General features: G+C 60.7%; 49 protein-coding genes (1 of these 49 running past the window's edge). 19 read left to right on the top strand and 30 right to left on the bottom strand.

Annotated features, from left to right (window positions below):
- Window positions 1–1,131, bottom strand: partial view of a glycine-betaine demethylase subunit GbcA gene (gene gbcA / locus PLD_RS02185; protein WP_159889378.1) — the 5' portion only. It extends 165 nt beyond the left edge of the window; 1,131 of the gene's 1,296 nt are visible here — the first part of the coding sequence; its start codon is at window positions 1,129–1,131; its stop codon lies off the left edge, out of view.
- Between the two features lie 285 nt (window positions 1,132–1,416).
- Between gbcA and gbcB the strand changes: the two genes are divergently transcribed.
- A complete protein-coding gene (gbcB, locus tag PLD_RS02180) occupies window positions 1,417–2,517 on the top strand; it encodes a glycine-betaine demethylase subunit GbcB (protein WP_159889376.1) in 1,101 nt (366 codons plus the stop codon).
- A gap of 57 nt (window positions 2,518–2,574) precedes the next feature.
- Here gbcB and PLD_RS30550 read toward each other — a convergent pair whose 3' ends face one another.
- From PLD_RS30550 to PLD_RS02100, 15 genes are all read right to left on the bottom strand, one after another.
- Window positions 2,575–2,820, bottom strand: a complete 246-nt coding sequence (locus PLD_RS30550; RefSeq protein WP_371928895.1) for an RHS repeat-associated core domain-containing protein — start codon at window positions 2,818–2,820, stop codon at window positions 2,575–2,577.
- Window positions 2,821–3,572: 752 nt separating this feature from the next.
- The gene (locus PLD_RS02170) at window positions 3,573–4,043 is read right to left on the bottom strand and encodes a hypothetical protein (RefSeq protein WP_159889374.1); all 471 of its coding nucleotides are present in this window, start codon (window positions 4,041–4,043) and stop codon (window positions 3,573–3,575) included.
- Complete coding sequence (locus PLD_RS30545; RefSeq protein ID WP_159889372.1) at window positions 4,037–5,497, bottom strand: RHS repeat domain-containing protein; 1,461 nt, start codon at window positions 5,495–5,497, stop codon at window positions 4,037–4,039. The genes PLD_RS02170 and PLD_RS30545 overlap by 7 nt, the downstream gene beginning before the upstream one ends.
- Before the next feature lie 162 nt (window positions 5,498–5,659).
- Window positions 5,660–5,932 (bottom strand): hypothetical protein, encoded by a 273-nt coding sequence (locus PLD_RS02160; RefSeq protein WP_159889370.1) that lies wholly within the window; start codon window positions 5,930–5,932, stop codon window positions 5,660–5,662.
- Window positions 5,933–7,030: 1,098 nt separating this feature from the next.
- Window positions 7,031–9,193, bottom strand: coding sequence for an RHS repeat-associated core domain-containing protein (locus PLD_RS02155; RefSeq protein WP_159889367.1), 2,163 nt, complete (start codon window positions 9,191–9,193; stop codon window positions 7,031–7,033).
- Window positions 9,194–9,344: 151 nt separating this feature from the next.
- Window positions 9,345–9,605 (bottom strand): hypothetical protein, encoded by a 261-nt coding sequence (locus tag PLD_RS02150; protein ID WP_178116101.1) that lies wholly within the window; start codon window positions 9,603–9,605, stop codon window positions 9,345–9,347.
- Between the two features lie 43 nt (window positions 9,606–9,648).
- Window positions 9,649–10,871 (bottom strand): IS3 family transposase gene (locus PLD_RS02145; protein ID WP_159889365.1). Its coding sequence is split into 2 segments (ribosomal slippage): window positions 9,649–10,508 and window positions 10,508–10,871, totalling 1,224 coding nucleotides; the frame shifts between segments, so codons are not numbered across the junction.
- A 788-nt stretch (window positions 10,872–11,659) separates the two neighbouring features.
- Window positions 11,660–12,268: a hypothetical protein gene (locus PLD_RS02140; protein WP_159889363.1), complete on the bottom strand. Its 609-nt coding sequence runs from the start codon at window positions 12,266–12,268 to the stop codon at window positions 11,660–11,662.
- Window positions 12,269–12,587: 319 nt separating this feature from the next.
- Window positions 12,588–13,112 carry a hypothetical protein gene (locus PLD_RS02130; protein WP_159889361.1) on the bottom strand — a complete coding sequence of 175 codons (525 nt, stop codon included), beginning with the start codon at window positions 13,110–13,112 and terminating at the stop codon, window positions 12,588–12,590.
- A complete protein-coding gene (locus PLD_RS02125) occupies window positions 13,109–17,275 on the bottom strand; it encodes an RHS repeat-associated core domain-containing protein (protein WP_159889359.1) in 4,167 nt (1,388 codons plus the stop codon). The genes PLD_RS02130 and PLD_RS02125 overlap by 4 nt, the downstream gene beginning before the upstream one ends.
- 43 nt (window positions 17,276–17,318) lie before the next feature.
- The gene (locus tag PLD_RS02120; RefSeq protein WP_159889357.1) at window positions 17,319–17,768 is read right to left on the bottom strand and encodes a DcrB-related protein; all 450 of its coding nucleotides are present in this window, start codon (window positions 17,766–17,768) and stop codon (window positions 17,319–17,321) included.
- Window positions 17,769–17,794: 26 nt separating this feature from the next.
- Complete coding sequence (locus PLD_RS02115; protein WP_159889355.1) at window positions 17,795–19,780, bottom strand: type VI secretion system tip protein VgrG; 1,986 nt, start codon at window positions 19,778–19,780, stop codon at window positions 17,795–17,797.
- A 1,261-nt stretch (window positions 19,781–21,041) separates the two neighbouring features.
- Window positions 21,042–21,866 carry a nitrilase-related carbon-nitrogen hydrolase gene (locus tag PLD_RS02110; RefSeq protein WP_159889353.1) on the bottom strand — a complete coding sequence of 275 codons (825 nt, stop codon included), beginning with the start codon at window positions 21,864–21,866 and terminating at the stop codon, window positions 21,042–21,044.
- Window positions 21,863–23,308, bottom strand: coding sequence for a cytosine permease (locus PLD_RS02105; protein ID WP_159889351.1), 1,446 nt, complete (start codon window positions 23,306–23,308; stop codon window positions 21,863–21,865). Before PLD_RS02105 ends, PLD_RS02110 begins: the two co-directional genes overlap by 4 nt.
- 346 nt (window positions 23,309–23,654) lie before the next feature.
- Entirely contained in the window at window positions 23,655–24,695 is a 1,041-nt protein-coding gene (locus PLD_RS02100; protein WP_159889349.1) for a low specificity L-threonine aldolase, read from the bottom strand.
- 100 nt (window positions 24,696–24,795) lie between these two features.
- Between PLD_RS02100 and PLD_RS02095 the strand changes: the two genes are divergently transcribed.
- From PLD_RS02095 to fdhA, 8 genes are all read left to right on the top strand, one after another.
- Complete coding sequence (locus PLD_RS02095; RefSeq protein WP_159889347.1) at window positions 24,796–25,542, top strand: TraX family protein; 747 nt, start codon at window positions 24,796–24,798, stop codon at window positions 25,540–25,542.
- Window positions 25,543–25,808: 266 nt separating this feature from the next.
- Window positions 25,809–27,062, top strand: a complete 1,254-nt coding sequence (locus tag PLD_RS02090) for a serine hydroxymethyltransferase (RefSeq protein ID WP_159889345.1) — start codon at window positions 25,809–25,811, stop codon at window positions 27,060–27,062.
- A gap of 23 nt (window positions 27,063–27,085) precedes the next feature.
- Window positions 27,086–28,336 carry a sarcosine oxidase subunit beta family protein gene (locus PLD_RS02085; RefSeq protein WP_016964291.1) on the top strand — a complete coding sequence of 417 codons (1,251 nt, stop codon included), beginning with the start codon at window positions 27,086–27,088 and terminating at the stop codon, window positions 28,334–28,336.
- Between the two features lie 14 nt (window positions 28,337–28,350).
- The gene (locus PLD_RS02080; RefSeq protein ID WP_159889343.1) at window positions 28,351–28,653 is read left to right on the top strand and encodes a sarcosine oxidase subunit delta; all 303 of its coding nucleotides are present in this window, start codon (window positions 28,351–28,353) and stop codon (window positions 28,651–28,653) included.
- On the top strand, window positions 28,650–31,667 hold the full coding sequence (locus PLD_RS02075; protein WP_159889341.1) for a sarcosine oxidase subunit alpha: 3,018 nt from the start codon (window positions 28,650–28,652) through the stop codon (window positions 31,665–31,667). The genes PLD_RS02080 and PLD_RS02075 overlap by 4 nt, the downstream gene beginning before the upstream one ends.
- A 158-nt stretch (window positions 31,668–31,825) precedes the next feature.
- The gene (locus PLD_RS02070) at window positions 31,826–32,458 is read left to right on the top strand and encodes a sarcosine oxidase subunit gamma (protein ID WP_159889339.1); all 633 of its coding nucleotides are present in this window, start codon (window positions 31,826–31,828) and stop codon (window positions 32,456–32,458) included.
- A 148-nt stretch (window positions 32,459–32,606) separates the two neighbouring features.
- Complete coding sequence (gene purU / locus PLD_RS02065; RefSeq protein ID WP_159889337.1) at window positions 32,607–33,464, top strand: formyltetrahydrofolate deformylase; 858 nt, start codon at window positions 32,607–32,609, stop codon at window positions 33,462–33,464.
- Between the two features lie 187 nt (window positions 33,465–33,651).
- Window positions 33,652–34,851: a formaldehyde dehydrogenase, glutathione-independent gene (fdhA, locus tag PLD_RS02060; protein WP_047289632.1), complete on the top strand. Its 1,200-nt coding sequence runs from the start codon at window positions 33,652–33,654 to the stop codon at window positions 34,849–34,851.
- A gap of 223 nt (window positions 34,852–35,074) precedes the next feature.
- Here the strand turns inward: fdhA and PLD_RS02055 are convergent, their stop codons facing one another.
- Window positions 35,075–35,347, bottom strand: a complete 273-nt coding sequence (locus tag PLD_RS02055) for a hypothetical protein (protein WP_159889335.1) — start codon at window positions 35,345–35,347, stop codon at window positions 35,075–35,077.
- 445 nt (window positions 35,348–35,792) lie between these two features.
- Between PLD_RS02055 and PLD_RS02050 the strand changes: the two genes are divergently transcribed.
- The gene (locus tag PLD_RS02050) at window positions 35,793–36,083 is read left to right on the top strand and encodes a type II toxin-antitoxin system RelB/DinJ family antitoxin (RefSeq protein WP_015637294.1); all 291 of its coding nucleotides are present in this window, start codon (window positions 35,793–35,795) and stop codon (window positions 36,081–36,083) included.
- Between the two features lie 75 nt (window positions 36,084–36,158).
- The gene (locus PLD_RS02045; RefSeq protein ID WP_159889333.1) at window positions 36,159–36,362 is read left to right on the top strand and encodes a type II toxin-antitoxin system YafQ family toxin; all 204 of its coding nucleotides are present in this window, start codon (window positions 36,159–36,161) and stop codon (window positions 36,360–36,362) included.
- A 63-nt stretch (window positions 36,363–36,425) separates the two neighbouring features.
- Here the strand turns inward: PLD_RS02045 and PLD_RS02040 are convergent, their stop codons facing one another.
- The 3 genes from PLD_RS02040 to PLD_RS02030 all read right to left on the bottom strand — a co-directional run bounded on the left by PLD_RS02040 (window position 36,426) and on the right by PLD_RS02030 (window position 38,451).
- The gene (locus PLD_RS02040) at window positions 36,426–36,989 is read right to left on the bottom strand and encodes a hypothetical protein (protein WP_159889331.1); all 564 of its coding nucleotides are present in this window, start codon (window positions 36,987–36,989) and stop codon (window positions 36,426–36,428) included.
- 146 nt (window positions 36,990–37,135) lie between these two features.
- Entirely contained in the window at window positions 37,136–37,810 is a 675-nt protein-coding gene (locus PLD_RS02035) for an anti-sigma factor domain-containing protein (RefSeq protein WP_159889329.1), read from the bottom strand.
- Window positions 37,807–38,451 (bottom strand): sigma-70 family RNA polymerase sigma factor, encoded by a 645-nt coding sequence (locus PLD_RS02030; RefSeq protein ID WP_159889327.1) that lies wholly within the window; start codon window positions 38,449–38,451, stop codon window positions 37,807–37,809. The genes PLD_RS02035 and PLD_RS02030 overlap by 4 nt, the downstream gene beginning before the upstream one ends.
- Window positions 38,452–38,634: 183 nt before the next feature.
- Here PLD_RS02030 and PLD_RS02025 point away from each other — a divergent pair, with 183 nt between their 5' ends.
- Window positions 38,635–39,189, top strand: a complete 555-nt coding sequence (locus tag PLD_RS02025) for a DUF2780 domain-containing protein (RefSeq protein WP_159889325.1) — start codon at window positions 38,635–38,637, stop codon at window positions 39,187–39,189.
- 73 nt (window positions 39,190–39,262) lie between these two features.
- On the opposite strand, the gene PLD_RS02020 is transcribed toward PLD_RS02025, so the two are convergent.
- Window positions 39,263–40,150: an acyltransferase gene (locus PLD_RS02020; protein WP_159889323.1), complete on the bottom strand. Its 888-nt coding sequence runs from the start codon at window positions 40,148–40,150 to the stop codon at window positions 39,263–39,265.
- Window positions 40,151–40,368: 218 nt separating this feature from the next.
- Between PLD_RS02020 and PLD_RS02015 the strand changes: the two genes are divergently transcribed.
- The 5 genes from PLD_RS02015 to PLD_RS01995 all read left to right on the top strand — a co-directional run bounded on the left by PLD_RS02015 (window position 40,369) and on the right by PLD_RS01995 (window position 44,873).
- Window positions 40,369–40,869, top strand: coding sequence for an ATP-dependent zinc protease (locus PLD_RS02015; protein ID WP_159889321.1), 501 nt, complete (start codon window positions 40,369–40,371; stop codon window positions 40,867–40,869).
- A gap of 224 nt (window positions 40,870–41,093) precedes the next feature.
- The gene (gene creB, locus PLD_RS02010; protein ID WP_159889319.1) at window positions 41,094–41,774 is read left to right on the top strand and encodes a two-component system response regulator CreB; all 681 of its coding nucleotides are present in this window, start codon (window positions 41,094–41,096) and stop codon (window positions 41,772–41,774) included.
- Window positions 41,774–43,192: a two-component system sensor histidine kinase CreC gene (gene creC, locus PLD_RS02005; protein ID WP_159889317.1), complete on the top strand. Its 1,419-nt coding sequence runs from the start codon at window positions 41,774–41,776 to the stop codon at window positions 43,190–43,192. The genes creB and creC overlap by 1 nt, the downstream gene beginning before the upstream one ends.
- A 120-nt stretch (window positions 43,193–43,312) precedes the next feature.
- Window positions 43,313–44,689, top strand: coding sequence for a cell envelope integrity protein CreD (creD, locus tag PLD_RS02000; RefSeq protein ID WP_159889315.1), 1,377 nt, complete (start codon window positions 43,313–43,315; stop codon window positions 44,687–44,689).
- Window positions 44,682–44,873, top strand: coding sequence for a hypothetical protein (locus PLD_RS01995; protein ID WP_256674520.1), 192 nt, complete (start codon window positions 44,682–44,684; stop codon window positions 44,871–44,873). Before creD ends, PLD_RS01995 begins: the two co-directional genes overlap by 8 nt.
- Here the strand turns inward: PLD_RS01995 and PLD_RS01990 are convergent.
- Window positions 44,870–45,499, bottom strand: a complete 630-nt coding sequence (locus PLD_RS01990) for a glutathione S-transferase N-terminal domain-containing protein (RefSeq protein WP_159889313.1) — start codon at window positions 45,497–45,499, stop codon at window positions 44,870–44,872. The two genes, PLD_RS01995 and PLD_RS01990, sit on opposite strands and share 4 nt — an antisense overlap.
- A 100-nt stretch (window positions 45,500–45,599) precedes the next feature.
- On the opposite strand from PLD_RS01990, the gene PLD_RS01985 reads away from it, so the two are divergent.
- Window positions 45,600–46,052, top strand: a complete 453-nt coding sequence (locus PLD_RS01985) for a hypothetical protein (RefSeq protein WP_159889311.1) — start codon at window positions 45,600–45,602, stop codon at window positions 46,050–46,052.
- Here the strand turns inward: PLD_RS01985 and PLD_RS01980 are convergent.
- The 7 genes from PLD_RS01980 to PLD_RS01950 all read right to left on the bottom strand — a co-directional run bounded on the left by PLD_RS01980 (window position 45,999) and on the right by PLD_RS01950 (window position 54,360).
- On the bottom strand, window positions 45,999–46,187 hold the full coding sequence (locus PLD_RS01980; RefSeq protein ID WP_159889309.1) for a hypothetical protein: 189 nt from the start codon (window positions 46,185–46,187) through the stop codon (window positions 45,999–46,001). The genes PLD_RS01985 and PLD_RS01980 overlap by 54 nt on opposite strands.
- Window positions 46,184–47,305 (bottom strand): PepSY domain-containing protein, encoded by a 1,122-nt coding sequence (locus PLD_RS01975; RefSeq protein WP_159889307.1) that lies wholly within the window; start codon window positions 47,303–47,305, stop codon window positions 46,184–46,186. Before PLD_RS01975 ends, PLD_RS01980 begins: the two co-directional genes overlap by 4 nt.
- A gap of 63 nt (window positions 47,306–47,368) precedes the next feature.
- Window positions 47,369–49,798 carry a TonB-dependent siderophore receptor gene (locus PLD_RS01970; protein WP_159889305.1) on the bottom strand — a complete coding sequence of 810 codons (2,430 nt, stop codon included), beginning with the start codon at window positions 49,796–49,798 and terminating at the stop codon, window positions 47,369–47,371.
- Between the two features lie 178 nt (window positions 49,799–49,976).
- Window positions 49,977–50,954, bottom strand: a complete 978-nt coding sequence (locus tag PLD_RS01965) for a FecR domain-containing protein (RefSeq protein ID WP_159889303.1) — start codon at window positions 50,952–50,954, stop codon at window positions 49,977–49,979.
- Window positions 50,951–51,469, bottom strand: coding sequence for an RNA polymerase sigma factor (locus PLD_RS01960; protein WP_159889301.1), 519 nt, complete (start codon window positions 51,467–51,469; stop codon window positions 50,951–50,953). Before PLD_RS01960 ends, PLD_RS01965 begins: the two co-directional genes overlap by 4 nt.
- Before the next feature lie 238 nt (window positions 51,470–51,707).
- Window positions 51,708–52,415: a PolC-type DNA polymerase III gene (locus PLD_RS01955; protein WP_159889299.1), complete on the bottom strand. Its 708-nt coding sequence runs from the start codon at window positions 52,413–52,415 to the stop codon at window positions 51,708–51,710.
- Between the two features lie 10 nt (window positions 52,416–52,425).
- Window positions 52,426–54,360 (bottom strand): putative nucleotidyltransferase substrate binding domain-containing protein, encoded by a 1,935-nt coding sequence (locus tag PLD_RS01950; protein WP_306110119.1) that lies wholly within the window; start codon window positions 54,358–54,360, stop codon window positions 52,426–52,428.
- 250 nt (window positions 54,361–54,610) lie between these two features.
- Here PLD_RS01950 and PLD_RS01945 point away from each other — a divergent pair, with 250 nt between their 5' ends.
- Complete coding sequence (locus PLD_RS01945) at window positions 54,611–55,057, top strand: response regulator (protein ID WP_159889297.1); 447 nt, start codon at window positions 54,611–54,613, stop codon at window positions 55,055–55,057.
- Window positions 55,058–55,135: 78 nt separating this feature from the next.
- On the opposite strand, the gene PLD_RS01940 is transcribed toward PLD_RS01945, so the two are convergent.
- A complete protein-coding gene (locus PLD_RS01940; RefSeq protein WP_159889295.1) occupies window positions 55,136–57,313 on the bottom strand; it encodes a malate synthase G in 2,178 nt (725 codons plus the stop codon).
- Window positions 57,314–57,671: the final 358 nt, after the last annotated feature.

Below are 57,671 nucleotides of genomic sequence, written 5' to 3'. Positions count from 1 at the left end.
TTCCGCCAGGCGCCGATCCTGATCGTTGGTCGCATCCCATACCTGGCGCATGCGCGCCACATCGTAATCCACGCCTTCCACCGCGTCTTTGTGCACGATCCACTTGGTGGTGACGATGGTTTCCTGAGCGCTGATGGGCCACACGGTGAACACGATGATGTGATCGCCCATGCAGTGGTTCCATGAGTGCGGCAGGTGCAGGATGCGCATCGAGCCCAGGTCCGGGTTCTTGATCCGTCCCATCAGCTTGGCGCAGCCTTGCTTGCCGTCCAGGGTCATGGACACGGTGCCCTTGAGCAGGGGCATGCGTACGATGCGATTGCGCAGGCCGAAGCTGGCGTGGGCGTAAGGGATCTTTTCGGCTTCCCAGGCGGCGGCGGAAGCGGCCACATGGTCCTTGAACGCCTGGTCGGCGCGGGGGTCGGTGACGTCGTCCCATTCCAGCAGGGTTTTCAACAACTCGGGGTGTGAGCCAACGCAGTGGTAGCACTCGCGGTTGTTCTCCAGTACCAGCTTCCAGTTGGCCTTTTCGTGCAAGGTGGTCTGCACCGCCACCTTAGTGTTCTCCATGTCGTAGGGCTCCATGTAATGGGCCAGGGTCGCCAGGAAATCGTCGATGGCCGGCGGATTCTCGGCCAGGGAAATGAAGATGTAGCCGCCGGCGGTTTTCACGTTCACCGGTTTCAGGCCGTATTGCTTCATGTCGAAGTCGGCGCCCATCTCGGTGCCGGCGAACAGCAGGCGCCCGTCCAGTTCGTAGGTCCACTGGTGGTAGTGGCAGACCAGCTTGGCCACCTTGCCCTTGTCGCTGGTGCACAGCCGCGAGCCGCGGTGGCGGCAGACGTTGTGGAAGGCGTGGACCACACCGTCGGCGCCGCGGATGACGATGATCGGGTTTTTGCCGATCTGCAAGGTGATGTAGTTGCCCTTGGTGGGGATCTCGCACGTCATGCCGGCGATCAGCCATTCCTTGTGGAAGATCTCCTGCATGTCGATATCGAACAGCCTGTCGTCGCAGTAGAAGGGCTGCGGCAGGGAGAAAGTCCGCTCGCGCTCCTGCAGCATTTGTGCAGTGGCCTTGCGTGCGGGTTCCAGTGGATCGCCCAAGCTCAGGGTTGCGGTGACGTCCATCGTTCAGGTCCTCATGGCCGTTCTGTGCGGCCGACGAAAAGTGGCTACGGTGTGTGCTACGCAAGTCACGAAAAAACAGCTGTTGTGGTGGAGGCGAGTGTGGGTCCGCAGACGCCTTGAACCTTATCCATGGGCGACATGGCCCAATCTGTTCCCGACGCGTGGGCCCCGGTAATTGGGGCCTGGTCGCGATAAGCATGTGAATGTCGCAGTTAGGTAAATGGGCGTCAGTCGCCTTACGCAAAATCGCTGACAAGACGCCGACAGTCGGCCGTGGAGAACAGCATGTCCAACACCTTCCTCAACCCGGTAACCACCCAGACCTGGGCCAATGGCCGTCACATCGTCCGTTGCGTCAAAGTCATCCAGGAAACCTGGGACGTGCGGACCTTTTGCTTTATGGCCGATCTGCCGATCCTGTTCTTCTTCAAACCCGGGCAGTTCGTCACCCTGGAGCTGGAAATCGAAGGCCAGCCGGTGATGCGCTCCTACACCATTTCCAGTTCGCCGTCGGTGCCCTACAGCTTTTCGGTGACCATCAAGCGGGTGCCCGGGGGCAAGGTTTCCAACTGGCTGCACGACACCCTGCAAGAAGGGCAGGAACTGGCGGTGCACGGGCCGGTGGGGTTGTTCAATGCCATCGACTTCCCCAGCCCGAAAGTCCTTTACCTCAGTGGTGGTGTCGGTATTACCCCGGTGATGTCCATGGCCCGCTGGTTCTACGACACCAATGCCAACGTCGACATGGTGTTTATCCACAGCGCCCGTTCACCCAAAGACATCATTTATCACCGCGAGCTGGAGCACATGGCCTCGCGGATCGATAACTTCAGCCTGCACTTGATCTGTGAAAAACACGGCCTGGGCGAACCCTGGGCCGGTTATCGCGGCTACCTGAACCACAAGATGCTCGAACTGATGGCCCCTGACTTCCTGGAGCGGGAAGTGTTCTGCTGTGGCCCCACGCCCTACATGAATGCGGTCAAGCGCCTGCTGGAAGCTGCCGGTTTCGACATGGCGCGCTACCACGAAGAATCCTTCGGTGCGACCCCCGCCGAGGCCCGTGCCGACGCCGTGGAGCATGCCGAACAGGCCGCCGAGGCCCCGGAGATCGACGTCGCCGACCTGCATCAAGTGGAGTTCACCGCTTCCGGCAAGAGCATCCGCGTGGCCCCGGGCGAAACCGTGCACGCAGCGGCGGCCAAACTTGGGCTGATGATCCCCAAGGCTTGCGGCATGGGTATCTGTGGTACTTGCAAGGTGCTCAAGCTGGGAGGAGAAGTGGAGATGGAACACAACGGCGGGATCACCGAGGAAGACGAAGCCGAAGGCTACATCCTGTCCTGTTGCAGCGTGCCCAAGGGCGACGTGCGCGTGGAGTTCTGATTTGGAGTGGGTGCAAGGGAACTGGCTCTCATTCCGGTACAGGTTCTCCTCACCCGCCTACCCAATCGGGTCCAGGGTGGTAAACCGCCCCACCGCCGGATCGTAGTACCTGAAGGTGTTGTAGTACAGCCCGCTTTCCCGGTCGTGATACTGCCCCTGAAAGCGCGAATTCTGCTCCACCGTATTCGGTGATAACGCCTCCAATCCGCCCCAGGCTTTGTAGTACGCGCGCCACACCACGTGCCCTTGGGCGTCGGTCATTTCCTGTGGCGTGCCGATCTGGTCGGTGTGGAAGTAGTAGATCTGGCCAGGCTTTCCGGGCAGCGTCGGATCAGTGTCGATTCGGGCTAATGGTGCGCTGTCCGGCTCATAAACATAGGTGCTGTGGCGCTGCGGTTGTTGTTCTTGCAGCAGGCGCAGGGAAAGGTAGTGTTTTGGGTCTGGTCATCTTGCGTGACCTGTTTACCGATCCCGTGCCTTAGCGCGTCGTTGTTGTAGCGGGCCTCGCTGTACAGGGTTGCGATATGCTAGGTCTGGGCATGGATCAGGCGGTTCTTGTAGTATAAAAATCTCCCAAGGCACAAAGCTTAAATTTTTTTTGAATATTTCTTCCAGTCAGGAATACGGGAGGATTTTAAATATTGCTTAAATTCCTTTGCACCTCGTTTAGCTACTATTAATCCACAAGGTTAATTAAGAAAAAGCCTTTTAAATACCAATGCGACTTTACAAATGCGCTGGGATCAAACCCTTTCTGCTCCAATTTCTTGCTTTTTGTTAGTTGGTTTATGGGAGATTTTAATAAACCCTCTTCATTATTTAATGCCTTATGTGTTCTTTATGCGATACACCAGATAGTGCAGTACTTTTTGGGTCTAATGCGGTCATGGTATCTTCATGCTCTTAAATTTTTTAAGTTCTGTAGCGGATTTAATGTAGCATATTATAGTCTATCTTTTCACTAAATATAATCGACTTCATTTTTGGGTATTATTTACTATCTATCGAATTATTTAACTGTCCGTATCAAATCCAAGTGCGTTAATGATTAGAGATCATGTGATGGACTCGTATGCCACCTCAAGAGCATGCTGATATTTTTTAGCATTTGGTTGTCTTGTTTTTTTTAAGTAAGTTGGCAGGTGATCCCGTCTATCCCTCAGCAACAAGAACAAAATTGCGAATGTGAGCAAAAAAGTTTGGCTGTGCCCAACATATACTTCGTTTTCTTTTTCTTTTTCGTTTTCATCAAGAAGGTTGAACTCTTGGTCAACGGCAAATGTATCTTCGGCTCTTATAAGTTTTATGCAGAATTTTTCTAGAGTGTCCGCGTCGTTTTCAAGAAGTTTATCAATATCGAGCAGGCTTAATTCTGAGCTTTTTAGGCAGTTGCTTCCGAATTCAAGTTCGGCGTCATACAGGTCGTCACAAAGTTTTTTTCTGTGATTTTTATTATTTTTTTTTGTCAGATAAATGTATTTTTCAGACTCTAGAAAAGCTCGAATCTCTTCGGATTCATTTACCATGTACTTGTGTCCTTTATTATCTTGATTAGAGTTTTGCCAGTTTTTCTAAATGGATCAATGGCTTCGTGTGCCCATGGGGTTAATGCGGTAAGGTTGCTAGAGTTGTGGACTCCAGCCCCTCCGACCCGTTGAGGAATATTGGTATGATGCAACTCCATCGAAACGTCTTTAATGATACGCCGACCATTCTTCAGTACCTCAACCTGTATGCGAGGTGCACTCCCCTTAGCCATTCTTTGTGCGTTTGCAGCAGAGTAATTTGATGCGTTTACTTTAATCTCGTTTTTCCAGAAATTTTTCCTTGCAGTGCTCCAGCACTCCCAACCCCACGGATCAACCCACCCCAACGCATTCGGCGCATACCGATATAGGTTGTCCCCACCCGCCAACCCGATTGGGTCTTGCGTGGTAAACCGTCCCACCGCCGGATCGTAGTACCTGAAGGTGTTGTAGTACAGCCCGCTTTCCCGGTCGTGATACTGCCCCTGAAAGCGCAGATTCTGCTCCACCGTATTCGGTGATAACGCCTCCAATCCGCCCCAGGCTTTGTAGTACGCGCGCCACACCACGTGCCCTTGGGCGTCGCTCATTTCCTGTGGGGTGCCGATCTGGTCGGTGTGGAAGTAGTAGAGCCTGGCTTCTCGCTCTGGCAGTCCGGGATCAGTGTCGATTCGGGCCAATGGTACGTAACTGTCGGTCTCGTAGACGTAGGTGCTGTGGCGCTGGGGTTGTTGTTCTTGCAGCAGGCGCAGGCCTTGCCAGAGGAAGGTCGTTTCTTGGGTCTGGCCGCTTTGCATGACTGCTTTAGCGATGCGGCGCCCGAGGGCGTCGTAGTGGTAACGCGCTTCGCTGTGCAGGGTTGCGCCGTGCCAGGTCTGGGCGTGGATCAGGCGGTTTTCGCAATCGTAGGTGAAGCGTTGCATTGCGCCATTGGCGCTGCTCTTTTCGCTGAGGTTGCCCCAGTCGTCGTAGGTAAAACGCAGGTCCTTGAAGGCTATGAGGCGGTTGTTCTGGATCTTGTCGAATTGCCAACTGCCGCTGCCGCAAAGGTTGCCGGCCGGGTCGTAGGAGAAGTCTTCGGTGTGCAGTTGTGGGTGGTTTGGTTGGCGGCTGCGTAGTTGGCCATTGGCGTCGTAATGGAAGTCGGTGATACCGCGCTGTTTGTCGACGATCCGCTGTACTTCACCGCCCGGGCTGTAGTGATAGCGGCGGTGCAGGGCGGTGGCGGGATGTTGCGGGAGGCCGAGCAGGCTGTCGGTCTTTTCCTGCAGTTGGCTCAGTTGTACGTGGGGCAAATGGCCGCTGCCGTAGTAGAGCAGTTTGCGCCCGCTGATGGCATTCACCGAATTGCCGAACAGGGCACCGGCCACACGACTGATAGTCGGGTCGACGGCATAGCAACTGACCAATTCACCGGTTATCGCACCGGCCGCGAATTTCAAAGCGTAGGGCAAGGAGCTTGCCGGCCGCCAATGATAAAGACCTTGACCGAACGGCTAGCATTATCGTTGTGTGTTTGACGCCTGCCGTTACCGGCAGGCTTCACAGCAGAACAACCAGGGCCTGGTCTAGATGCCCGATGACGAGTACCGGCACGCGAACCTGGACTTGGAGGGTTAAGGTTCTGGTAAATCCATGGCCTGTTGTTCCGCCACCCGCAATACGTCGCATCCGTCCTGCAACAACAAGGTTGCCACGCTGGAGAAGCGCGTCAGGTCGAGATTGTCGGCGTTGCGGCTGGTCATGCTGGAGACGCTGTCCAACATGTCGCGGGCAGCGCGGATGTGCAGGCCGGCGTAGTTCAGTAGATCAAGCAGAGTTGCTTGAGGGTTGATAAAGGCGACGGGGTGGTCGGTGGTGTTGGAGGAGGTGAAAGCGTGGTAATCCATAACGGTGACGCTCCATGGAGAGGGTTAATGAGCTGCCACTTTTCGCGGCCAAACGAAAATAGGGTGGCAACTGTACGCGGGTTGGCCGACCGAGCTCCATGACCCCGGCACACCCGAAGGTGTCCCACGCACAGTCGCCATAATACGAATGTGCGAGCGCGAAAAAAGCGCCCGCTTTCGGATGGTGGCGCTTGATGCGCATGGAGGGTCGGACGGCCAAGTCCGGTCGCTGAATTGGCAGCGACGGGCGTAACTATATGGACACCACATCGTCAGTGCAAGAGCATTGTTTTCCGAAATGTAAAAGAGCGGTCGTGAAATCTTAATGTAACGTCTCGTTCTCAGAAAAGAGTCTGCACTCAGTTTTCACGGCCGCGCTCATTTATATTTACACTCATCATAAGGCTGTAGTAGCGAGTGCGGAACGATTAAATGTTAGAAGGCAAACTCTCATATACGTTTCAGAACGTGATTTTTTTGAAGAGCCATGCTGCACAAAAATTAACCTGACGTGTCACTCTACTAATGAACCGCTGATTAACTCCCAGTTCGGCGAACGCCGCCCTTATAAATCAAGGCTTGCAGCGCGCCCTCGGGGCTAAAACTGAATAACTCAGCGCCTCCCTAAATATACATAGGAATAAAATTATAACTTGATCTCATTCAAGCAACTAATAATACGCATGCTCGACTCTTTTGATGATGGTTCTATCTCCATTAAGCGATTAAAGAAGGCCCGAGCGTGATTACTCATCGATATCAAAAAATAATCCTTGTCCACATCAATCTTGACTTCTTCATGGCAATTAACGATAACTCTAACCTCTCGATTTAAACAAATAAACTTGACTTCTATTGGCTGATCAGGAAAGAAACAGCTAAAATTTTTTCCCTCATGTATTAATGACAGCCCTTCTGATAAATAACACCAGAGCTCATCAATATAGTCATACATCGACAGATCAATAAGACTAACTCCATTTATTGAAAGTACTAACGCACCTTCGATATAATCCGGATCAGCTATATTGCCATCAAAATCAAAGATGCTTATATACTTATTATCTTGCTTTATATATGTCTCTATTACTATGTTTTTCATTTTGGGTAAAATTGTCCTATTCTTCCATTTTTTAATCCAACTACATATTCAACACCATTGGACGTGCCTGTTATTTGGTATTGCCCTAAACCACCTTTGTTTGATAAGGCACTTCTATTTTGCTTCATTACATCACCAATAGCCTTAGAAACATCATCTATTGACATTTTGCCTGATAAGAAACTTTGCTTGGCTTTTATTGAACCATCCCAATATTCAGGGTGGTGACGTTCCAATATATGTTTCATCCCTTTCTTGTCTAATTTAAGCGTCTGATTTCCAACGTGGAAATCTTTACCAGTAAACCCGTTAAGATCATTAACAACCTTGCCTGGTTTAGCAACTTTAGGGGAACAACTTAATCCCCACGGATCAACCCACCCCAACGCATTCGGCGCATACCGATATAGGTTGTCCCCACCCGCCAACCCAATCGGGTCCTGGGTGGTAAACCGCCCCACCGCCGGATCGTAGTACCTGAAGGTGTTGTAGTACAGCCCGCTTTCCCGGTCGTGATATTGCCCCTGAAAGCGTAGATTCTGTTCCACCGTATTCGGTGATATCGCTTCCAATCCGCCCCAGGCTTTGTAGTACGCGCGCCACACGACATGTCCTTGGGCGTCGGTCATTTCCTGTGGGGTGCCGATCTGGTCGGTGTGGAAGTAGTAGGTCTGGCCCGGCTGCTCGGGCAGTGTGGGGTCTGTATCGATGCGCGCCAGGGGCGCGTAGCTGTCGGTCTCGTAGACGTAGGTGCTGTGGCGCTGCGGTTGTTGCTCTTGCAGCAGGCGCAGGCCTTGCCAGAGGAAGGTCGTTTCTTGGGTCTGGCCGCTTTGGGTGACCTGCTTGCCAATGCGGCGCCCGAGGGCGTCGTAGTGGTAACGCGCTTCGCTGTGCAGGGTTGCGCCGTGCCAGGTCTGGGCGTGGATCAGGCGGTTTTCGCAATCGTAGGTGAAGCGTTGCATTGCGCCATTGGCGCTGCTCTTTTCGCTGAGGTTGCCCCAGTCGTCGTAGGTAAAACGCAGGTCCTTGAAGGCTATGAGGCGGTTGTTCTGGATCTTGTCGAATTGCCAACTGCCGCTGCCGCAAAGGTTGCCGGCCGGGTCGTAGGAGAAGTCTTCGGTGTGCAGTTGTGGGTGGTTTGGTTGGCGGCTGCGTAGTTGGCCATTGGCGTCGTAATGGAAGTCGGTGATACCGCGCTGTTTGTCGACGATCCGCTGTACTTCACCGCCCGGGCTGTAGTGATAGCGGCGGTGCAGGGCGGTGGCGGGATGTTGCGGGAGGCCGAGCAGGCTGTCGGTCTTTTCCTGCAGTTGGCTCAGTTGTTCGTGGGGCAGGTGGATCGCGGCTTGCCAGAGCTTGCGCCCCTGGCTGTCGTAGCCGTAGCGACTGGTGAGGGTGCCTTGGGTGCGCAGGGTTTCGCGGTGCAGGGCGTCGCGCTCGAAGTCGCTGATCAAGTGGCCGTCGAGGTTGATCTGGTGCAGGTGGCCGCTGCCGTAATAGAGCTGATTGAGCTGGCGAGCGTCGGGCAGGGTCAAGCCGGTGAGATTGCCCAGGGCGTCATAGTGGTAGGCAATATTGCCGGTGTTGCTGCTTTCGCTCAGCAGTTGGTCGGCGGCGTCGTAGCTGAAGGCCAGGCGATCGGGGCGGATGCCCAGGGCTTCGCCCAGTTTTCCCGGCAGGCGCTCGACGGCAATCAGGCGATCGGCATCGTCGTAGTGATAATCCAGGCGAGCGTCGCTGGTGACCCGGCTGAGCAGGCGCCCCGCGGCGTCGTGCTCGAACTGTTGCACGCGAGTGACCTGGAGCAGGCTCGGGCCGGTGGCGATTTCTTCCAGTTGGCTCAGTTGGCCGTTGAGGCTATAGCTGAAGCGGCGGCGTAGGCCATCGATGCGCACTTCTTCCTGCAGGCGATCGCTGGCGTCGTAGCTGAAGCGGTAGGCGGCCTTGTTTTCATTCAGCAGAGCGATCAGGCGCTGGGCTTTGTCGTATTGATAGTGAACCTGCTGGCCACGGGCGTCCTTGCGTTGGCTGGGCAGGCCCCGGGGCGTGCGCGCCAGGCTGGTGGTGTGGCCATCGGCATTGGTGTGGCTGAGCAACTGGCCAAGGGCGTTGTAACGGTACTGGTCGTGGCTGCCATCTGGATGGTCAACGCGCAGCACTTCGCCATCGGCTTTGCGGGTCAGGCGCGTGGTGCACTTCAGGGCATCGGTGTTGAAGAACTGGGTGACGTGACCCAGAGGATCGGTGCTGTCGAGCAGGTTGCTGTAGCGGTTGTAGCGAGGGAGCTTGCTCCCTCGCTACAGGCAGCATTCAGCTCACGGCCTGCGCCTGCAAATGACGTCCTAACACATCCAGCACATCACAGCCATCGCGCAGCGGAATGGCACAGACTAGGGCCAGCTCTTGCAGCACCACGGCATCGCCTGGGATGTCGGGGCGGGCGGCGAAGTTTTCCAGCAGTTGAGTGACAGCGCGGATGCGGTAGGCGGCTGCTTCGTACAGTACATCGGCAGGGGCCTGGGTATCGATCAGCAGGGAAGGGATGGTGCAATCGTGGCCGGTGATCGGCATGTATCTGTTGTCTAGTCCTGAAATAGGTTGACACTTGTTTCACTCAAAACGCCCGATGCACCGCATCGGGCGTTTTGTATTTGAGCGCTAGATGGGGTCGCTCAGCGTTATAAATTGATACCGACTCACTCACCATCTTCCTTGCATGCGCCAAGTTCTCTGGTCGATGAAACAGAAACTCTGTCTTCAAGATCCCATTCACCCGCTCCGCCAAAGCATTCTGGTAGCAGTCATAACCGTCCGTCATCGAACAACGGATTCCGTGTTTGGCATGCAGCGCCTGATAAAGCGCAGAACAGTATTGGCTACCCCGATCCGAGTGATGCACCAACGGTAATTCGGTTTGACGCTGCTTCACGGCACTGCGCAGCGCTCGTATTACCGACTCGGTCCGTAAGTTTTCATGGACGTGATAACCCACAATCTTGCGCGAGTAAGCGTCGGTCACAAGACTCAGATACGCCACACCTTCGCGAGTGGGTAGATAGGTGATGTCGGCCACCCAGACCTGCTCCGGACCATTTGGCACCACTTGATCAGGGCCGGATTTAAGCAGGTTTGGATGGCGCCGGAAGCGATGATGACTGTCGGTAGTCTTATGGTAAGCACGCTTGCGAGCCACCAGCAGGCGATGTTCGCGCAAGATTGCAAACAGCCGATCACGGCCTACTTGAAGTTCAAGCAGGGGCTGGCAATGCAGCAGATGGTGCAGCTTGCGGGTGCCCAAGCGGGGCTGGTGCAAGCGCTTGTATTGGACGAAATCCATCACTCTCTGGTCGAGGGTCAAGCGCGCGTCCTGAGCTTGGTTGCGCTTGTAGTAGGCCTGTCGGCTAATCCCCATGAACTGGCAAGCCCTACTGATACTCAGGTCCTGGATTTGCTTTTGCGTGAGGACTTGCCGGGACGCTTTTTTACGACGCTGATCCCGTAATCGTTCTTTAGAACATTGACTACCGCCTCAAGGAACTGGGCTTTCTGATTCGACAGCGCGAGCTGCGCTTCCAGCTCCTTGATACGTTGTTCCGGGGTTAACGGCAGGGCGGGCTCATTCACGGAAATGGTCCTCGAAGAGCGAATTGAAGCGCCTTGGCTCCAGTCCTGGAGGCCATGCTTGCGCAACCAGACCAGAACAGTTGATCGACCTTGGATACCGTAGCGCTGTTGAGCCTCTTTATAACTCAACTCGCCTTTTTCGACCTGATCCACCACGGCCAGTTTAAAAGCCAGCGTGTAATCACTCTGCGTGCGCTTGATCTCAGTGCTCATCACCCTCTCCTTGAATAAGGTCAGAAGGTGTCAACCTTATTCAGGACGGGACATGTTCATAAATAACGCCTCGGTCGGTTGAGAGCGCCACTTGATCGTCGCCAAACGGAGGGTGGCAGCTGTACGCAGGTTGGCGAACCGGGACCGGGGAGCCGGCAGACCCGAAGGTCTCCCGCGTACAGCCGCCATAAGGCAGCTTTACGGATGCGAAAAACCCTGCAAAGCAAGCCCAGGGTTCTCGCACACGGTCATAGGGTCGCCAAACCCGTTCGTCATCAGGACGACTCGGAACTATAGGCATGCACTCCAGAACGGAACAAGGCCCTGGCGAGACAGGACTTTCTGAGTTTGCTGTAGGACTCAGGAGCGCGAGTGTGGATCAAGCACGCCGCCGGTTCAATGGCATTCCTCAGTCGAAGCCGATGCTTTCGCTGTGACGGGTTTCGCGGTCGTACGGTTGATCGATATTCGTCTCATAAATGCATAGCTCACAGCAGCTGTGCTCATCGCTGATGTAGCAAAAGACAAAAAGTCAGGAAAAATCAAAGATAAAAATTGTCGATTACACTCTATTCTTCTCTTTTTTCTTGCCCAAGTAAAAAACAAGATATTTTTAGGTCTTTCTTTGAAAGAACAAACTTTGTTATAGCTATAAGAGGTATCAAAGTAATTATATTAAGTAAGTCTGGTTTTGCATCTTAGCCAGTGTTTTTATCCAAAGGGCTCAAGAAATCGTAATTAGTTCTGGATGAGATTTTATTTGTGGCTTTTGTCGTGACTTAGCCCTCCTATGGGTAGCGGATCTCCTGATAGCCATTAGGGAATTCATTAATAATTTTGCTTACTATACCATCCAAATAATAGAACAGTACTTGATATGTTGAACAAAGCTCTTGGTCATGCTGTTTTTGCATAACCAATATCGAGCTCAGCCTTTCGCCATCATATAGGTAATCAGAAGTGCTGCTGCCATACTTTCCGAAATTAGCATCTCGCAAAACCTTTCCATTGACTATAGAGCTAATGGTTATATTTCTTATTGTTTTTGTGCTGTTTATATATATGCTTTTTATGCTTTCTTTGTCATAGAAATAGAAGTCTCTGTTAATAATTGATTCAGACTGTCCGTAAATATCTATCATCACTACTCTGTCGCTTTTATCGAAGTAGTAAACGTGGGTATTTTTAATGGTTTTTGGGAGGTTTTTTAGTTCTTTTCCTAGCTTAAAACCGGCTCTCTGGATTTCAAACGGCCTCAAATTAAATAACGCCCCTTTGCTTATGATTTTTCGTGCTACTTCTTCTTTGGAAATTTTTAAGAGTGAGTTAAGAAATACATCACACTTTGACTGGATTTCGTAAAACTCTTTTTCAAGTTCTTGACGTTCGCTTTTCATAAAGACACCCGTTATTTCATATGAATTTCTGATTTTTCATCGTTGGCGTATTAGGCTCTGTATGAAAAGCTTTGAGACGAAGGTCAGGCAAGGTGAAAACGGTTGAGGAAGCGGAGTTTACTGGTTGTAAATGAGCATTCCGAGACCGTTTCAACGCAGTATCACCGAGTAAATCCTAGGAGGCTGACCATGCACCACGATCGGTTGTTCGATGTGAGTGAGGCATGGGTATGGTTGGCCGAGGCCAGAATACTGGCTCGTCGGCTTACAGCTTAATTTTGTCTACACCCTCTAAAGGATGTTGGAAAAATAATTTACTTTAAACGCAGAACCACTCTTCATCACCAATATCTATCTTGCACGTAAAAAAATCAATGTCTTCGAATTGAGTTAAGTGCTCTTTGATCATTTTAACCAAATCACGCTCACCACAATTGATATATGCATGAATCTCATCTGTAGAGAACACAATAAGGATGGATGAAGAAAAATCCGCAGATGAGAGAAAAATCGAGAAAGCTTCATTGTATTCAGAGTGGAAAAAAACTTTTATAAACTCAACTTTAAACGGAAGAAAATCTCCACTCCTGCGTTCGCTCAAGACTGAATACAAAGAATACAAATTAAAATCATCGAATTCATTAATAAGGTTGGTGGAAATAAGTGGATTGGCTCCATTTATATAAAATCCAACTACACCGCCATAATCAACTTCAAAAAAGCTCACATTATCAATTAGCTCTCCATTCTCATCACTTACCATGATAAGTGATGAGATGGTTTTGTTGTAAAGTAGTGATGATATTTTCTTTAGAAAAAAGCGATGATAATTAGTTGCCTTCACTTTATTGCCTCTTGTAAAAATGAGGATATGCGATCCCTATGAAGAAATGTAGTTATTTCATTCGTTGAGTTGTTTACTAAGATCACGGCTTTATCCTTCACGTATACGCGCATAGACTCAATTGTATTCCATTTAAAATTCGGATTAGCTAAGTTTCCGCTATCATTTACTATGGAGAGAATAAAATTTTTCTTTCCTGCCACATCTCCTTTTGCGACGGGAACACCTAACCGCCTAGAGGTCATATATATATCTTGAGCATGTTTTTTTAATTTTCCCTCAAAATTTTTGCTGAATTTAACAGAGCAAGCTGTTAATCCAAGCGGATCAACCCACCCCAACGCATTCGGCGCATACCGATACAGGTTCTCGCCGCCCGCCAAGCCAATCGGGTCCTGCGTGGTAAACCGTCCCACCGCCGGATCGTAGTACCTGAAGGTGTTGTAGTACAGCCCGCTTTCCCGGTCGTGATATTGCCCCTGAAAGCGTAGATTCTGTTCCACCGTATTCGGTGATATCGCTTCCAATCCGCCCCAGGCTTTGTAGTACGCGCGCCACACGACATGTCCTTGGGCGTCGGTCATTTCCTGTGGGGTGCCGATCTGGTCGGTGTGGAAGTAGTAGGTCTGGCCCGGCTGCTCGGGCAGTGTGGGGTCTGTATCGATGCGCGCCAGGGGCGCGTAGCTGTCGGTCTCGTAGACGTAGGTGCTGTGGCGCTGCGGTTGTTGCTCTTGCAGCAGGCGCAGGCCTTGCCAGAGGAAGGTCGTTTCTTGGGTCTGGCCGCTTTGGGTGACCTGCTTGCCAATGCGGCGCCCGAGGGCGTCGTAGTGGTAACGCGCTTCGCTGTGCAGGGTTGCGCCGTGCCAGGTCTGGGCGTGGATCAGGCGGTTTTCGCAATCGTAGGTGAAGCGTTGCATTGCGCCATTGGCGCTGCTCTTTTCGCTGAGGTTGCCCCAGTCGTCGTAGGTAAAACGCAGGTCCTTGAAGGCTATGAGGCGGTTGTTCTGGATCTTGTCGAATTGCCAACTGCCGCTGCCGCAAAGGTTGCCGGCCGGGTCGTAGGAGAAGTCTTCGGTGTGCAGTTGTGGGTGGTTTGGTTGGCGGCTGCGTAGTTGGCCATTGGCGTCGTAATGGAAGTCGGTGATACCGCGCTGTTTGTCGACGATCCGCTGTACTTCACCGCCCGGGCTGTAGTGATAGCGGCGGTGCAGGGCGGTGGCGGGATGTTGCGGGAGGCCGAGCAGGCTGTCGGTCTTTTCCTGCAGTTGGCTCAGTTGTTCGTGGGGCAGGTGGATCGCGGCTTGCCAGAGCTTGCGCCCCTGGCTGTCGTAGCCGTAGCGACTGGTGAGGGTGCCTTGGGTGCGCAGGGTTTCGCGGTGCAGGGCGTCGCGCTCGAAGTCGCTGATCAAGTGGCCGTCGAGGTTGATCTGGTGCAGGTGGCCGCTGCCGTAATAGAGCTGATTGAGCTGGCGAGCGTCGGGCAGGGTCAAGCCGGTGAGATTGCCCAGGGCGTCATAGTGGTAGGCAATATTGCCGGTGTTGCTGCTTTCGCTCAGCAGTTGGTCGGCGGCGTCGTAGCTGAAGGCCAGGCGATCGGGGCGGATGCCCAGGGCTTCGCCCAGTTTTCCCGGCAGGCGCTCGACGGCAATCAGGCGATCGGCATCGTCGTAGTGATAATCCAGGCGAGCGTCGCTGGTGACCCGGCTGAGCAGGCGCCCCGCGGCGTCGTGCTCGAACTGTTGCACGCGAGTGACCTGGAGCAGGCTCGGGCCGGTGGCGATTTCTTCCAGTTGGCTCAGTTGGCCGTTGAGGCTATAGCTGAAGCGGCGGCGTAGGCCATCGATACGCACTTCTTCCTGCAGGCGATCGCTGGCGTCGTAGCTGAAGCGGTAGGCGGCCTTGTTTTCGTTGAGCAGGGCTATCAGGCGCTGGGCTTTGTCGTATTGATAGTGAACCTGCTGGCCACGCGCATCCTTGCGCCGGCTGGGCAGGCCCCGGGACGTGCGCGCCAGGCTGGTGGTGTGACCGTCGGCATTGGTGTGGCTGAGCAACTGGCCAAGGGCGTTGTAACGGTACTGGTCATGGGTACCGCCTGGATGGTCGACGCGCAGCACTTCGCCATCGGCTTTGCGGGTCAGGCGCGTGGTGCACTTCAGGGCATCGGTGATGCTCGCCAGGTGCAGGTGGCTGTCGTAGCTATAGCGCGTCAGCTGTCCGGAGCAGTCCTGGTATTGCTCGATCTGCCCCAGTTCGTTCCACCATAGTCGGGTGTGGTTGCCCAGCGGGTCGATGCGGGTGTGGGGCAGGCCGGCGTCAGTGTTGAAGAATTGGGTGACGTGACCCAAAGGGTCGGTGCTGTCGAGCAGGTTGCCTTGGCGGTCATAGGTCCAGTGCTGGCTACTACCATCGGCACGCTCGATTGCCGTTATCAGGTCGGTGTCCAGGTGATAGCTGTAGCGTATTGAGCGACCTAGTGGATCGGTTTCCTCCTCCAGTCGCGAGAGCTTGTCGTAGGTGAAGCTCAGGGTGCTGCCGTCGGGTAGCTCCAGGCCGGTCATGTTGCCGGATTCATCGAGCTGGAAACGGTACTGCTCGCCGCCAAAGTCGCGGCTGGCGATGACCCGCCTGCCTTCGCTGTAGTCGATCCGCGCGGTGCGACCGAGCACGTCTTTGATATGGGTTTGACGTTGCGCCAGGTCGTAGTAGAACAGGTAGCGTTCGCCGTCACTGGTCCAGTGTTCGGCGACCCTGTGCAGGCCGTCGCTGAAGGTCGCCCAGCGGTAATGACAGCGAAGGCCGAGGGCGTTTTCGTGGGCGACCATCAGGCCCTGGTCGTAGGCAAAACCGCGCACCCGTTCGCCGTTGCGGTTGATCACCCGACTCAGTTGACCGTGGGCGTCGTATTGGTAGTGCACCAGGGTTTCGACAGGCTGGTTGTCGACGACCCGTTCGACCCGGCTCAGGCGCTGTTCATGCTGCTCGTAGCACAGGTGCAAACGCATACCGCCCGAGGCGCACAGATCGCGAAGACGCTGCTGATGGTCATAGCTGAAATTAACAAAGTGGCCGAGGGCGTTTTCGATACGCCGCAGGGGAGATGACTGACCGTCATCGGTCAGTTCACCGAAATAGAAGAAGGTGTTGTCCAGGCTTTGCAGCAGGTAGTGCCCACCTTCGGAGCGCACCACGAACAGTTGCTCGTCCGTCAGGTAGGCGCGCTCGCCGGGCTCCAGTGGCGGCAAGGGCAGGTCACGCCCCTGGTTGTCGCGCAGGAACAACTGTTGATCTTCCAGGCGCAGGCTCTGCTCCCAGGGCAGCACCCAGCCGCGCCCGAGCAAACCTTCGTGGATAATGTCGCTGGCATAGAAACGCGTCCAGGTGATGGGCATCAATCCCGGCAGGCTGAAGTCGGTTTCGCTTTCTTCCAGCAGCAGTTTGCGCCCGCTGATGGCGTCCACCGGGTTGCCGATCAGGCCGCCGGCCACACGGCCAATGGCCGGGCCAATGACGAAGCGTCCCGCCAGTTCACCCGCGACAAACCCGGCAGCAAATTTCAATGCACAAGGGGCGACGGCCTTCAGGCCAATCTTGCCGGCGGTCAGCGCCAGTTTCAGCAGCCCGCCAGCGGCGCCGGCCACGGCCATGAGGATATCGACCGTGGTGCGCAGCCACTCTGGAATCTCGTCTTCGATCTCCAGGTACTGCTCTTTTTCGGCGCCGATAAAAACGCTGTCCGAGCCACTGTCGATGACGCTGCCGCAGGTCAGCTTGTCGCCTTTGCGCGCCGCCGGCAGGCCGTTGATAAACACCTTGGCCGAGCCCTCCGCCACCATCGGAGGAGCCGGATGCTTGGTGCAGATACCCAGGCTGTCCTGTACTTGTGCGGCATTCAGGCCATTGATGAAGACGTCCGGTGAGCCACTGGTAATGCCCCCGGCGGGAGCCTTGGACATTCGTCCGATGGCTTCGCCGGCTGCGGTCAGTGCCATACCTCCCACACCCGCGAGCACCCCGGCCAGCAAGGCGGTGCCAAATCCGCAGGTGGCCACGGTAATTATGGCCACAGCCGCAATCAAGGCGATCCCCAACGCCGCCCCCACCAGAAACCCCACCAGCGCGTTGCTGTGGGCCAGTTCGTCGTTTAACCGTGCCGCTTCAAACATGCTTGGCCTCCCAGGCCTCTCGTTCCTTGAGTCCGCAGGCGCCTTATGGCTTGGACGGGGGCGGAGGATGGGCCTCGAAGCTCGCCAGGACGTCCGTCCATAGCTGATTCAACGAATCGTCGAAGGGCTGCTGACTGGTGGCCGAAAACACCAGCACGCGCTGAGGCGAGACGATAAAGCCGGCCTGACGCTGGTACACCGGGCGTCCGTCGCTCTGGTAATGGGCGTCGACTTGCAGGCCCGGCACCGGGGATTGCGTCGAAAGCCAGACCTCTTGCAGGTCCTGACGTTTGTATTTGCGCAACTTGGCGGCAATCAGGCCGACCTGGCGCTCGACATACTCCGCCAGGCTTTCCCCGGGCAAGGTGATGTCCCGCGACAGGGTCAGACTGAAGGGCGCGGGCAGGGCGATGCCTGGGACGAACATATTGACGCTGCGGTCTTGAAAGCCGTTGGGCAGCGTGAGTTTTCCTTCCTGGATCAGGTAGTCCATGGGTGTTTGCTCAGGGGAAGTGAAGGTTAGGAGGCGGCGGTTGGCGGCGGCGAGAAGCTGGCCTCGACTCCGGCCTCGATGCTGCCTTTGACGCCGTCCGCTTCGGGCCCTGTGGCGGCGGCGCCACCGGGCATATTCATGTCGAGCTGGCCGCCGGTGTTGATTTGCGCGTCGCCGGTCACCGAGAAGTTGAAGGCGCTGCCGTAGAGATTGATTTCCCCCGTGGCCAGCATTTCGATCACGCTCTGGCCGCAGACCAGGCGTATTTTTTCTCCGGCTTCGATCAGGTATTGGGTGCCAATGCTGTCCTTCTTGGTGGCGCCGACTTGCAGGGTGTCGTCGACCTTGACCGTTCTCAAGCTGTTCTGGCCGACGCTGATGGTTTCGTCCTGGCCGACCGAGTGCACACGGTTGACGCCGACCCAATGGCTTTCATTGTTCCTGACGGTGCAGTCCTGATCGCGCTGGGCATGGATGTAGATTTGCTCCTGGCCGGCGCGATCCTCGATGCGCAACTCGTTGGAGCCATTGCCGCCCAGGCTGCTGCGGGTCTTGAACACGCTGCGGGTCTTGTTCGCCGGCAGTGGGTAGGGCACCGGCGTGTGCTGGTTCGGCACGCAGCCGGTGACCAGGGGCTGCTCAGGGTCGCCGCCGATAAAGCTCACCAGCACTTCCATGCCGATGCGCGGGATGATCACGTGGCCAAAACCTTCACCGGCCCAGCTGGTGGCCACCCGCACCCAGCAGCTGGAGAACTCGTTGCGCTCACCCTCGCGGTCCCAATGAAACTGAATCTTTATCCTTGAGTGTTCGTCACACCAGATTTCCTCCCCCGCAGGACCGGTCACCAGCGCGGTCTGGCTGCTCAGGCGGGGCTTGGGGGCCGGCTCTTGCGGCCGAAAGAAGGTGTCCCAGGGGATGGCGCTGAAGCGGTTGCGGTAACCCTGGGTAAAGCCGTCGTGGCGGTCGTCGCTGGTGACCGACTCTTCCAGCACCTGCGGTTGTCGACCTTTGTGCTCGACGCTGACCAGCAACCACATCTGGTTGTATTCGCCGCGCGGGTGCTCGCTGAGGGTGACCAGATGGCCGCAGCGAAAGGTCGACAGATCACTCTGCCCCTTGGCCAATTGGTAGTCGGCGCGGTGGCCTTCGAGGGCGATCTGGCTCAACTGCTTGCCCACCGCGCCGGTGCTGTAGCGGCCGGGGTAGCGATAGTCTTCCAGCACCGGGGTGGCCTCGCTGCGCACAGCACTGTGCAAGGTGCTGGGCACCGGATCGAGTTTAGCGCCGCTGGAGGCGCTGCGCGGGTCGGGCTTTTTCAGGTTGTAGTCGCGGCGCACCACCTGGCTGGTGCGGGTGCTGAAACGCACCGCGAAATGGCTGACCACCGGGTCTTCGGCGGCCAGGCCGCTGCCTTGCTGATAGCGCGCGGTGGCGAGGATCGGGTAGTCGGTCTGGTTGTCGGAAAACACCAGCAGGTGCTGGTCGAGGCTGTGTTCGTGGTGCCAGTGAATGCCGTCTTCAAAGCACAGGCGTTGTAGAAACTGGAAGTCCGTCTCCCCGTATTGCACGCAATACACCCTGGGCACTGAAGGCTTGGGAGCAATGTTGAAGCGGTATTGGTCGGCGAGGATGCCGTGTTCCTTGAGCACCTTGGCGATGATCTGCGGCACTGTCAGGTTCTGGTAGACCCGCTGGTTGTGGCGGTGCTGCAACTGGTACAGGTGAGGGCGCAGGATCAGGTGATAGCGGGTCATGCGCTTGCCGCTGTCGCCGACTTCGATATCGTCGATCAGCCCATGAATGCCTTCACCCTTGAGGCCGAACTGTAGGAACGCCGGCCGGTTGAGCAGGCTTTCCAGATCGACATTGGGGTTGTCCGAAACCAGCTCGACATGAATTGCATACAGCTCGCTGATGGCTTCGTGACCCTTGAAGGCCAGCACCTTGAAGTCGTGGCGAACGGCAAGGATGGACAGCACGAAATGCGCAGTGTCGGCCGGCGCGAACATAGGCTCATCCTTAAGCGTGAGAGAGGCCAGGCCCGCGCCATACCTGGCCCGGGTGCGAAGTGGCGCTCAACCTAGCAAAGGGCGCGCAAACGCTAATATGGGACGAGTCTGGAAAGTCGCTTGAAGTTTCTGAGCATTAAAAAGCGGCCTCGAATCAAGAGCCGTGGTGTTTAAGCTTCGTGCCCCGCCCAACGTTTAAATGCCATGACCGAAAAACACGTCAAGACTATCGAAGGTATGCAACAACTGGCCCTGGCCCGAGGAGGCGTGTGCCTGTCGGAGACCTATCGCAACCTGGCTACTCGGCTGTCCTGGCGCTGTGCAGTGGGTCATGAGTGGCTGGCTGATCCTTATCGAATCATTCGGGGAAGTTGGTGCCCGGTGTGTGCTCGCCTGCAACGTCGTGACACCTTGGAAACTGCGCAGCAGGTCGCTGCCGAGCGGGGTGGGCGATGTCTTTCAACGCACTACGAATCACGTCGGCTACCCATGGAGTGGCAATGCCACTTGGGGCATCGTTGGCTGGCGACATTCGGCAGCATCAAGCAACGCAGTTGGTGCCCGACCTGTTTTCGCATGAGAAAGCGCGACACCCTGGAAGAGATGCAGGAAATCGCTACTCAGCGTGGGGGACGCTGTTTATCCGATTCCTATATCGATAGCGCTCATGCCTTGCTCTGGGAATGTGAGCAAGGGCATCGCTGGAAAGCGGTGCCCGCCAGTGTCAAACACCGTAGTTGGTGCCCCGTGTGCGTTGTAAAAAAGAGGTGTCGCACCTTGCAAGACGTTCAGGCCGCCGCCCGAGCGCGTGGGGGGGAATGCTTGTCCACGGAATACATCAATGGCACCACCCCATTAACGTGGCGTTGCGCCAAAGGCCATGCTTGGGAGGCCCCCGCTGCCGGGGTTCTGCAAGGTGCCTGGTGCCGCCAATGCTATTACGACAGCATGCGCAGCAACATTAAAGCCATGAAAAATATGGCCCGATCTCGTGGCGGCGACTGCCTCTCGAAAGAGTACGTTGACTCAGCGACCAAGTTGCAGTGGCAGTGCAGTATCGGACATACCTGGTATGCGATCCCGCACTCCATTACCCAAGGCCGCTGGTGCCCGGAGTGTTCTTTTTTGGCCAGGTGCCGCAATGAGCAGAAGCGGCGCCGCTACTTGTAGATTCGTTACGTCAGATCGAGGCATCAGGTGACGACTGCGGCACAGCCGAGCGCGAGCAAAGCTTTCTCGCCACAGAGGCCTCAACGTTCGCTCAATACAACGCCGGGCGCCGATCCAGGTGCACATGGTTATGGTCGCTAATGGACTTGTGCCAGGCCTGGGCCAGCTCCAGGTCCGCCAGCAACAGTTGCTCCCCGCTGCTCCGGTCCTTGCCCGCCAGCGGATAGCCATCGGCATCGACGATGGTCGAGCCGCTTACCCAGTTCACCCCACGCTCTTCGCCACAGCGGTCGCAGGCGGCGATGAACATCCGGTTGACCGCCGCATTGGCCTGCACACGCACCATCTCCGCCGGCCGCTCACCGGGCGGGCGCGGGCCGTCCGGCCAGTTCACCGGCGCGCACAAAAGCGCCGCCCCGGCCAGGGCCGGCAGGCGCACCCACTCAGGAAACTCCAGGTCGTAGCAGATCATCACGGCAATCGGCCCAAGGCGCGTGGCCACCACCGGCGGTGGTTCGTTGCCCGGGGTGAAGATCAGGTTCTCCCGGTCCCACAGGTGGGCCTTGCGGTACACCGTCACGCCCCCTTCGGGTTCCACCAGCGCCGCGCTGTTGGCCACGCGATCATCGTCCAGGCGCTCGCAGAAGCCACCGACAATCACCACTTGCAGCTCCTTGGCCAGGGTTTTCCACAGGCTCAGGGTCGGCCCGTCGAGGCTTTCCGCGAGCGCCAGGGCTTCGTTCAGGTCGCGGAACACGTAGCCGCTTTGCACCAGTTCCGGCAGCACCACCACCTGGGCGCCGCGGGCGGCGGCCTGGCGGATGGCCTCGGCACTGAGGGTGCGGTTGTACGCCAAGTCGCCGATGCGCGGGGCCAGTTGCTGGCAGGCCACTTTCAGGGATGTCTGAGGGATCATGGGGCGCCTCCTTCCAGTTGTTGTTCGCTGGCCTGGATGGCCAGGCGTTCGGCTTCCAGATCCAGGTGGCGGGTCAGCGCCCAGTAGACCAGCCCGGCCACCGCCAGGCCAATCACGAAGGCAATGTCGGCGCCGCCCAGGGCCTGGGACAGCGGCCCCTGGTAGAAGCTCAGGGACATGAACGGCACCATCGCCAGCAGACCGAGGAAATACGCCAGCAGCCCGGCGCTGGACCAGCGTCCGTAGATCCCCGCCGGGTTGAAAATGTCGTTGATGGCGTAGCGGCCTTTGCGCACCAGGTAGAAGTCGGCCAGGTTGACTGCGGTCCAGGGAACCAGGAAATACAGCATCAGCAAGACAAAGGTATTGAAGCTGCCCAGGTAGCTTTCGGGAATGTTCATGGCGATCAGGAAGATCACCACCGCCACCAGCAGGATGCCGGTCACCCGGCTCTTGAGGTTGGGCTTGATCGACTTGAAACCGTCGATGGCACTGATGCCGGTGAGCATGGCGCCGTAGCAGTTGACCGCCATGATGCCCACCAGCGCCGGCACCGCGATCAGCACGGTGAAGGTGCCGAAACCGGGAATCAGCTGATTGCCCACTTCGCGCACGCTGGCGATGGCATCCGGTGAAGGCAGGGCCGAGGCCAAGAAGGCACCCAGGGACATCAGCCACAGGGCCGAGCCGGCGGCACCCAGGTAGGTCCAGAAAATCACCTGACGCGACGGCGTCTGGTGCGGCAGGTAGCGTGAGTAGTCGGAGACGTATACCGAATAGCTGATCTGGTAACCGGCGGCGGCCGACAGCTGGATCAGGAACGCCGACCAGGAGAACTGCGGGTCGGCCAGGGCCGAGTCGGCCTGCAGGGTCAGCAGGGCGCTGACGGTGAGCACCGCGAACACGCTGATCATTACGTAGGTCAGCCAGCGCTGCACGGTGTGCAGCAGGTCGTGACCCACCACCGCGATCAGCACCGCCACGGCGATCATCAGGGTGTACCAGGGTGCCCGGGCGCCTGGAATGACCGTGTTGATAGCATCGGTGGCAAGAATCACGTTGAACACGTTGAAGCCGATGTAGACGAACACCACCGCGGTGAACGGCACGATGGCGCCGCGCAGGCCGAACTGGGCGCGGGACTGGATCATCTGCGGCAGGCCCATGCGCGGGCCCTGGTTGGCGTGGAATGCCATGCAGAACGTGCCCAGACACACGCCGATGATGATTGCCAAGATGGCGTATTGCAGGGCCAGGCCCAGGGCCGCGCCGGTGAAACCGGTGACCATGGTGGTGAGCACGAAGTTGCCGGTGAACCAGAACGGCCCTTGATGCCAGACCTTGCCGTGGCGCTCGTTGCGCGGCACGTAGTCGATGGAGCGGGTTTCGATCTTCAGGCCCGGTGGATGAGCCTTTTGGTTGACGCAAGACTGAGTCGTCATGGGGTCGCTGCCTTGTTTTTATAGGACGACCCCGGAGTCTCGGACAAAGGTGGCGGATGTTGAATCAGCAGGGGCAAATAATCAGTTCAGGAATTTGTGAACTGATGCGTTCGCTGGCCAGCCGGTTCCCATGGAAGAGGGCGGCTCGTTGTAAAAGCCGGCTTGCCGGCGCAGGCACTTGTGAAATCGGCGCTCGGGTTGCGGGGCTCTTTGCTGGCAGGCCAGATGCTTCGCGGCGGAAGGTGCGCAGGGCATTGTAGAAGCTGGCTTGCCGGCGCAGGCGCCGCTGAGAACGGCGCTCGGGTTGAGGGGCTCTTCGCTGGCCAGCCAGCTCCGGGGCGGGGGGTCAGGCGCTCATCACGGTGCGGATGTCTGCCGCCAGTTCACGCACGCGGGCTTCCTCGGTGTCCCAGGAACACATGAAGCGTGCGCCGCCCTTGCCGATGAAGGTGTAGAAGCGCCAGCCCCTGGCAGTCAGCGCGGCAATCGCCGGCTCCGACAGTTGCAGGAACACGCCGTTGGCCTGCACCGGGAACATCAGTTCCACGCCTGGGATGTCTTCCACCAGTTTGGCCAGCAGTTGCGCGCAATGGTTGGCGTGACGGGCGTGCTTGAGCCAGGCGTCGTGTTCCAGCAGGCCGACCCAGGGCGCCGAGAGAAAGCGCATTTTCGACGCCAGTTGACCGGCCTGTTTGCAGCGGTAGTCGAAGTCCTCCGCCAGCGCGTGGTTGAAGAACAGAATCGCTTCACCCACCGCCATGCCGTTTTTCGTGCCACCAAAGCACAGCACGTCGACCCCGGCTTTCCAGGTCAGTTCCGCTGGGGTGCAGCCTAGGAAGGCGCAGGCATTGGAGAAACGCGCGCCGTCCATGTGCAGGTTGAGCCCCAGTTCCTTGCAGGTGGCGCTGATGGCGCGGACCTCTTCCGGGGTGTAGACGCTGCCCACTTCGGTGGCCTGGGTCAGGGTTACCACCCGGGGCTTGGGATAATGGATGTCCTGGCGCTTGAGGGCGATCTCGCGGATCGATTCCGGGGTCAGCTTGCCGTTGTGGGTGCCGGCGATCAGCAGCTTGGAACCGTTGGAGAAGAACTCCGGAGCGCCGCATTCGTCGGTTTCGACGTGGGCGGTTTCCGAGCAGATCACGCTGTGGTAACTCTGGCACAGCGACGACAGGGCCAGGGAGTTGGCAGCGGTGCCGTTGAAGGCGAAGAACACTTCGCAGTCGGTTTCGAACAGCTTGCGGAAATGATCGGCGGCGCGGGCGGTCCATTGATCGTCGCCGTAAGCGCGTTCGTGGCCATGGTTGGCCTGCTCCATGGCGGCCCAGGCTTCAGGGCAGATGCCGGAATAGTTGTCGCTGGCGAACTGTTGGCTTTTGTCGGTCATGGCCGGCTCCGTGGTCGATGATGGTGCGCACTTTACCCAAGAATAATGGCCCAGCACACGCTCTGTTTATGCCGGAATAATGCATGCCCCATAAGGATTTATGCGTGATGCGATGCTGAAACCCAACGCCGCCCCCCGCGACGGGGCGCTGGATGCGCTGAAATGGCTGGCGCTGCTGAGCATGGTCCTCGATCACCTGCGTTATGTCGGCCTGAGCCTGGACTGGCTGTACGTCCCCGGGCGCCTGGCGTTTCCCTGGTTCTGCCTGGCGATGGCGCTGAACCTGACGCGGATCCGAGTGGGCCCGGCCACCGACAACCGGGGCGGGCCATGGCGCTACCTGGGCTGGCTGCTGGTGTTCAGCCTGCTGAGCGAGATCCCCTATCGCCTGTTCATTCCCGACCCCGACACCTTGAATGTGTTGCCGACCCTGGCCCTGGGCCTGCTGGTGGCCCGGGGCTGGCAACGGCGCCGGGGCCTGGATCTGGGGCTTGGGTTGCTGGCCCTGGGGCTGGCCCTGCTGTTCAGCCAGTGGCTGATGTTCGGTGCATTTGGCGTGTTGCTGCCCCTGGCGCTGCTGTTGGTGATTGGCCGGCCCTGGTACTTCAGCCTGCTGCCGGGGGCGCTGTGCCTGGCGGCCAACCAGTGGGAAACCTTGTTCCCGGCAGCGCGCCTGGGCAATCAGGTGGCGACCTATGGTATTGCCGCTTGTCTGCTGGCGCCGTGGCTGGGGGGACATTTGCTGCGCTTGATGCACGGCTGTTCCGTGCCGGCGATGCAGCGTTGGGCCTACCTGCTGTACCCGGGACACTTTCTCCTGCTGCTGGCCCTGCGCCAACTCCTGTAGCCGCTGCCGCAGGCTGCGAACGGCTTGGGCGGCATTCCGACGCAGCAGACGCGGCGATCCTGAAGGCGCCGATCCAGAGCCTTTGCCTGATGGCGGGGGCAGGCATTTGTCTGTGGGCGCCAGGGCATGTCGTAAACGCACCTTTGCGTGGCGTCCATAGGCATTTGAGTTCGCCGTCTCGGTCATACCATCGCATCCAAAGGGCGCAGCTTTAAGGCTGGCCTCACCGAGACGAAAGGCGCAGCGCCGCCGCTGGGAGAGACGTGATGTTCAGCAAGCAAGACCAAATCCAGGGTTACGACGATGCACTGCTGGCGGCGATCAATGCCGAGGAACAACGCCAGGAAGATCACATCGAGCTGATTGCGTCGGAGAACTACACCAGCAAGCGGGTGATGCAGGCGCAAGGCAGCGGGCTGACCAACAAGTACGCCGAGGGCTATCCGGGCAAGCGCTACTACGGTGGCTGTGAGCATGTGGATAAGGTCGAGGCGCTGGCCATCGAGCGCGCCAAGCAGTTGTTCGGCGCCGATTACGCCAACGTCCAGCCGCATTCCGGTTCGTCGGCCAACGGTGCCGTGTACCTGGCCCTGCTGCAGGCCGGCGACACCATCCTCGGCATGAGCCTGGCCCATGGCGGCCATCTGACCCACGGCGCCAAGGTGTCGTCCTCGGGCAAGCTGTACAACGCCGTGCAGTACGGCATCGATACCCGCACCGGGCTGATCGACTACGACGAGGTCGAGCGCCTGGCCGTGGAACATAAGCCGAAGATGATCGTCGCCGGCTTCTCGGCCTACTCCAAGACCCTGGACTTCCCGCGCTTCCGGCAGATCGCCGACAAGGTCGGGGCGTTGCTGTTCGTCGACATGGCCCACGTCGCCGGGCTGGTGGCCGCCGGTCTGTATCCCAACCCGCTGCCCTATGCCGATGTGGTCACCACCACCACCCACAAGACCCTGCGCGGTCCCCGTGGTGGCCTGATCCTGGCCAAGGCCAACGAAGAGATCGAAAAGAAACTCAACGCCGCGGTGTTCCCCGGTGCCCAGGGCGGTCCGTTGATGCACGTGATCGCCGCCAAGGCGGTGTGCTTCAAGGAAGCGCTGGAGCCCGGGTTCAAGGCCTACCAGCAACAGGTGATCGACAACGCCCAGGCCATGGCCGGCGTATTTATCAAACGCGGCTACGATGTAGTGTCCGGTGGCACCGACAACCATCTGTTCCTGGTCAGCCTGATTCGTCAGGGCCTGACCGGCAAGGATGCCGACGCCGCCCTGGGCCGCGCCCACATCACCGTGAACAAGAACGCCGTGCCCAACGACCCGCAGTCGCCGTTTGTCACCTCCGGCCTGCGCATCGGCACCCCGGCGGTCACCACCCGCGGATTCAAGGTCACCCAGTGCACTGAACTGGCCGGTTGGATCTGCGACATCCTCGACCACCTCGGCGATGCCGACGTCGAGGCCAATGTCGCTCGCCAGGTGGCAGCCCTGTGCGCTGATTTCCCGGTTTACCGCTGAGAGCCGCAACTGGAGCAATGACTATGCAACGCTATTCGGGCTTCGGCCTCTTCAAGCACTCTCTCAGCCACCATGAAAACTGGCAGCGCATGTGGCGCACGCCGACCCCGAAAAAGGTCTACGACGTGGTCATCGTCGGCGGTGGCGGGCATGGCCTGGCCACGGCCTACTACCTGGCCAAGGAACACGGCATCACCAATGTCGCGGTGGTGGAAAAGGGCTGGCTGGGTGGCGGCAACACTGCGCGCAACACCACCATCGTGCGTTCCAACTACCTGTGGGACGAGTCGGCGCAGCTTTACGAGCACGCCATGAAGTTGTGGGAAGGCCTGTCCCAGGACCTCAACTACAACGTGATGTTCTCCCAGCGTGGGGTCTACAACCTGTGCCACACCCTGCAGGACATCCGTGATTCCGAGCGCCGGGTCAGTGCCAACCGCCTCAACGGCATTGATGGCGAGTTGCTCAACACCCAGCAGGTGGCGGACGAGATTCCCTACCTGGACTGTTCGAAGAACACCCGCTACCCGATCCTTGGCGCCACCGTGCAACGGCGCGGCGGCGTGGCCCGTCACGACGCCGTGGCCTGGGGCTTTGCCCGGGCCGCCGACGCCCTGGGCGTGGACCTGATCCAGCAAACCGAAGTCATCGGTTTTCGCAAGGAAAACGGCGTGTGCATCGGCGTCGAGACCAACAAGGGCTTCATCGGCGCCAAGCGCGTCGGCGTGGTCACCGCCGGCAACTCCGGGCACATGGCCAAGCTCGCGGGCTTTCGCCTGCCGATCGAATCCCACCCGCTGCAAGCGCTGGTGTCGGAACCGATCAAACCGATCATCGACAGCGTGATCATGTCCAATGCGGTGCACGGCTATATCAGCCAGTCGGACAAGGGCGACCTGGTGATCGGCGCCGGTATCGACGGCTGGGTCGGCTATGGCCAGCGCGGCTCCTACCCGGTGATCGAACACACCATCCAGGCCATCGTCGAGATGTTCCCGGTGCTTTCCCGGGTGCGCATGAACCGCCAGTGGGGCGGCATCGTCGACACCAGCCCGGACGCCTGCCCAATCATTTCCAAGACCCCGGTGCCGAACATGTTCTTCAACTGCGGTTGGGGCACTGGCGGCTTCAAGGCCACTCCGGGCTCGGGCAACGTGTTTGCCGCGAGCCTGGCCAAGGGTGAGATGCATCCATTGGCCGCCCCTTTCTCCATCGACCGTTTCCACAACGGCGCGCTGATCGACGAACACGGCGCTGCTGCGGTCGCCCACTAAAAGGACAACTCCCTATGTTGCATATCTTCTGTCCTCACTGCGGCGAACTGCGCTCCGAAGAGGAATTCCATTCGTCCGGCCAGGCCCACATTCCCCGGCCCCTGGACCCCGGTGCCTGCACCGACGAGGAGTGGGGCGACTACATGTTCTTTCGCGACAACCCCCGCGGCCTGCACCACGAGTTGTGGATTCACGCCGCCGGTTGCCGCCAGTACTTCAACGCCACCCGCGACACCGTCACCTACGAAATTCTTGAAACCTACAAGATAGGCACCAAACCGCAGTTCACCGCCAAGGCTGCTGGAGAGAAGGTATGAGCCAGACCAATCGCCTGTCCAACGGCGGACGCATCGACCGCAACAAAGTCCTGACCTTCACCTTCAACGGCCAGAGCTACAAAGGCTTCGAGGGCGACACCCTGGCCTCGGCCCTGCTGGCCAACGGCGTGGACATCATCGGTCGCAGCTTCAAGTATTCCCGGCCCCGGGGCATCTTTGCCGCAGGCTGTGAAGAACCCAACGCGGTGCTGCAGATCGGCGCCACCGAAGCCACCCAGATCCCCAACGTGCGCGCCACCCAACAGGCGCTGTACCAGGGCCTGGTGGCCACCAGCACCAACGGCTGGCCTAGCGTCAACAACGACATGATGGGGATTCTCGGCAAGGTCGGCGGCAAGCTGATGCCGCCGGGTTTCTACTACAAAACCTTCATGTACCCGCAATCGTTCTGGATGACCTACGAGAAGTACATCCGCAAGGCGGCGGGCCTTGGCCGTTCGCCCACCGAGAACGATGCGGACACCTACGACAACATGAACCAGCACTGCGACGTGCTGATTGTCGGTGGCGGCCCCGCCGGTCTTGCCGCTGCGCTGGCGGCTGCCCGCAGTGGCGCCCGGGTGATCCTCGCCGATGAGCAGGAAGAGTTCGGCGGCAGCCTGCTGGACAGCCGCGAAAGCCTGGACGGCAAGCCGGCGGTGGAGTGGGTGGCCAGTGTGGTCGCCGAGCTCAAGTCGCTGCCGGATGTCTTGCTGCTGCCACGGGCCACGGTCAACGGCTACCACGACCATAACTTCCTGACCATTCATGAGCGCCTCACCGATCACCTCGGTGATCGCGCGCCCATCGGTCAGGTGCGCCAGCGTATCCACCGAGTCCGCGCCAAGCGCGTGGTGCTGGCCACCGGCGCCCATGAGCGGCCGCTGGTCTACGGCAACAACGACGTGCCGGGCAACATGCTGGCCGGCGCGGTGTCCACCTACGTGCGCCGCTACGGCGTGGCCCCGGGCAAGAAACTGGTGCTGTCCACCAACAACGACCACGCCTACCGCGTGGCTCTGGACTGGCTCGACGCCAGCCTGCACGTGGTGGCCATCGCCGATGCGCGGCACAACCCACGCGGCGCCCTGGTGGAAGAAGCCCGGGCCAAGGGCATCCGTATCCTCACTTCCAGTGCGGTGATCGAAGCCCGTGGCAGCAAGCACGTGACCGGCGCGCGGGTGGCGGCCATCGACGTCAAGGCGCACAAGGTCACCAGCCCTGGCGAGTGGCTCGATTGCGACCTGATTGCCAGCTCCGGCGGCTACAGCCCGGTGGTGCACCTGGCTTCGCACCTGGGCGGCAAGCCGGTATGGCGTGAAGACATTCTCGGTTTCGTGCCCGGTGAAGCGCCGCAGAAACGCGTGTGCGTCGGTGGTATCAACGGTGTCTACAGCCTCGGCGATACCCTGGCCGATGGTTTCGAAGGCGGTGTGCGCGCGGCCAGCGAAGCCGGGTTCCAGAGCGTGGAGGGCGTGTTGCCCAAAGCCCTGACCCGTCTGGAAGAACCGACCCTGGCGCTGTTCCAGGTGCCCCACGAAAAAGGCACGGCGCGGGCACCGAAGCAATTCGTCGATCTGCAGAACGACGTCACCGCCGCCGCCATCGAACTGGCGACCCGTGAGGGCTTCGAGTCGGTGGAGCACGTCAAGCGCTACACCGCGCTGGGCTTCGGCACCGATCAGGGCAAGCTGGGCAACGTCAACGGTCTGGCGATTGCCGCCCGCTCGCTGAACGTCAGCATCCCGCAGATGGGCACCACCATGTTCCGCCCCAACTACACGCCGATCACTTTCGGCGCCGTGGCCGGTCGTCACTGTGGGCACATCTTCGAGCCGGTACGTTTCACCGCGCTGCATGCCTGGCATGTGAAGAACGGCGCCGAGTTCGAAGACGTCGGTCAGTGGAAGCGCCCCTGGTACTTCCCGAAAAACGGTGAAGACCTGCATGCCGCGGTCAAGCGTGAATGCCTGGCGGTGCGCGACAGCGTCGGCCTGCTGGACGCCTCGACCCTGGGCAAGATCGACATCCAGGGCCCGGACGCCCGCGAGTTCCTCAACCGCATCTACACCAACGCCTGGACCAAGCTCGACGTGGGCAAGGCCCGCTACGGCCTGATGTGCAAGGAAGACGGCATGGTCTTCGACGACGGCGTGACCGCCTGTCTGGCCGACAACCACTTCCTGATGACCACCACCACCGGCGGCGCGGCCCGCGTGCTGCAGTGGCTGGAAATCTACCAGCAGACCGAATGGCCAGACCTCAAGGTGTACTTCACCTCGGTCACCGACCATTGGGCCACCATGACCCTGTCGGGCCCCAACAGCCGCAAGCTGCTGAGCGAAGTCACCGACATCGACCTGGACAAGGACGGCTTCCCGTTCATGACCTGGAAGGAAGGCCTGGTGGGCGGCGTGCCGGCGCGGGTGTTCCGCATCTCCTTCACCGGCGAGCTGTCCTACGAGGTCAACGTTCAGGCCGACTACGCCATGGGCGTGCTGGAGCAGATCGTCGAGGCTGGCAAAAAGTACAACCTGACCCCCTACGGCACCGAAACCATGCACGTGCTGCGGGCTGAGAAGGGTTTCATCATCGTCGGCCAGGACACCGACGGCTCGATGACCCCGGACGACCTGAACATGGGCTGGTGCGTGGGCCGCACCAAGCCGTTCTCGTGGATCGGCTGGCGCGGCATGAACCGGGAAGACTGCGTGCGCGAGCAGCGCAAGCAACTGGTGGGCCTCAAGCCGATCGACCCGACCCAGTGGCTGCCGGAAGGCGCGCAGCTGGTGTTCAACCCCAAGCAGGCGATCCCGATGAGCATGGTCGGTCACGTGACCTCCAGCTACGCCCACAACTCCCTGGGGTATTCCTTTGCCCTGGGCGTGGTCAAGGGTGGCCTTCAGCGCCTGGGCGAGCGGGTCTTCGCGCCCCTGGCCGATGGCCGGGTGATCGAGGCGGAAATCGTTTCCTCGGTGTTCTTCGACCCCAAGGGCGATCGCCAGAACATATGACACGAACCCGGGCACGCACCCTGTAGCCGCTGCCGCAGGCTGCGCCAAGGTCCGCAGGACCTGCCCGGGAGGCAAAACCTTGCGCCCGGTTCCCACGCGACCGCCGCCCCTGGCGGCGGCAACCGGAACCGGACCACAGAATAAAGGACAGGTGCTCCATGACCGCAGTCAACGTTTACCAACATCGCCCCACCACCGGGGCCAAGGCCGAGTCGTCCTTGCACCACGCCGACCTGCCGAGCCTGGTGGGCAAGGGCCGCAAGAACGCCGGAGTGATCCTGCGCGAGAAAAAACTCCTCGGTCACCTGACGATCCGTGGCGACGGCCATGATCCGGCCTTCGCCGCCGGTGTGCACAAGGCCCTGGGCATCGAATTGCCGGGTGCCCTGAGTGTGGTGGTCAAGGGTGAAACCAGCCTGCAATGGCTGGGCCCGGATGAGTGGCTGCTGATCGTGCCCAGCGGCGAAGAATTCGCCGCCGAGCAGAACCTGCGGGCGGCCCTGGGCGACCTGCATATCCAGATCGTCGACGTCAGCGGCGGCCAGCAGATCCTCGAACTGTCCGGCCCCAATGTGCGTCAGGTGCTGATGAAATCCACCAGCTACGACGTGCACCCCAACAACTTCCCGGTGGGCAAGGCGGTGGGCACGGTGTTCGCCAAGTCGCAACTGGTGATCCGCCGGGTCGGCGAAGACACCTGGGAGTTGCTGGTGCGTCGCAGCTTCTCCGATTACTGGTGGATGTGGCTGCAGGATGCGGCCGCCGAGTACGGCCTTAGCGTCCAGGCCTGAACCCAGCTTGGCTTGGTAGGAGCGGGCGAGCTCGCGAAGAATGGATTTTCCGCAAGACCGCAGCGTCCTTGGATTTTTCGCGAGCCCGCTCGCTCTTACAGAAAATCGGCCGCGTAGCGGTTGCCCCAATGAACAGGAGTTACTTCCCATGAGCCGCGCCCCCGATACCTGGATTCTCACCGCCGACTGCCCCAGCGTGCTCGGCACGGTGGACGCGGTGACCCGCTTTCTGTTCGAGCAGGGCTGCTACGTCACCGAGCACCATTCCTTCGATGACCGGCTCTCGGGCCGCTTCTTCATTCGGGTGGAATTTCGTCAGCCCGATGGCCTCGACGAACAGGGCTTCCGCCAGGGGCTGGCGCAGCGGGCCAAGGCGTTCGAGATGAACTTCGAGCTGACCGCGCCGAACTACCGGCCGAAAGTGGTGATCATGGTCTCCAAGGCCGATCACTGCCTCAACGACCTGCTCTACCGCCAGCGCATCGGCCAGTTGCCCATGGACGTGGTGGCGGTGGTGTCCAACCACCCGGACCTCAAGCCCCTGGCCGACTGGCACCAGATTCCCTATCACCATTTCCCCCTCGACCCCAATGACAAGCCGTCCCAGGAGCGTCAGGTGTGGCAGGTGGTCGAGGAATCCGGCGCCGAACTGGTGATTCTTGCCCGCTACATGCAGGTGCTGTCGCCGGAGCTGTGCCGCAAGCTCGATGGCAAGGCGATCAATATCCATCACTCGCTGCTGCCGGGCTTCAAGGGCGCCAAGCCTTATCACCAGGCCTACAACAAGGGCGTGAAACTGGTGGGCGCCACGGCGCACTACATCAACAACGACCTGGACGAAGGCCCGATCATCGCCCAGGGCGTGGAGGTGGTGGACCACAGCTACTACCCCGAAGACCTGATCGCCAAGGGCCGGGATATCGAGGGCCTGACCCTGGCCCGGGCGGTGGGTTATCACATTGAACGGCGGGTGTTTCTGAACGGTAACCGGACGGTGGTGCTCTGATGATTTAGGGGCTGTTGCGCAGCCCTTCGCGAGCAAGCTCGCTCCCACAAGGGCGGTGTGATTCCCGTAACGGCGAGCGTGTTCGCGAAAGCGATTTTGAAAACGAAACAGCATCTATACCCGAGCAATCCACGTGTTTCCCCCTTTGGGTAACGCGGTTCCATAACAACAACAGCGAGGTGAAAGCATGTCTGGTAATCGTGGTGTCGTGTATCTGGGCAGCGGCAAGGTCGAAGTACAGAAAATCGACTATCCAAAAATGCAGGACCCGCGCGGCAGGAAGATCGAGCACGGTGTGATCCTGCGCGTAGTCTCCACCAACATCTGCGGTTCGGACCAACACATGGTCCGCGGCCGTACCACCGCCCAGGTCGGCCTGGTCCTGGGTCATGAAATCACTGGCGAAGTCATCGAGAAGGGCAGTGACGTCGAGAACCTGAAGATCGGTGACCTGGTGTCGGTGCCGTTCAACGTCGCGTGCGGGCGCTGCCGTTCCTGCAAGGAGCAACACACCGGGGTCTGCCTGACCGTCAACCCGGCCCGCGCCGGTGGCGCCTACGGCTACGTCGACATGGGCGACTGGACCGGCGGCCAGGCCGAGTACGTGCTGGTGCCTTACGCCGACTTCAACCTGCTGAAACTGCCGGATCGCGACAAGGCCATGGAGAAGATCCGCGACCTGACTTGCCTCTCCGACATCCTGCCCACCGGCTACCACGGCGCGGTGACCGCTGGTGTCGGCCCGGGCAGCAGCGTCTACATCGCCGGTGCTGGCCCGGTGGGTCTGGCGGCGGCGGCTTCGGCGCGCCTGCTGGGGGCGGCGGTGGTGATCGTCGGCGACGTTAACCCGGTGCGTTTGGCCCACGCCAAGGCCCAGGGTTTTGAAATTGCCGACCTGTCCAAGGACACCCCGCTGCACGAACAGATCGCTGCCCTGCTGGGCGAGCCGGAAGTCGACTGCGCAGTGGACGCCGTGGGTTTCGAAGCCCGTGGCCACGGCCATGCCGGTGCCCAGCACGAAGCCCCGGCCACCGTGCTCAACTCGTTGATGGGCGTGGTGCGGGTGGCTGGCAAGATCGGCATTCCCGGTCTGTACGTCACCGAAGACCCGGGCGCGGTGGACGCCGCGGCGAAGATGGGCAGCCTGAGCATCCGCTTCGGCCTGGGCTGGGCCAAGTCCCACAGCTTCCACACCGGCCAGACCCCGGTGATGAAGTACAACCGCCAACTGATGCAGGCCATCATGTGGGACCGCATCAACATCGCCGAGGTGGTGGGCGTGCAAGTCATCAGCCTCGACGACGCCCCGCGCGGCTATGGCGAGTTCGATGCCGGCGTACCGAAGAAATTCGTCATCGACCCGCACAAGCTGTTCAGCGCTGCCTGAGGACCGTCAGCCTTTGGCTTGAGGCCTGTCTGTAACTGAAAACGCCGCGTTCTCTGGCCGAGAACGCGGCGTTTTTTTCTTCTGTAGCGAGGGCGCTTGCTCCCGATGGCGGCAACACCGTTGTGTCAGCCGAGTCGCGAACTCAGGTTTTACGACCGCTGCGCGCCGGGGCGCCGGCCGGCCGAACGGGAGCAAGCTCCCTCGCCACACCGGTTGGTTGCAGTCAGGCGATCAGCGTGGCGCGCAGGCGCCGTTCCAGCACATCCATCAGGTCGCAGCCATCGCGCAGGGGAATGGCGCAGAGCTGGGCCAGCTCCTGGGCCAGTACCGGGTCCTTGCCCAGGGCATCGCTCAAGGCCAGTTGCTCCAGCACCTGGGTCACGGCGCGGATACGGAAGGCGGCGGCTTCATGGAGCACATCCAGCGGCGCCTGTGTGTCGATCAGTAGGGAGGGGATGTTGCAGTCGTGGCCGGTGATCGGCATGTAACGGTTCATGGAAAGTTCTCCGCAGTTCAGTGAGAACCGCCACGGATTCGTCGCCAAACGATGGGTGGCAGCTGTACGCAGGTTGGCGAACCGGGAACACACGGAACCGGCAGACCCGAAGGTCTCCCACGCACAGCTGCCATAACGGCAACGTTGCGGGTGCAGAACGTCCTGCCAACAAAGCAGGACGCTTCTGACCGTAGTTCGTCGGGTCGCCAAACCCGGTCGCTATTTGAGCGACCGGCGGACTATAAGCCGCTGGTGCGTGAGGCAGCAAGGCGCTGGGGGGCGGATGTCTTGCAGAAGGTTTCGTCCGCTGTGGCGTCGCTGAACGTGCACGAGGCGCTGTTCACGAGTCCGGTCCACTGAAATCGGTTGACCGCAAAGAGTCGACCTCGCAGAATGGAAAAGCGTAGCCACAATGTAGCTACAAATAACGAATAGAGGTGATACCTTGGCTGCATTACTGAAAACCACTGACGTGCGTTGCCGCATAGACGAGGATTTGAAGGTCAGTGCCACCGCTGTGCTCAATGCCTGTGGGCTGAGCCTGAGCGAGGCCATGCGTCTTTTCCTGCGTCAGGTTGTGGCCGTGCAGGGACTGCCTTTCGAAGTGCGTGTCCCATCGGAGAAAACCGCTCGTGCCATGGCGCAGGCGCGGGAGATTCGTCGTCAGTACGACTCGATTGACGACATGTTGAGGGATGCTGATGGCGAAGCCGGAGAGGAACCTAAAGCGCGCTGACCTGCCCAGGCAATGCGCAAAACGCCGGCGTTTAAAAAGTCCTAGGAGGGCTATCGGCGTGCAGGGCGTCGTGACATGCGCGAAGTGCGCAAGGTCATGGTGCTGCTGTTCCTGGGGGAGCCGCTATCGGCGCAGTATCTCGATCATGCGCTGAAGGGGGAGTGGGACGGTTTCAGGGAGTGTCATATCGGTGGCGATTTTCTGCTGATTTATGACGTGGCCCGAGCCGGTCTTGTGACCTTTGTCGACCTGGGCAGCCATGCCGAATTGTTCAGATAGCCTCATGCAGATTGCACAAACCCGCCTATTGGCGGGTTTGTGTTGCCCGCCAATCAAGCCTGATCAATAGCCTCTGCCCGGGTCGTCGAACCAGTGTTCGCCACTCAGGGTTTCCTTTATGTCGGTCTCGGCCAGGATGCCTGGCGCCTCCCGCTGGAAGCGCCAGCGCCACTGGGGCAGCCACCAGTAATTGAGTGCCGTGCCTCTTGGCAGCAGCACCAGGGTCAGGACTGATCGATCGATGAGCCCGCGCTGATACAGCGCGTGACTGCGGTCCATGAGGTCCAGGTAGTAGCCGAGGGGCAGGGACAGCATCAGGGCCGTGGTATGCACCTTTTCCGTCTGGGTTCGCTGTGGGTCCTGCAGCAGGTTCAGGGCTTGGCAGTAGTAACGCTCGGGTTGGCGGGCGAATGCCTGGGCCTCGGCAACACCAAGAATGCCCAAGGCACTGCCATCGTCGCGCCAGTCGGCTCCCTGGCGATCGCTGAAGTGCTGGCGGATGAAGCTGGTCAGGGGGCCCGGGGCCGTCTCGGTGCATTGGCTGCTATCGACCGGGGTGCCGATTCGCCAGAGCAAGAGGGCGATTGCCAGGGCCAGCAGGATGCAGCTGTACAACGCAGCTCTCATAAGCGTCCGTTCAGTGGATGGCGCCAGGCGGTGCGGGGCCTCACGGTAGGCAGGGGCTGTCTGCAAGAACGCGAGTAGGGCCGGGGCGCGAAGTTTACCTTGAGGGCGTTGGCAGGCAAGCCCGCGCCTACGCCAGCAGGCGTCTGTTACAGCGCCGCCAATTGCCCCTGGTACAACACCGGCCCGGTGGGTTGCCCAGTAGGTGAGCCGCCGTGGGGTTCCAGGCTCACCGCCAGGGCGATCGGGGTGCCCAGCAGTTCGCGTTGGGCCGGGCTCAGGTTGATCTTGCCCTTGCCGCCTACTGGTACAACACCGAGGGAAATCGGTGAGCCTTCGGCGGGGATGGCCCAGAGCTCCAGGCTGCGATCCAGGCCGATCGCCTCCAGGGCCAGGGGCTCGACTTGCAGGTACTGGGCATGGGCCTTGATTCGTAGGGCCGGTTGCTGGTCGGCGCTGAGCAGGGTGGCGCTGTAGCGCTCCTGATCGCTCTGCTGAATAAAACCGATGTACAGGGTCGCCAGCACCGCGCTGGCGGCAATCGCCAGACGCAGGCGCATCCACAGCGGGTTGCTTTTCGGCAGGTGCAGAACCTGAGGTTCGATGCGCGCCTGAATGCCGTGCCACACGTGCTCCGGCACCTCCAGTTCGGGCAGGGCTTCGGTCAGGGGGGCAAGGCTTTCTTGCCACTGCGCCAGTTCTTCACGCAGCGCTGCATCGTCCAGCAACAGCATCTCGAAGCGTCGACGGGCAGCGCCTTGCATCAGGCCGATGGCGTAGTCGGCGGCCAGGGCTCGGCGCCGCTCCGGGGTTCGATAGTTCATGACTCAAGGCACCGGCGCAGGCGTTCCATGCCTCGACGAATCCAGGATTTGACCGAACCCAAAGGCGCCGTCATGTGTTCGGCCAGCTCCGAGCACGTCAGCCCTTGGAAGTAGGCCACGGTGATGGACTGGCGCTGCGCCCCCTCCAGGTGCTCCAGGCAGCGATGCAGGGCCTGGGCTTGTCGCGCGCTGTCCAGTTGTTCGTGGGCCGAAGGGGTTTGATCCGCCAGTTGTTGTTCTTCTCGTTCGTCTAGGGGGCGTTCGCGTTGTTTGCGCAATTGGTCGATGGCCTGGTTGCGGGTGATGTTGATCATCCAGGTCAGGGGCGCGGACAGGTGTGGCTGGTAGCGCACGGCGTTGTTCCAGATGCGCACGAAGCTTTCCTGCAGGACTTCTTCGGCCAGATCGCGGCGCCCCATGAAGCGCAGGGCAACGCCATGCAAGCGTGGTGCAACGGTGCGGTACAGGGTTTCAAAGGCGCGACGATCACCCAGTGAGCACTGGGCCAGCAGGTGCCTGAGCTGATCAGTGTCGAGGGTCGAGATGGCAATTCTCCTGGCGGGCGAAGGGGCACGTAGCTGCCACGGGCGACGAACGGTGTAGCCAGAGGTTAGTCCAGGCTGGGCAGTTGTTCCATTCACGTCCTGTTACCTCATGCCACGGGCAGTGTTCGCCGCTGGTGAGGGATATACGCGCTAGCGCCACCGCTGGATGCAGGTGCCCAGTGGCTTGCCGGGCTTGGAACAAACATTGTCGGGACGAGTCGAAAAACTGTTTTGCATCGCCCGAGCTTGGGCGGTTTCCTGGCCCCTGAGGTTGTATCGATGAATATTCCACGCGGTTTTACCCTGGCTGCCTTGATGACCCTGGCAGCCGGTTCGGCGTTGGCCGGCGGTTTCAGTCTGAACGATGCGGCCAACGCGATTTCCAGCATGCAGGGCGGCGACGAGGCCGCCGCTGCGCCGACCTCCCAGGCCGCCGCTCTGTTGGACACCCTGGGTTCGCAGCTCAATATCACCCCACAGCAAGCCATCGGTGGCGCCGGGGCCATGTTCAGTCTGGCGAAGAATCAATTGAGCAGCGCCGACTATTCACAACTGAGCAAAAGCGTACCGGGCCTGGACCGGCTCTCGGGCAGAAACGTCTTGGGCGCCTTGGGCGGCCTGCTCGGTCAGTCTTCCGCTGATACCGCTGGCCTGGACAGCGCCTTGGGCAACGTCAAGGACGCCAATGACCTGAACAACGCCTTTGACGCCCTGGGCCTGGACAGCGGCATGATCGGCCGGTTTGCCCCGCTGATCCTGCAGTACCTGGGCCAGCAGGGCGTCGGCGGCTCGTTGCTGCAAAGCCTGAGCGGCATCTGGGGGGTGGGCGGTTAGGGGCGGTTGGCAGCGCATCGATTGGTTCGGCCAGGAGCGCGGCGGTGGCCTGCGTCCAATGCTCGGCGCTGGATCAGCGGCGCTCGCCCAGCAGTTCACGGATGCGCTGGTCCTTGTCGCTCCACAGCCGGTTGACCCAGTCCTGCACCTGCTGGCGGAAGGCCGGGTCGTTTTCGTAGTTGCCGCGCGACAGCGCCGGGTCCAGTTCGCGGGTGCGGATGTCGATGATCACCTTGGGCACATTGCCGCTGATCAGGTCCCAGAAACCGGGGATGCGTGGCTGGGGATAGACCACGGTGACATCCAGCACCGCGTCCAGTTGCTCGCCCAGGGCCGCGAGAACGAAGGCCACGCCACCGGCCTTGGGCTTGAGCAGGTGCTGGAACGATGACTGTTGTTGCTGGCGCTTGGCTGGGGTGAAGCGGGTGCCTTCCAGGTAGTTGACCACGGTCACCGGCTGGCGCTTGAACAGCTCGCAGGCGGCCTTGGTTATTTCCAGATCCTTGCCTTGCAGATGCGGGTGCTTGGCCAGGAAGGCTTTGCTGTAGCGCTTCATGAAGGGGTAGTCCAGGGCCCACCAGGCCAGCCCCAGGAAGGGCACCCAGATCAGTTCGCGCTTGAGGAAGAACTTGAAGAATGGCGTGCGTCGGTTGAGGGCCTGGATCAGCGCTGGGATGTCGACCCAGGACTGGTGGTTGCTCACCACCAGGTAGGAGGTGTCGACCCGCAGCCCTTCGCCGCCGCGAATGTCCCAGCGGGTGGGGATGCACAGGGCGAAGATCAGCTTGTCGATCTCGGCCCAGGTCTCGGCGATCCACATCACCGCTCCTGAGGCGAAGTCCCGCAGGCGCCCGGGCAACACCAGCTTGAGCAGGGCGAACACCATCAGCGGGCCAAACAGCATCAAGGTGTTGAGCAGCAGGAGCAGGGTGACGAAACAGCCGGTGAGCAGGCGGCGCATAAGGCACTCTTTGAGAACTTTTTGGGCGCGCCATAATAAGCAGCTTCGACGGGCAGGCCAAACTCAAGTGTGCTGACGAATGTTTCACCTGGGAGTGGGTAGGGTGTTGTGCAGGCTGGGCCTCTTCGCCGGCAAGCCGGCTACGGGGCAGCGGTAGAACCAATTCGTTGGCCGCGGTCTAAAATCCCGCTGCCCCTCTCTTCAAGGAATCCACTGTCGTGAAATCTGTCCTTGCTCTTGTTTCGCTGTTGGCGCTGCCGGTGATGGCCGCCGAGCCGACCCTGTATGGCCGTTACGAATATATTCGCCTGCCGGAAATCGGCGAAACCCTGCAGGCCAAGATGGACACCGGGGCCCTGACCGCGTCGCTGTCGGCCAGGGATATCCAGACCTTCACCCGCGATGGTGAAGACTGGGTGCGTTTCCGTCTGGCCACCAAGGATGCCGGGAACAAGGTCTATGAACACAAGGTGGCGCGCATCAGCAAGATCAAGAGCCGCGCCGACGAGGGCGATGAGCTTGAAGAACCGCAGGCGGCCAAGCGCCCGGTGGTGGAACTGGAGATGTGCCTGGGTCACGTCAAACGCACGGTGGAGGTTAACCTCACCGACCGTAGCAGCTTCAACTACCCGTTGCTGATTGGTGCCAAGGCCTTGCGTGAGTTCGGCGCGGCGGTGAACCCGGCGCGGCGTTATACCGCCGATAAACCGGACTGCTGATCAGCCCCTGTGAAAACGACTGTGCAGGGCAATACTGTGTTGAAAACCGGTGAGAAATACTCATTTACAAACGTAAGGTCGAGCGCGATTCCCACCGTTCCTCGCCTTGCCTTGCCTCGCCTTGCCTTGCCTTGCTTTCGCTCGCTACGTTTTCACAAGGTCTGATTGACTGTCCATAAGGCATCCGGCACCGTTCGCCCACTGAATTTACGTGCTTGGATGCCATGCCCCATATCCTGATTGTCGAAGACGAAGCGGCCATTGCCGACACTCTGGTCTTCGCCCTGCAAGGCGAAGGCTTCACCACCACTTGGCTGAGCCTGGGGCGTGCGGCCCTGGAGCATCAGCGGGCGACCCCGGCGGACCTGATCATCCTCGATATCGGCCTGCCGGATATCAGCGGCTTTGAAACCTGCAAGCAGTTGCGGCGCTTCAGCGAAGTGCCAGTGATGTTCCTCAGCGCCCGGGACGGTGAGATCGACCGGGTGGTGGGGCTGGAGATCGGTGCCGACGATTATGTGGTCAAGCCCTTCAGCCCTCGGGAAGTGGCGGCGCGGGTCAGGGCGATCCTCAAGCGCATGACGCCGCGAGCGGCTCCCGAGGCGGCCCCGGGGCTGTTCGTCGTGGACTCCGAGCGGGTGCAGATCAGTTACCGCAGCCAGCCCCTGAGTCTGACCCGGCATGAATTCCGCCTGCTGCACTGCCTTCTGGAACAGCCCGAGCGGGTGTTCAGCCGCGAGCAGTTGCTCGATGCCCTGGGGGTGGTGGCGGATGTGGGCTACGAGCGCAATATCGACAGCCACATCAAGAGCCTGCGGGCCAAGCTGCGCCTGGTGGCGGCCGAGGCCGAGCCGATCCAGACCCATCGCGGCCTGGGCTACAGCTACAGCCCGAGCCACGCCTGATGACCCTGGGGCTACGCATCTTCCTGGTCTATTTGCTGTTCATCAGCCTGACCGGCTATTTCGTGCTGAGCACGGTGATGAAGGAAATCCGTCCCGGCGTGCGCCAGTCCACCGAGGAAACCCTGGTGGACACCGCCAACCTGCTGGCGGAGATCCTACGGGACGATTTCAAGGCCGGCACCCTCAGCGAGAACCGCTGGCCGCAACTGTTGCGCGCCTATGGCGATCGGCAACCGGCGGCGACCATCTGGGGGCTGCCGAAGAATCAGGTCAACCACCGCATCTACGTGACCGACGCCAAGGGCATCGTGGTCTTGGACTCCAGCGGCCTGGCGGTGGGCCAGGACTATTCGCGCTGGAACGACGTGTACCTGACTCTGCGCGGCCAATATGGCGCGCGTTCGTCGCGCTCGCTGGCCGACGATCCCAATTCCTCGGTGATGCATGTGGGCGCGCCGATCCGTGACAACGGCCAGATCATCGGCGTGGTCACCGTGGCCAAGCCCAACAGTTCGTTGCAGCCCTACGTCGACCGCACCGAACGCCGCCTGCTGTGGTACGGCGCGGGGTTGATCGCCATGGGCCTGCTGTTGGGCGCCTTGCTCTCCTGGTGGCTGAGCGCGGCGCTGCGGCGCATGACCGCCTATGCCCTGGCGGTCAGTGAAGGGCGCCGGGCCGAGCTGCCGCACTATCGCGGCGGCGAGCTGGAGCAACTGGCGACGGCGGTGGAGCACATGCGCACCCAGCTCGAAGGCAAGGCTTATGTCGAGCGCTACGTGCACACCCTGACCCACGAACTGAAGAGCCCCCTGGCGGCCATTCGCGGTGCGGCGGAGCTGCTGCAAAGTGAGATGCCCCTGGCGCAGCGCCAGCGCTTCGTCGGCAATATCGACAGCGAAAGCGCGCGCATGCAGCAGTTGATCGAGCGTCTGTTGAACCTGGCGCAAGTGGAGCAGCGCCAGGGCCTGGAAGAGCGGGTGAATGTGCCCCTGGCGCCGTTGTGCAAGGAGCTGCTGAACAGCCAGCACGGGCGTATCGAAGGCAAGCCGTTGCAGGTGGAACTGCGGGTGCCGGCGGACCTGGCCTGGTCTGGCGAGCCGTTCCTGCTGCGCCAGGCCCTGGGCAATCTGTTGACCAACGCCCTGGACTTCAGTCCCGCAGGCGGCTTGCTGCGCTGCACGGCGCAGCGGGTGGAGGAAGGCGTGGAGCTGGTGCTGTTCAATCAAGGCGAGCCGATTCCGGACTACGCCCTGCCGCGCCTGTGCGAGCGCTTCTACTCGTTACCGCGCCCGGACAGCGGGCGCAAGAGCACCGGCCTGGGGCTGAACTTCGTCGAAGAAGTGGTGCAGCTGCATGGCGGCCAGATGCACATTGAAAACGTCCCGGGTGGGGTCCAGGTGAGCTTGCGCCTGCCCTGATCCGCCGGGACTCGAAGTGGGGATGTGGCGAGGAGATTCTCCACAGAGTCTCCACATGGTCCCCATAAAACCCCCATAGCCGCGCCCCAGACTCTCCCTCATTCGTACAAGGAGAGCCTCATGAACCGTAACCTGACCTTCAAACTCGGGGCCATTGGCCTGTTGATCCTGCTGTTGCTGATACCGCTGCTGATGATCAGCGGCCTGATCAGCGAGCGCCAGAGCCTGCGCGACGGCGTGCTCGAGGATATCGCCCGCAGCTCCAGCACCCAGCAGCAGATCAGCGGCCCGGTGATGGTGGTGGACTACCGCCAGACCGTGCGCACCTGGAAAACCGACGAAAAAACCAAGAAACGCTACCAGGAAACCAGCGAGGAGCAGGGGCGGCTGTTCTTCCTGCCGGAGTATTTCGAGCTGGACGGCAAGGCTCAGACCGAGCTGCGTGCCCGGGGCATCTATGAGGCGCGGCTGTTCCACGCCGACAACCATATCAGTGGCCACTTTGCTGTCCCCGAGCAGTACGGCATCAAGGAAAACTTCGCCGACTACCAGTTCGACCAACCGTTCCTGGCGGTGGGCATCAGCGATATCCGTGGCATCGAAAACGCCCTGCAACTGCAGCTCAACGGCCAGACCCTGGACTTTGCCCCAGGCACCTTTGTCAGTTGGCTGGACGAAGGCGTGCACGTGCTGCTACCGCCCCTGGACCTGAAGAAGAGCACCCGCCTGGACTTCGCCTTCGACCTGCGCCTGCAGGGCACTGGCCAGTTGCAGGTGCTGCCGGTGGGCAAGACCAGCAAGGTGCTGCTGACGGCCAACTGGCCGCATCCGAGCTTTGTCGGCAACTACCTGCCGGTGCAGCGTGAAGTCACCGAGCAGGGCTTTTCGGCGCTCTGGCAGACCTCGTTCTTCTCCACCAACCTGGAACAGGCCATGGAGCGCTGCGCCTACAGCAGCCAATGCCAGGACTTCAACAGCCGCAGCTTTGGCGTGAGCTTCATCGACCCGGTGGACCAGTACCTGAAGAGCGACCGGGCGATCAAATACGCGCTGCTGTTCATCGGCCTGACCTTTGCCGGCTTCTTTCTCTTCGAGGTGCTCAAGAGCCTGTCGGTACACCCGATCCAGTACGGCCTGGTGGGCGTGGCACTGGCGTTCTTCTACCTGTTGCTGCTGTCGCTGTCGGAACACCTGGGGTTTGCCCTGGCTTATGGGGTGTCAGCGGCGGCGTGTGTCGGGCTGATCGGCTTCTATGTCAGTCATGTCTTGCACAGCGGACGTAACGGCGCGGCCTTTGCCGCAGGACTGGCGGCCTTGTACGGCCTGTTGTATGGCCTGCTCAGCGCCGAAGACTACGCATTGCTGATGGGCTCGTTGCTGCTGTTCGGGTTGTTGGGCGTGTTCATGGTGCTGACCCGCAAGCTGGACTGGTATGGCCTGGGCCAGAGCAAGACCCCGGCACCTTTGCCGTTCGATCTGGAGGCCGTCCATGAGTAGGTCGCTGGGGTTGCGCGAGGATCAGCATCTGCGCGAGCAATTGACGCTGCGCATGGCCGAGTGGTTTCCAGTGGATGCGTGGTGGCTGGTTCGCCGGCCGGTGCAACGGCACCCGGCTGACGCCTGCAGGCGTATCGCAGGCGTCGGCTTGCCACCGAACAGATCCGAGCGCCTGACCGATTAGACTGGTGGCCGGGTCTCCAGCATCGATGGTCGCTGGCTGACCTCGAAGTACCAGGCGGCGAGTTGCGGCTGTTGTTGACGCCATTCCAGGTCCGGGTGGCGGAAGTCCAGGTAACCCAGGGCGCAGGCAACGCTGATGGCGGCCACATCGAAGTGGCAGGCTAGCTCGGCAATCGCCTCGGCTTCCAGCACCGCCAGGGCGCGGCGGATCTTGTCGCGCTGGCCGTCGAGCCATTGCTCCCAGTGTTTTTCCGGGGCGCGCAGGGTTAGCTCGTAACGCACCAGCACCGCGGCGTCCATGATCCCGTCGGCCAGGGCCGCGAGCGTCAGGCGGCGCCAGCGCGCCGAACCGTCCCGGGGTATCAGCGGGTTGCCGACGTGCTGCTGGTCCAGGTATTCGAGGATCACCCGACTGTCGTAGAGCACTTGACCGTTGTCCAGGCGTAGGGCGGGAATCTTGCCCAGGGGGTTGTCCTGGTTCAGCGTGGCGTCGGGGCTGACCGGGCTCAGTTGGCTGGCTTGCAGGGCGACCCGATTCAACTGTCCGGTTTCGTGCAGCACCACCATGACTTTGCGTACATAAGGTGATGCCGGGTTGTGGAACAGCGTCATGCTTGGGGTGGACATGAATATTCCTCGCGGGTGGAAGTCTTGCTGCCCGGGAATCTTAGCGCAGCCTGTGGCATCGGCCACCGGCGCGAGCGGCAGTAGTGACAAGGAGTGATGAATGCGCAGGTCCTATCTTTTGCACGGGCTGTACAGCCTGGCCCTGACCTTGCTGGGCGCGTTGGCGGTGTATTTGGCCCTGCAGTACGAGTTTCGTCGCAAGGGCGAGGGTGAGCCGGAGCTGATCATGGCGTTCGCCTACATCGCCTGGTACTGGGCCCTGCCGGCGCTGGCCCTGCCGGGCCTGGCTTGCGCCTTGCTGTGCCTGCGCGGTCCCGACCCGGTGACCCAGCTGTGGCGCTGGAGCCTGGCGGCCAGCTACGTGCCGCTGCTGGGGCTGGCGTTGTTCAGCGTGTTGGTGGCCATCGAGGCGGTACAGGAAAACCGCGTGTTTATCCCGGTGATGCTGATCGGCCTCGGGCTCTCGATGTACCTGTGGCGTGGCTTCCCGGCGCCGGGTTCAGGTCGCCGGCTTGCGTCGCAACAGGCCGTGCAGGGCGATCAGGGTCGGTAGGCCCAGGCCCAGCCAGCTCAGGCTGTCCCAGACGCCGTCACCCAGCAACGCGGCGAACAGCCCGGCGGCGCTCAACAGGCCAAGCGCCAGGGGCGCGCCGAAGACCTTCCAGAAATTCGCTTGCCGCGGATTCATCGGCGCCCCTCCCGGGTGGGTTTGCCGGCCCGCCGCCGAACGATCCACAGGTACAGGCCGCTGCCCAGGACAATGAGGGTCAGGACGTCCAGCGCCGCCCACAGCAGCTTCATCGGCAGGCCACCGTAGTCGCCGAAATGCAGCGGTTGGGACATGCCCATGGCGTCCATGTACCACGGCCGCTCGCCGACGGCGGTGACCTGCAGGGTGCGGGCGTCGATCAGCACCGGGGTCAGCAGGTGCGAGGTCAGGTGGCTGCCGCCCTTGAGGAACACCGCGTAATGATGCTCGCTGGAAAAGCGCGTGCCGGGAAAGGCGATGAAATCCGGGCGCATGCCCGGGGCGGCTTCCCTGGCGATCTCCAGCAGACGGCTGGCGGGAGCCAGCGAGGTCAGCGGCGGGGCGTCGCGGTAGGGCGCGACCATGGCGCTGAGGCTGTCGTTGCGCCAGGCGGCGATGATCAGGTCGGCACAGGCGCTGATCACCCCGGTCACCCCCACCACCAGGGCCCAGCTCAGGGTCACCACGCCGATCAGGTTGTGCAGGTCGAGCCAGCGCAGGCGGCTGGACTTGTCCTGACGCACGCTGGCGAATTTCAAGCGGCGCATGAACGGCATGTAGAGTACCGTGCCGGAGACGATCGCCAGCACAAACAGCAGGCCCATGAAGGCCAGCAGCAGTTTGCCCGGCAGCCCGGCAAACATATCCACATGCAGGCGCAGCATGACCATCATCAACCCGCCGTTGGCCGAGGGCATGGCCACGGCCTCGCCGGTGCGGGCATCGAGCATGAAGGTGTGGGATGAATTGGGCTCGGTGCCGGCGGTTCTGGCCATGATCGTCATCACGCCGTTGGGTTCGTCGGCGTCCCAGCCGAAGTACTGCATGACTTCGCCGGGGCGGTGAGCCTCGGCGGCCTTGACCAGCTGTTGCAGGTCCAGGCGCGGGGTGTCGGCGGGCAGCTCCCGCAGTTGGGGCGCGTCCCCCAGCAGGTGGTCGATCTCATGGTGGAAGATCAGCGGCAGCCCGGTGAGCGCGAGCAGCAGCAGAAACATCGTGCAGATCAGGCTGGACCCGGTGTGGATCAAGGACCAGCGGCGGATGGTCGTGCTTTTCATTGCTTAGCCTTCAGACACACTCCGGCCGTCCTTGCCGGACGGCCGGGTGGTTAACTCAACCGATTACCATTGATAGGTGGCGCTGGCGACCACGCTGCGCTGATCGCCGAAGTAGCAGTAGGAAGCGTCACAGGTGGACAGGTAGTCCTTGTCGAACAGGTTGCTGGCGTTGAGTTTCAGCGACGCACCCTTGAGGCTGTTGTCCAGGCGGCCCAGGTCGTAGTGCACGGCGGCATCGAACACTGTGTAGGCGTTGGCCTTGCCCAGCCAGGTATTGCCCTGGTCGCCATAGGTATTGCCGGTGTAGCGGGCGCCGGCCCCCACGCCGAAGCCGTCGAGCATGCCGGTGTGCCAGGTGTAGTCGGTCCACAGGGAGGCTTGTTGGTTGGGCATCAGTTGCAGGCGGTTGCCTTTGTAAATGCCTTTTTGCACCTCGGACTTGGCCAGGGTGTACGCCGCGATGACCTTGAGGTTGTCGGTCACGTCGGATACCGCTTCCAATTCCAGGCCTTTGACCTTCACTTCGCCGGTCTGGTTGGTGATCGACTCGCCTCCTGCTCCGATGCTGGTCACCAGGACATTTTTCTGTGTCAGGTCATAGATCGCCGCGCTCAGCAGCGTGTTCGACCCCGGCGGCTGATACTTGATGCCCAGTTCCCACTGCTGGCCCTGCGTGGGCTTGTACGATTCGGTCGGCGAGACGCTGGCGTTGCTGGCGGGCTGGAACGACTCGGCGTAGGACAGGTAAGGCACGACGCCCGAGTCGAAGACATAGCTCAGCGCCGCATTGCCACTGAAGTTCTTGCTGCGATCGGTGTTGGTCACGTCATTCTTGTTGAGGTAGGTGGTGCCCTGGTGCACCCAGTCCTCACGGCCACCCAGGGTCAGGCGCCATTGGTCCAGGGCCATCTGGTCCTGGACGTAGAGGCCAGTCTGGATGGTTGTCTGGTCGTAGTCGTAATAGGCGCCGGCGCGCGCCGGGCGGACGATTGGCTGGCCGTAGACCGGGTTGAAGATATTGGTTTTGCCCCCGTCGCCATAGATCGACAGGTATGAAGTGCTGGTGCGCTGGTGATCCAGGCCAATGAGCACGGTGTGCTCGATGTCGCCGGTGGTGAAGTTGGCCTGGACGTTGTTGTCGACCGCGAACTGGCCGATGTCCTCGTTGACGTTGGTCGAGGTACGGCTGATGTTGCCCGCCGCGTCAGCCGGGGCGTAGGCGTAAGAGCCCACGGTCAACTGCTGGAAGGACAGCTCCGACTTGGTGTAGCGCAGGTTTTGGCGGAACTGCCAGATGTCGTTGAAGCGGTGCTCGAAGGCGTAGCCCAGGGCGTAGTAAGTACGGTCGTAGAATTCGTAGTCCGGGTCGCCCAGGTTCTTGTGATGGGAAACCTCACCCAGTGGCGACTTGATCTTGGTGCCCTGGATCGGCATGAACTGGCTGGTGGCGCCGGTATCGTCGCGGGTGAACTGGGTCAGCAGGGTCAGGCTGGTGTCGCGATCGATGTTCCAGGTCAGGCTGGGGGCGATGTTGTAGCGCTTGTTGTCGATGTGGTCGACCTGGGTGTCGGCATCGCGCACCACGCCGCTGAGCCCGTAGAGGAACTGGCCTTGATCGTCGATCTTGCCGGTGCTGGCGAAGTTGATCTGGCGGTAGTTGTCGCTGCCGTACTGGATCTGCACGGCATGGCTGGTGTCTGCGCTGGGGCGGCGGCTGACCATGTCCAGCAGGCCACCCGGCGGGGTCTGGCCATACACCGAGGACGCCGGGCCGCGCAGCAGGGCCAGGCGGTCGAGGTTCCAGGTTTCGGCTTTCGGGTTGGCATACACGCCGCGGGGCAGGGGCAGGCCGTCGAGGAACTGGGTGGGCTCGAAGCCCCGGACCCGCATCCAGTCGTAGCGGGTGTCGCTGCCGTAGCTGGCAGAAACAATCCCGGGCATGTAACGCACGGCATCGTCTAGGTTCTGGACGTTGCGGTCTTCCATCTGTTGGCGGGTGGCGACGGAAATCGAGCGCGGCGCTTCAACCAGCGCGGTGTCGGTCTTGGTGCCGGCGGCGGTGCGTGTGGCGAGGTAGCCGTCGACCGGGCCCCAGGCACTTTCGCCAGCCTGTTGGCCGGTGATGTTGGTTTGCGCCAGGGTCACCACATCGTCGGTGATCGCCACCAGGCTGTAGCTGCCGGCGCCGCTGCGTTGCAAGTACAGACCGGTACCGCGCAGGGCTTCGCGCAAGGCGCTCGGGGCGTCGAACTGGCCATTGACTGGAGCCGAGGTCTTGCCTGCCGCCAGAGACGGATTCAGGCTCAGGGCCAGGCCAGCCTGACTGGCAATCTGGTTCAGGGTGCTGGCCAGGGGCGCGGCCGGCAGGTCGTAGGCGCGCACGCTGGACGCTTGCTCGGCGGCCATCAGTCCTTGGCTGGCCAGCGGGGCGCAGAGGGCGATGGCGACAGCCAGCAGGCTGGGGCGTAACAGGGTGTCTAGCGAGCGGGACATAGGGCGGCTCCTGAATGTAAAACTTTCGCAATTGCCTAGGTGCCGCACGAGATTGGAAAAGTGATAGGGCGGATTGAAAATAATTTAGATTCAAATTGGTGGGGTGACTCGCCGGCCAGCCAGCCCCTGCCGAGACGGTGCAGGAGCCGGCTGGCTGGCGAAGGCCGCGAAACCGACCTCAGCGCTTGGCGTCGGCCTTGGCCGCCACGGTCACCCACCAGTCGGTGTGCCGCTCGATCGTCACCGGCAGGGTGGGCAACAGGGCATTGAGCGCCAGGTCAGTGTCCTGCAGCGGAAAGCTGCCGGTAATGCGCAGGTCGGCCACTTCCGGGGCGACGCCCAGGTAGCCGCGACGGTAACGTCCCAGCTCCTTGATCAGGTCACCCAGGCGCGCGTTGTCCACCACCAGCATGCCCCGGCTCCAGGCGTCGGCCCCCGGATTCAGGGGGGGCAACGGGTTCAGGCCATCGCGGTGCATCAGCACTTGCTGGCCCTGCTTGAACACGTGCTCGTCCTGAGCGGCTTGCGGTCGTGCCGCCACCGCCGATTGCAGCACCCCGAGGCGCGTGCCCCGGTCTTCACGCTGGACCAGGAACCGCGTGCCCAGGGCGCGCATCCTGCCGTCGCGGGTTTCGACGATGAAGGGGCGGCCGTCGTTGTGCCCAGTCTCGATGAGGATCTCACCTGCCTGAAGCACGATTCGCCGCTGCTGTTCATCGAAGCGCACATCCAGCGCACTGTGGGTGTTGAGGTTGATCCGCGTGCCGTCGCTCAGGCGCAGGGTGCGCTGCTCACCGGTGGCGGTACGTTGCTCGGCCAGCCAGTAATCCACTGGCAGGTAACGCTCCCCGGCAAACAGCGCCAGCCCGACCACCAGTGCCACACTGGCGAACCCACGTCCCAATTTGCGCACCTGCCGGCGCAGGCCTTCGCGCGATTGCAGCAAGGCGTTGCGCGCAGGCCCCGAGGCGACGCTGAAGCGCTGGTCGAGCATGCTCAGCTGGCGCCAGGCCCGGGCGTGTTCTTCATGGGCGGCGTGCCATTTGGCGAACTCTTCGCGCTCCAGTGCGCTGGCGCCGCCATCCAGGGCCAGTTGCCAGGCGATGGCCGCGTCCAGCACCTGGGCCGAGACCGGTTTGGAACTGATGGGGGTCATAGCGGTTCCCCATACAGGGCGATGTAGCACTGGCGAATGCCCTGGGCAAGGTACTGGCGCACCCGCGGCACCGAAACCCCGAGTCGTGCGGCGATCTCGGCGTGGCTCAGGCCGTCGAGGCGGTTATAGAGGAAGGCCATGCGTGCCTTGCTGGAGAGTTTGCCCAGCAGGCGGTCGATGGCCTTGAGGTCTTCGAGGATCATCTGCTGCTCCTCCGGCGAGGGGTGCTCGCTTTCGGGGATCAGCATCAGTTCGTTGAGGTAGGCCTGTTCCAGGGCTGCGCGGCGGAAATGATCGAACAGCAGGCCCTTGGCAATGGCCAGCAGAAAGGCCCGTGGCTCCCGGGGCGCTTTGAGCCCGTCGCGGCCCAGCAGCCGAACGAAAGTGTCTTGGCTCAAGTCCTCGGCCCGTTGCGCGCAGGCCACGTTGCGCCGCAACCAGCCCAACAACCAACGGCGGTGGTCGCGATACAACGCGCCAACCAGCTCATTGCGAGGGCTTTGGACTGACGACAAGGGGGAGCACCCATCAGAAGTTTAAAATAACGAGAATTATTCGCGATTGTGGCAGAGGCGAAACCGCCGCGCAATTGGCGCTGGTCGGTGGCCTGCTGGCAGGCGCTGGGCACTGATGAATGCCGCCGGGGGCCTGCGCCCGCAGGGGCAGGTCATGAACTCCAACTGCGCCGATGCGATAGGCCGGGCAAAGCCTGGGCTCAGGGGGACGGCGCTGCCCGGGGCGGAGGGTCGAGGACTAGAACGAGGGCGCCTGCTGGCGGCGCTTCCACTGGCTCAGGCGCTGTTGCAGGTCCAATGGGCTGTCGATCTGCTGTTGGCGTGCGCGATTGAACAGGATCAGCGCCAGCTCCGCAGTGGCCAGGGCGTCGGCCGCGGCGTGGTGGCGTTCCACCACATGCAGATTGAACCACTGGATCCAGTCATCGAGCCCGGCTTCACGAAGATGAGCCTGAGGGCACAGCAAGGGCGCCATGTCGGCGACGTCGAGGAAGCGCTGTTGCAGACGGTAGCCCAGGCTGTCCTTCAATGCCCGGCCGAGCATGTGCTGGTCAAAGGGGGCATGAAAGGCCAGGAGCGGGCTGTCACCGACGAACTCCATGAACGCCAGCAGGGCCTCCACCGGATCGCAGCCGGCGGCGATGGCGCTGGGCCCCAGGCCATGGATCAGCACGCTGGGGCTGAGCTTGTGGCCTTCGCGTTGCAGGGTGCGTTCGAATTGCTGGCTGAAGTCGATGGCGCCGTCCTCGATCACCACTGCGCCGATCGACAGTACCTGGTCGCGGTTGAGATTGAGGCCGGTGGTTTCCACGTCCACTACCACCCAGCGTTGTTCCCGCAGGCTGCACTCACCCCATTGGGTGAAGCTGGGTAGGCGGTCGCGGCGTTGTTGTTGCTCGGTGCTCAGGGCGCTGACGGCGGGACGGAACCAGGCAAACAGACTCATGACTGATAACTCATAACTGATAGCGTAGGGCCAGACTGCTTTGCAGGCGCTGGGCCTGGCGCAGGGACTCGCGCAGGATGCGCCGGTCCAGGTGATTGAGGCTGTCGGGGTCGACGCGATTGGAATAGGGCTGGTTTTCCCGGGTCTGGCGTTGGTGTTGCTGCATGCGGGTCTGCTGGATGAAGTGGTAGGCCTCTTCATAGGCGGCACCGTCCAGGGGGTCGATGACTTGCTTGGACACCAGTTGGCGCAGGCGCTCCAGGGTGTTGATGGCGCCGATGCCGTTGGCCAGGGCCAGCAGCCGGGCGCCATCGACGAAGGGCGTGAGGCCCTGGACCTTGAGGTCGAGGGTGGCCTTTTCGCCGTTCTTGCGGGCCAGCACGAACTCGCGAAAGCGCCCCACCGGCGGGCGTTGGCGCAAGGCGTTTTCCGCCATCATGCGCTGGAACAGACGGTTGTCGCCCACTTGGTCGAGGATGGCCCGGCGCAGTTGTTCGGCGCCTTGCTCATCGCCCCAGACCACCCGCAGGTCGAAATAGATGCTCGAAGCCAGGAGGTTTTCCGGCGTTGCCTCGCGGATGAAGGCGGCAAAGCGTCGGGCCCATTCGGCGCGGGACAAGCACAGCTCGGGGTTGCCGGCCATGATGTTGCCCTTGCACAGGGTAAAGCCGCACAGCGCCAGGCTTTGGTTGATCTGCTGGGCGATGGGTAGCAGCTGGCCGCGGATCTCTGCGGCGTGGGCCGCGTCCCGGGCTTCGAACAGGATGCCGTTGTCCTGGTCGGTGTGCAGGGTCTGTTCGCGCCGGCCTTCGCTGCCGAAGCACAGCCAACTGAAGGGCACGCCGGGGTCGCCCTTGTCCGCCAGGGTCAACTCGATCACCCGGCATACGGTGTGGTCGTTGAGCAGGGTGATGATGTGGGTGATCTGGGTCGACGAGGCGCCGTGGGCCAGCATGCGTTCCACCAGTTGGCCGATCTCGCCCCGCAGCGCCACCAGGTGTTCCACCCTGGGAGCATTGCGGATGGTCCGGGCCAGGTGCACCAGATCGACCCGTTGCAGGGAAAACAGGTCGCGCTCGGAGACCACGCCGCACAGGCGCTGGTCTTTCACCAGGCATACGTGGGCGATATGGCGCTCGGTCATGGCGATGGCGGCGTCGAAGGCACTGTGGTCCGGGCTGAGGAAGAAAGGGGCCTGGGTCATGTGCTGTTCGATGGGCTGGTTGAGGTCCTGGGTGCGGTCTGCGACTACCTGGCGCAGGTCCCTCAGGGTGAAAATCCCCAAGGGCGCCTTGTGCTCGTTCACCACCACGATGCTGCCTACCTGTTGCTCGTGCATCAGCGCCACGGCCTCACGCAGCGGCATCTGTGGGGAGCAGGCGACCGGATGACGCATGGCCAGCTCGCCCAGGCGGGTGTTCAGCGAGTATTGGGTGCCGAGGGTTTCCACGGCCTTTTGCTTGACCTGCTGATTGACCTGATCCAGCAGGCTGCTGACTCCGCGCAAGGCGAAATCGCGGAATTCGTCGGACAAGGCGAAGAGTTTGATGAAGGCGCTTTTGTTCAGTTGCAGGCAGAAGGTGTCTTCGGCAGCTCGATGTTCGGTGCGGGTCGCCCGTTCTCCGAGCAGGGCGGCCAGGGGAAAGCACTCGCCGGTGGTGATCTCGAAGGTGGTTTCGGTGCTGCCCTTGGCGGCGTGGGTACGCTCGCCGACCACGCGGCCCTGCTTGACGATGTAGAAGTGTTCGACCGGGCCGTCGGCCGGCTTGATGATGCTGTCGCCCGGGCCGTAGAAGCGCAGTTGGCATTGTTCCACCAGGTAGGCCAGGTGGGTGTTTTCCATCTGATTGAAGGGCGGGAATCGCTGCAGGAACTGGATGGTCCCTTGAATGTTTTGCAACACCGCGGTCTTCCCGGCCTGGGTGAAGGCGTCCGCTTTACTCATAACGATTACCGCAGTCTTTTTGGATTTATTGTGGTCGTATCACGGCAATGGTCGGCCTCCAGGTAGCCAGTGCCCATTGGACGTAAGTCTAGGTCGCGAGGCAGTGGGCTTTAAGGGCGCAGCGAGTAATGCAAAAAAGGCTTATTCAAGGTGCTTGGCAAATTTTCCGACGAAGTGCACATTGAAGATCTGCTTAGCGATGTCTGACCACTTTGCTAGGGGATTGGTCCGTTCATGTGTAGAGAAACGTATGTCCGATCACGATATTTTGAGCGACGCCGAGCGCGAGGCGCTGAGTGCGGTCATGCTGGAACCCGACCTGCCGGCTCAGCGGGTGTTGATCGTTGATGATGATCGGGAAGCGCGAGAGTTACTGGCGGAGATTCTTGGCCTGGACGGTATCCATTGCCTGACCGCTGCCAGTGGCAAGGCCGCACTTCAGATGCTCGAGTCGAACAAGTCCATCGGCTTGCTGGTTACCGATCTGCGCATGGCCCCGTGCGGTGGCCTGGACCTGATTCGCCGGGTGCGTGAGTCGGAGCGGGCGGCGTTGCCGATCATCATCATCTCTGGTGACGCCGATGTGCGTGACGCCATCGCCGCCATGCACCTGAGCGTGGTGGACTTCCTGCTCAAACCCATCGACACCGACAAGCTACTGTGCCTGGTCAAGCACGAACTGGGCTTGGTCCTGTAGCGTCCGTTTTTTCCGATCGGCATGAAAAAGCCCCAGTCTTGCGACTGGGGCTTTTGCGTTTTTGCGGCGTGCGAAGTCTTACAGACCGTTCTTGGCCTTGAACTCGCGACGACGACGGTGCAATACCGGCTCGGTGTAGCCGTTTGGCTGCTGGGCGCCTTCGATTACCAGCTCCAGTGCCGCCTGGAAGGCGATGTTGCTGTCGAAGTCTGGCGCCAGCGGACGGTACAGCGGGTCGCTGGCGTTCTGCCGGTCAACCACGGGGGCCATGCGCTTGAGGCTTTCCAGCACCTGTTCCTGGGTCACCACGCCGTGGCGCAGCCAGTTGGCGATGTGCTGGCTGGAGATGCGCAGGGTGGCGCGGTCTTCCATCAGGCCGACGTCATTGATGTCCGGCACTTTCGAGCAGCCCACGCCCTGGTCGATCCAGCGCACCACGTAACCGAGAATGCCCTGGGCGTTGTTGTCCAATTCGTTCTTGATCTGCTCCGGCGTCCAGTTCGGGTTGGCCGCCAGCGGGATGGTCAGGATGTCGTCCACCGAAGCACGGGTGCGCTTGGCCAGTTCGGCCTGGCGGGCGAACACGTCGACCTTGTGGTAGTGCAGCACGTGCAGGGCGGCGGCGGTCGGCGACGGTACCCAGGCGGTGTTGGCACCGGCCAGCGGGTGGGCGATCTTCTGTTCGAGCATGGCGGCCATCAGGTCCGGCATGGCCCACATGCCCTTGCCGATCTGCGCGCGACCTTGCAGGCCGGTGGCCAGGCCGATGTCGACGTTCCAGTTCTCGTAGGCGCCAATCCATTTTTCGGCCTTCATGTCGGCCTTGCGCACCATGGCGCCGGCTTCCATGGAGGTGTGGATTTCGTCGCCGGTGCGGTCGAGGAAGCCGGTGTTGATGAACACCACGCGATCACTGGCGGCCTTGATGCAGGCCTTGAGGTTGACCGTGGTACGGCGCTCCTCGTCCATGATCCCGACTTTCAGGGTGTTACGCGGCAGGCTCAGCACCTCTTCGATGCGGCCGAACAGTTCGTTGGTGAACGCGGCTTCTTCAGGGCCGTGCATCTTCGGCTTGACGATGTACACCGAGCCGGTGCGGCTGTTCTTGCGCGAGGTGTTGCCGTTGAGGTTGTGGATCGCCGCGAGGCTGGTGACCAGGCCGTCGAGGATGCCTTCCGGCACTTCGTTGCCGTTCTTGTCGAGGATCGCGTCGATGGTCATCAGGTGACCGACGTTACGCACGAACAGCAGCGAACGACCATGCAGCTTCACCGGCTCGCCGTTGACACCGGTGTATTCACGGTCGGCATTCATGGTGCGGGTGAAGGACTTGCCGCCCTTGGCCACTTCTTCCGCCAGGTCGCCCTTCATCAAACCGAGCCAGTTGCGGTAGATCACCACCTTGTCGTCGGCATCAACCGCGGCAACCGAGTCTTCGCAGTCCATGATGGTGGTCAGGGCCGCTTCCATCAGCAGGTCCTTGACCCCGGCGGCGTCGGTCTGGCCGACCGGGCTTGCGGCGTCGATCTGAATCTCGAAGTGCAGGCCGTTGTGCTTGAGCAGAATCGCGCCAGGGGCTGCGGCATCGCCCTGATAGCCGATCAGTTGCGCGTCGTCGCGCAGGCCGCTGTTGCTGCCGCCCTTGAGGCCGACGACCAGCTTGCCGCCAACGATCTTGTAGCTGACAGCGTCCACGTGGGAACCGGCGGTCAGCGGCGCGGACTCGTCGAGGAAGGCGCGGGCGAAGGCGATGACCTTGTCACCGCGAACCTTGTTGTAGCCTTGGCCTTTTTCCGCGCCATCGGCCTCACTGATGGCGTCAGTGCCGTACAGCGCGTCGTACAGCGAGCCCCAGCGGGCGTTGGACGCGTTGAGGGCGAAGCGGGCGTTCATCACCGGCACCACCAACTGCGGGCCGGCCATGTGGGCGATTTCTTCGTCGACGTTTTGGGTGCTGGCTTGGAAGTCCGCGGCCTCTGGCAGCAGGTAGCCGATGTCTTGCAGGAAGGCTTTGTAGGCCACGGCATCGTGGGCCTGGCCAGCATGGGACTGGTGCCAGGTATCGATCCGCGCCTGGAAATCATCGCGTTTGGCGAGTAGGGCTTTGTTCTTCGGCGCCAGGTCGTGGATGACCTTGTCGGCACCAGCCCAGAACGCGTCGGCGGTGAGGCCGGTACCGGGAATGGCTTCGTTGTTCACGAAGTCGAACAGGACTCTGGCGACCTGCAGGCCACCGACTTGAACGTGTTCAGTCATTGCTTGCCTCACTCTGCTCAGCTATTTCGCTTTTCAGCTCTTCAAATTAACAATGAAGCCGGCGGCCATTTAAAGCACAACCCTGTTCACCAGTACATGCCATTGCTGGCGGCTGGGTGCTTCCAATCAACGGCAGAACCTTGCTGATGGGCTGTTGCGGGGGTTGTGATCAGGCCTTGGCTGACATCGCTCCAACGTTATGTAGTGCGCGCTGCGGCATACTACATGATCAATTGCGCTTGTGAAAATTAGACTAAATACGTCGTTCCGCGACTTAAGAATGCAGTGCGGTCACGCTGGGGAACGCAGTGTTTCCAAAAAGCTGGTGGATTGTTCCATATAAATACAAAAAGTTGTA

The sequence above is a fragment of the Pseudomonas sp. LD120 genome, from assembly GCF_009861525.1.
Lineage (GTDB): Bacteria > Pseudomonadota > Gammaproteobacteria > Pseudomonadales > Pseudomonadaceae > Aquipseudomonas.
The sequence above is the reverse complement of the archived record's forward strand: the minus strand, read 5'-3'. Positions and strand labels throughout refer to the sequence as shown.

What these genes read in the sequence shown, in the direction of transcription:
- PLD_RS02025 (WP_159889325.1), top strand. Translation starts at nt 38,635, where the DNA reads ATGAATATTCCACGCGGTTTTACCCTGGCTGCCTTGATGACCCTGGCA.
- PLD_RS02090 (WP_159889345.1), top strand. Translation starts at nt 25,809, where the DNA reads ATGTTCAGCAAGCAAGACCAAATCCAGGGTTACGACGATGCACTGCTG.
- creC (WP_159889317.1), top strand. Translation starts at nt 41,774, where the DNA reads ATGACCCTGGGGCTACGCATCTTCCTGGTCTATTTGCTGTTCATCAGC.
- PLD_RS02105 (WP_159889351.1), bottom strand. Translation starts at nt 23,308, where the DNA reads ATGACGACTCAGTCTTGCGTCAACCAAAAGGCTCATCCACCGGGCCTG.
- PLD_RS01970 (WP_159889305.1), bottom strand. Translation starts at nt 49,798, where the DNA reads ATGTCCCGCTCGCTAGACACCCTGTTACGCCCCAGCCTGCTGGCTGTC.
- PLD_RS01945 (WP_159889297.1), top strand. Translation starts at nt 54,611, where the DNA reads ATGTCCGATCACGATATTTTGAGCGACGCCGAGCGCGAGGCGCTGAGT.
- PLD_RS02120 (WP_159889357.1), bottom strand. Translation starts at nt 17,768, where the DNA reads ATGGACTACCTGATCCAGGAAGGAAAACTCACGCTGCCCAACGGCTTT.
- PLD_RS02140 (WP_159889363.1), bottom strand. Translation starts at nt 12,268, where the DNA reads ATGAAAAGCGAACGTCAAGAACTTGAAAAAGAGTTTTACGAAATCCAG.
- PLD_RS01955 (WP_159889299.1), bottom strand. Translation starts at nt 52,415, where the DNA reads ATGAGTCTGTTTGCCTGGTTCCGTCCCGCCGTCAGCGCCCTGAGCACC.
- PLD_RS02040 (WP_159889331.1), bottom strand. Translation starts at nt 36,989, where the DNA reads ATGAGAGCTGCGTTGTACAGCTGCATCCTGCTGGCCCTGGCAATCGCC.
- PLD_RS02020 (WP_159889323.1), bottom strand. Translation starts at nt 40,150, where the DNA reads ATGCGCCGCCTGCTCACCGGCTGTTTCGTCACCCTGCTCCTGCTGCTC.
- PLD_RS02085 (WP_016964291.1), top strand. Translation starts at nt 27,086, where the DNA reads ATGCAACGCTATTCGGGCTTCGGCCTCTTCAAGCACTCTCTCAGCCAC.
- PLD_RS02100 (WP_159889349.1), bottom strand. Translation starts at nt 24,695, where the DNA reads ATGACCGACAAAAGCCAACAGTTCGCCAGCGACAACTATTCCGGCATC.
- PLD_RS02110 (WP_159889353.1), bottom strand. Translation starts at nt 21,866, where the DNA reads ATGATCCCTCAGACATCCCTGAAAGTGGCCTGCCAGCAACTGGCCCCG.
- PLD_RS01985 (WP_159889311.1), top strand. Translation starts at nt 45,600, where the DNA reads ATGCGCAGGTCCTATCTTTTGCACGGGCTGTACAGCCTGGCCCTGACC.
- purU (WP_159889337.1), top strand. Translation starts at nt 32,607, where the DNA reads ATGAGCCGCGCCCCCGATACCTGGATTCTCACCGCCGACTGCCCCAGC.
- PLD_RS02075 (WP_159889341.1), top strand. Translation starts at nt 28,650, where the DNA reads ATGAGCCAGACCAATCGCCTGTCCAACGGCGGACGCATCGACCGCAAC.
- PLD_RS01980 (WP_159889309.1), bottom strand. Translation starts at nt 46,187, where the DNA reads ATGAATCCGCGGCAAGCGAATTTCTGGAAGGTCTTCGGCGCGCCCCTG.
- PLD_RS01950 (WP_306110119.1), bottom strand. Translation starts at nt 54,360, where the DNA reads ATGAGTAAAGCGGACGCCTTCACCCAGGCCGGGAAGACCGCGGTGTTG.
- PLD_RS02070 (WP_159889339.1), top strand. Translation starts at nt 31,826, where the DNA reads ATGACCGCAGTCAACGTTTACCAACATCGCCCCACCACCGGGGCCAAG.
- PLD_RS01965 (WP_159889303.1), bottom strand. Translation starts at nt 50,954, where the DNA reads ATGACCCCCATCAGTTCCAAACCGGTCTCGGCCCAGGTGCTGGACGCG.
- PLD_RS02160 (WP_159889370.1), bottom strand. Translation starts at nt 5,932, where the DNA reads ATGGATTACCACGCTTTCACCTCCTCCAACACCACCGACCACCCCGTC.
- PLD_RS01990 (WP_159889313.1), bottom strand. Translation starts at nt 45,499, where the DNA reads ATGTCCACCCCAAGCATGACGCTGTTCCACAACCCGGCATCACCTTAT.
- PLD_RS01940 (WP_159889295.1), bottom strand. Translation starts at nt 57,313, where the DNA reads ATGACTGAACACGTTCAAGTCGGTGGCCTGCAGGTCGCCAGAGTCCTG.
- gbcB (WP_159889376.1), top strand. Translation starts at nt 1,417, where the DNA reads ATGTCCAACACCTTCCTCAACCCGGTAACCACCCAGACCTGGGCCAAT.
- PLD_RS02125 (WP_159889359.1), bottom strand. Translation starts at nt 17,275, where the DNA reads ATGTTTGAAGCGGCACGGTTAAACGACGAACTGGCCCACAGCAACGCG.
- PLD_RS02115 (WP_159889355.1), bottom strand. Translation starts at nt 19,780, where the DNA reads ATGTTCGCGCCGGCCGACACTGCGCATTTCGTGCTGTCCATCCTTGCC.
- PLD_RS01975 (WP_159889307.1), bottom strand. Translation starts at nt 47,305, where the DNA reads ATGAAAAGCACGACCATCCGCCGCTGGTCCTTGATCCACACCGGGTCC.
- PLD_RS02055 (WP_159889335.1), bottom strand. Translation starts at nt 35,347, where the DNA reads ATGAACCGTTACATGCCGATCACCGGCCACGACTGCAACATCCCCTCC.
- creB (WP_159889319.1), top strand. Translation starts at nt 41,094, where the DNA reads ATGCCCCATATCCTGATTGTCGAAGACGAAGCGGCCATTGCCGACACT.
- PLD_RS02080 (WP_159889343.1), top strand. Translation starts at nt 28,351, where the DNA reads ATGTTGCATATCTTCTGTCCTCACTGCGGCGAACTGCGCTCCGAAGAG.
- fdhA (WP_047289632.1), top strand. Translation starts at nt 33,652, where the DNA reads ATGTCTGGTAATCGTGGTGTCGTGTATCTGGGCAGCGGCAAGGTCGAA.
- PLD_RS02095 (WP_159889347.1), top strand. Translation starts at nt 24,796, where the DNA reads ATGCGTGATGCGATGCTGAAACCCAACGCCGCCCCCCGCGACGGGGCG.
- PLD_RS01995 (WP_256674520.1), top strand. Translation starts at nt 44,682, where the DNA reads ATGAGTAGGTCGCTGGGGTTGCGCGAGGATCAGCATCTGCGCGAGCAA.
- PLD_RS02150 (WP_178116101.1), bottom strand. Translation starts at nt 9,605, where the DNA reads ATGCCGATCACCGGCCACGATTGCACCATCCCTTCCCTGCTGATCGAT.
- PLD_RS02170 (WP_159889374.1), bottom strand. Translation starts at nt 4,043, where the DNA reads ATGGTAAATGAATCCGAAGAGATTCGAGCTTTTCTAGAGTCTGAAAAA.
- PLD_RS02045 (WP_159889333.1), top strand. Translation starts at nt 36,159, where the DNA reads ATGCGCGAAGTGCGCAAGGTCATGGTGCTGCTGTTCCTGGGGGAGCCG.
- creD (WP_159889315.1), top strand. Translation starts at nt 43,313, where the DNA reads ATGAACCGTAACCTGACCTTCAAACTCGGGGCCATTGGCCTGTTGATC.
- PLD_RS02035 (WP_159889329.1), bottom strand. Translation starts at nt 37,810, where the DNA reads ATGAACTATCGAACCCCGGAGCGGCGCCGAGCCCTGGCCGCCGACTAC.